Source organism: Nocardia sp. N2S4-5 (genome assembly GCF_044628355.1).
Taxonomy (GTDB): Bacteria; Actinomycetota; Actinomycetes; order Mycobacteriales; family Mycobacteriaceae; genus Nocardia; species Nocardia wallacei_B.
Genome location: NZ_JBIUPM010000001.1, coordinates 3,409,598 through 3,466,335, shown reverse-complemented (window position 1 = coordinate 3,466,335; position 56,738 = coordinate 3,409,598). Strand labels below are relative to the sequence as shown.

At 71.1% G+C, this 56,738-nt stretch carries 49 protein-coding genes (2 of these 49 running past the window's edge); 26 read left to right on the top strand and 23 right to left on the bottom strand.

From position 1 onward, the window contains the following. Nucleotides 1–561, top strand: partial view of an alanine racemase gene (locus ACFMRZ_RS15755; RefSeq protein ID WP_400179749.1) — the final stretch only. 618 nt of this gene lie to the left of the window's left edge; 561 of the gene's 1,179 nt are visible here — the last part of the coding sequence; its start codon lies off the left edge, out of view; its stop codon occupies nt 559–561. Nucleotides 562–588: 27 nt separating this feature from the next. Here ACFMRZ_RS15755 and ACFMRZ_RS15750 read toward each other — a convergent pair whose 3' ends face one another. Then, nucleotides 589–3,945 carry an AAA domain-containing protein gene (locus ACFMRZ_RS15750; protein WP_400179748.1) on the bottom strand — a complete coding sequence of 1,119 codons (3,357 nt, stop codon included), beginning with the start codon at nt 3,943–3,945 and terminating at the stop codon, nt 589–591. Nucleotides 3,946–4,159: 214 nt separating this feature from the next. On the opposite strand from ACFMRZ_RS15750, the gene ACFMRZ_RS15745 reads away from it, so the two are divergent. The 4 genes from ACFMRZ_RS15745 to ACFMRZ_RS15730 are packed head-to-tail and all read left to right on the top strand — an operon-like array spanning nt 4,160 to nt 7,322. Beyond that, the gene (locus ACFMRZ_RS15745; RefSeq protein WP_400179747.1) at nt 4,160–4,783 is read left to right on the top strand and encodes an alpha/beta hydrolase; all 624 of its coding nucleotides are present in this window, start codon (nt 4,160–4,162) and stop codon (nt 4,781–4,783) included. A 24-nt stretch (nt 4,784–4,807) separates the two neighbouring features. After that, nucleotides 4,808–5,218: a hypothetical protein gene (locus ACFMRZ_RS15740; RefSeq protein WP_280276063.1), complete on the top strand. Its 411-nt coding sequence runs from the start codon at nt 4,808–4,810 to the stop codon at nt 5,216–5,218. Further along, nucleotides 5,211–6,518 (top strand): WXG100 family type VII secretion target, encoded by a 1,308-nt coding sequence (locus ACFMRZ_RS15735; RefSeq protein ID WP_400179746.1) that lies wholly within the window; start codon nt 5,211–5,213, stop codon nt 6,516–6,518. Before ACFMRZ_RS15740 ends, ACFMRZ_RS15735 begins: the two co-directional genes overlap by 8 nt. 45 nt (nt 6,519–6,563) lie before the next feature. After that, a complete protein-coding gene (locus ACFMRZ_RS15730; protein WP_400179745.1) occupies nt 6,564–7,322 on the top strand; it encodes an ESX secretion-associated protein EspG in 759 nt (252 codons plus the stop codon). 46 nt (nt 7,323–7,368) lie between these two features. On the opposite strand, the gene ACFMRZ_RS15725 is transcribed toward ACFMRZ_RS15730, so the two are convergent. Continuing rightward, the gene (locus tag ACFMRZ_RS15725; protein ID WP_400179744.1) at nt 7,369–8,037 is read right to left on the bottom strand and encodes a phosphoribosyltransferase; all 669 of its coding nucleotides are present in this window, start codon (nt 8,035–8,037) and stop codon (nt 7,369–7,371) included. A gap of 32 nt (nt 8,038–8,069) precedes the next feature. Further along, the gene (locus ACFMRZ_RS15720) at nt 8,070–8,924 is read right to left on the bottom strand and encodes a carbon-nitrogen hydrolase family protein (protein ID WP_400182875.1); all 855 of its coding nucleotides are present in this window, start codon (nt 8,922–8,924) and stop codon (nt 8,070–8,072) included. Between the two features lie 224 nt (nt 8,925–9,148). On the opposite strand from ACFMRZ_RS15720, the gene ACFMRZ_RS15715 reads away from it, so the two are divergent. Next, complete coding sequence (locus ACFMRZ_RS15715; protein ID WP_280276067.1) at nt 9,149–10,924, top strand: DEAD/DEAH box helicase; 1,776 nt, start codon at nt 9,149–9,151, stop codon at nt 10,922–10,924. Between the two features lie 23 nt (nt 10,925–10,947). On the opposite strand, the gene ACFMRZ_RS15710 is transcribed toward ACFMRZ_RS15715, so the two are convergent. Beyond that, nucleotides 10,948–11,928, bottom strand: coding sequence for a helix-turn-helix transcriptional regulator (locus ACFMRZ_RS15710; RefSeq protein WP_400179743.1), 981 nt, complete (start codon nt 11,926–11,928; stop codon nt 10,948–10,950). 135 nt (nt 11,929–12,063) lie between these two features. Here ACFMRZ_RS15710 and ACFMRZ_RS15705 point away from each other — a divergent pair, with 135 nt between their 5' ends. Next, complete coding sequence (locus ACFMRZ_RS15705; RefSeq protein ID WP_400179742.1) at nt 12,064–12,894, top strand: alpha/beta fold hydrolase; 831 nt, start codon at nt 12,064–12,066, stop codon at nt 12,892–12,894. 29 nt (nt 12,895–12,923) lie between these two features. Here the strand turns inward: ACFMRZ_RS15705 and ACFMRZ_RS15700 are convergent, their stop codons facing one another. Further along, nucleotides 12,924–13,682: a hypothetical protein gene (locus tag ACFMRZ_RS15700; protein ID WP_400179741.1), complete on the bottom strand. Its 759-nt coding sequence runs from the start codon at nt 13,680–13,682 to the stop codon at nt 12,924–12,926. A 183-nt stretch (nt 13,683–13,865) separates the two neighbouring features. Between ACFMRZ_RS15700 and ACFMRZ_RS15695 the strand changes: the two genes are divergently transcribed. Both ACFMRZ_RS15695 and ACFMRZ_RS15690 read left to right on the top strand, forming a co-directional pair. Next, complete coding sequence (locus ACFMRZ_RS15695; protein WP_400179740.1) at nt 13,866–15,038, top strand: acyl-CoA dehydrogenase family protein; 1,173 nt, start codon at nt 13,866–13,868, stop codon at nt 15,036–15,038. A gap of 9 nt (nt 15,039–15,047) precedes the next feature. Next, a complete protein-coding gene (locus ACFMRZ_RS15690; protein ID WP_400179739.1) occupies nt 15,048–16,175 on the top strand; it encodes an acyl-CoA dehydrogenase family protein in 1,128 nt (375 codons plus the stop codon). A 4-nt stretch (nt 16,176–16,179) separates the two neighbouring features. Here the strand turns inward: ACFMRZ_RS15690 and ACFMRZ_RS15685 are convergent, their stop codons facing one another. Then, a complete protein-coding gene (locus tag ACFMRZ_RS15685; protein ID WP_280271407.1) occupies nt 16,180–16,710 on the bottom strand; it encodes a hypothetical protein in 531 nt (176 codons plus the stop codon). A 282-nt stretch (nt 16,711–16,992) separates the two neighbouring features. Between ACFMRZ_RS15685 and ACFMRZ_RS15680 the strand changes: the two genes are divergently transcribed. Next, nucleotides 16,993–17,244: a hypothetical protein gene (locus ACFMRZ_RS15680; RefSeq protein ID WP_280271406.1), complete on the top strand. Its 252-nt coding sequence runs from the start codon at nt 16,993–16,995 to the stop codon at nt 17,242–17,244. Nucleotides 17,245–17,299: 55 nt separating this feature from the next. Beyond that, complete coding sequence (locus tag ACFMRZ_RS15675) at nt 17,300–18,115, top strand: GNAT family N-acetyltransferase (protein WP_400179738.1); 816 nt, start codon at nt 17,300–17,302, stop codon at nt 18,113–18,115. A gap of 13 nt (nt 18,116–18,128) precedes the next feature. Here ACFMRZ_RS15675 and ACFMRZ_RS15670 read toward each other — a convergent pair whose 3' ends face one another. Beyond that, nucleotides 18,129–19,643: an FAD-dependent monooxygenase gene (locus ACFMRZ_RS15670; protein WP_400179737.1), complete on the bottom strand. Its 1,515-nt coding sequence runs from the start codon at nt 19,641–19,643 to the stop codon at nt 18,129–18,131. Between the two features lie 44 nt (nt 19,644–19,687). Between ACFMRZ_RS15670 and ACFMRZ_RS15665 the strand changes: the two genes are divergently transcribed. Next, nucleotides 19,688–20,428 carry a TetR/AcrR family transcriptional regulator gene (locus ACFMRZ_RS15665; RefSeq protein WP_400179736.1) on the top strand — a complete coding sequence of 247 codons (741 nt, stop codon included), beginning with the start codon at nt 19,688–19,690 and terminating at the stop codon, nt 20,426–20,428. Between the two features lie 12 nt (nt 20,429–20,440). Here ACFMRZ_RS15665 and ACFMRZ_RS15660 read toward each other — a convergent pair whose 3' ends face one another. From ACFMRZ_RS15660 to ACFMRZ_RS15640, 5 genes are all read right to left on the bottom strand, one after another. Beyond that, a complete protein-coding gene (locus ACFMRZ_RS15660) occupies nt 20,441–21,115 on the bottom strand; it encodes a phosphoribosyltransferase (protein ID WP_400179735.1) in 675 nt (224 codons plus the stop codon). A gap of 414 nt (nt 21,116–21,529) precedes the next feature. Further along, the gene (locus tag ACFMRZ_RS15655) at nt 21,530–22,441 is read right to left on the bottom strand and encodes a hydroxymethylglutaryl-CoA lyase (RefSeq protein ID WP_400179734.1); all 912 of its coding nucleotides are present in this window, start codon (nt 22,439–22,441) and stop codon (nt 21,530–21,532) included. Further along, nucleotides 22,441–23,652, bottom strand: a complete 1,212-nt coding sequence (locus ACFMRZ_RS15650; RefSeq protein ID WP_400179733.1) for a CaiB/BaiF CoA transferase family protein — start codon at nt 23,650–23,652, stop codon at nt 22,441–22,443. The genes ACFMRZ_RS15655 and ACFMRZ_RS15650 overlap by 1 nt, the downstream gene beginning before the upstream one ends. Before the next feature lie 69 nt (nt 23,653–23,721). Then, nucleotides 23,722–24,654 (bottom strand): TauD/TfdA dioxygenase family protein, encoded by a 933-nt coding sequence (locus tag ACFMRZ_RS15645; protein ID WP_400179732.1) that lies wholly within the window; start codon nt 24,652–24,654, stop codon nt 23,722–23,724. A gap of 132 nt (nt 24,655–24,786) precedes the next feature. Further along, nucleotides 24,787–25,557, bottom strand: a complete 771-nt coding sequence (locus ACFMRZ_RS15640) for a deoxyribonuclease IV (RefSeq protein ID WP_400179731.1) — start codon at nt 25,555–25,557, stop codon at nt 24,787–24,789. Between the two features lie 156 nt (nt 25,558–25,713). Here ACFMRZ_RS15640 and ACFMRZ_RS15635 point away from each other — a divergent pair, with 156 nt between their 5' ends. After that, nucleotides 25,714–26,964, top strand: a complete 1,251-nt coding sequence (locus ACFMRZ_RS15635) for a protein kinase (RefSeq protein WP_400179730.1) — start codon at nt 25,714–25,716, stop codon at nt 26,962–26,964. On the opposite strand, the gene ACFMRZ_RS15630 is transcribed toward ACFMRZ_RS15635, so the two are convergent. Next, on the bottom strand, nt 26,942–27,628 hold the full coding sequence (locus tag ACFMRZ_RS15630; RefSeq protein ID WP_400179729.1) for a phosphatase PAP2 family protein: 687 nt from the start codon (nt 27,626–27,628) through the stop codon (nt 26,942–26,944). The genes ACFMRZ_RS15635 and ACFMRZ_RS15630 overlap by 23 nt on opposite strands. Before the next feature lie 134 nt (nt 27,629–27,762). Between ACFMRZ_RS15630 and ACFMRZ_RS15625 the strand changes: the two genes are divergently transcribed. Next, complete coding sequence (locus tag ACFMRZ_RS15625; protein WP_280271397.1) at nt 27,763–28,533, top strand: ABC transporter ATP-binding protein; 771 nt, start codon at nt 27,763–27,765, stop codon at nt 28,531–28,533. Beyond that, nucleotides 28,533–31,052 (top strand): ABC transporter permease, encoded by a 2,520-nt coding sequence (locus tag ACFMRZ_RS15620; RefSeq protein WP_400179728.1) that lies wholly within the window; start codon nt 28,533–28,535, stop codon nt 31,050–31,052. Before ACFMRZ_RS15625 ends, ACFMRZ_RS15620 begins: the two co-directional genes overlap by 1 nt. Nucleotides 31,053–31,246: 194 nt before the next feature. On the opposite strand, the gene ACFMRZ_RS15615 is transcribed toward ACFMRZ_RS15620, so the two are convergent. From ACFMRZ_RS15615 to ACFMRZ_RS15600, 4 genes are read right to left on the bottom strand one after another with little or no spacing between them, the layout of a single operon-like run. Further along, on the bottom strand, nt 31,247–32,434 hold the full coding sequence (locus tag ACFMRZ_RS15615) for a VWA domain-containing protein (protein ID WP_400179727.1): 1,188 nt from the start codon (nt 32,432–32,434) through the stop codon (nt 31,247–31,249). Continuing rightward, nucleotides 32,431–34,620: a DUF5682 family protein gene (locus ACFMRZ_RS15610; protein ID WP_400179726.1), complete on the bottom strand. Its 2,190-nt coding sequence runs from the start codon at nt 34,618–34,620 to the stop codon at nt 32,431–32,433. Before ACFMRZ_RS15610 ends, ACFMRZ_RS15615 begins: the two co-directional genes overlap by 4 nt. Then, nucleotides 34,617–35,720: an AAA family ATPase gene (locus ACFMRZ_RS15605; protein WP_400179725.1), complete on the bottom strand. Its 1,104-nt coding sequence runs from the start codon at nt 35,718–35,720 to the stop codon at nt 34,617–34,619. Before ACFMRZ_RS15605 ends, ACFMRZ_RS15610 begins: the two co-directional genes overlap by 4 nt. Next, the gene (locus ACFMRZ_RS15600; protein WP_400179724.1) at nt 35,717–38,623 is read right to left on the bottom strand and encodes a DUF5691 domain-containing protein; all 2,907 of its coding nucleotides are present in this window, start codon (nt 38,621–38,623) and stop codon (nt 35,717–35,719) included. Before ACFMRZ_RS15600 ends, ACFMRZ_RS15605 begins: the two co-directional genes overlap by 4 nt. Before the next feature lie 98 nt (nt 38,624–38,721). Here ACFMRZ_RS15600 and ACFMRZ_RS15595 point away from each other — a divergent pair, with 98 nt between their 5' ends. From ACFMRZ_RS15595 to ACFMRZ_RS15570, 6 genes are all read left to right on the top strand, one after another. Further along, a complete protein-coding gene (locus tag ACFMRZ_RS15595; RefSeq protein WP_400179723.1) occupies nt 38,722–39,240 on the top strand; it encodes a DinB family protein in 519 nt (172 codons plus the stop codon). A gap of 333 nt (nt 39,241–39,573) precedes the next feature. Beyond that, on the top strand, nt 39,574–41,994 hold the full coding sequence (locus ACFMRZ_RS15590; RefSeq protein WP_400179722.1) for an AAA family ATPase: 2,421 nt from the start codon (nt 39,574–39,576) through the stop codon (nt 41,992–41,994). Further along, nucleotides 41,979–42,389 (top strand): hypothetical protein, encoded by a 411-nt coding sequence (locus ACFMRZ_RS15585; RefSeq protein ID WP_400179721.1) that lies wholly within the window; start codon nt 41,979–41,981, stop codon nt 42,387–42,389. Before ACFMRZ_RS15590 ends, ACFMRZ_RS15585 begins: the two co-directional genes overlap by 16 nt. 7 nt (nt 42,390–42,396) lie before the next feature. Then, complete coding sequence (locus ACFMRZ_RS15580; RefSeq protein ID WP_400179720.1) at nt 42,397–42,798, top strand: YchJ family protein; 402 nt, start codon at nt 42,397–42,399, stop codon at nt 42,796–42,798. Nucleotides 42,799–42,817: 19 nt separating this feature from the next. Then, the gene (locus ACFMRZ_RS15575; RefSeq protein WP_280277148.1) at nt 42,818–43,090 is read left to right on the top strand and encodes a SelT/SelW/SelH family protein; all 273 of its coding nucleotides are present in this window, start codon (nt 42,818–42,820) and stop codon (nt 43,088–43,090) included. Between the two features lie 80 nt (nt 43,091–43,170). Beyond that, on the top strand, nt 43,171–44,745 hold the full coding sequence (locus ACFMRZ_RS15570) for a carboxylesterase/lipase family protein (protein ID WP_400179719.1): 1,575 nt from the start codon (nt 43,171–43,173) through the stop codon (nt 44,743–44,745). Here the strand turns inward: ACFMRZ_RS15570 and ACFMRZ_RS15565 are convergent. The 3 genes from ACFMRZ_RS15565 to ACFMRZ_RS15555 form a co-directional block, all read right to left on the bottom strand. Continuing rightward, the gene (locus ACFMRZ_RS15565; RefSeq protein ID WP_400179718.1) at nt 44,738–46,039 is read right to left on the bottom strand and encodes a cytochrome P450; all 1,302 of its coding nucleotides are present in this window, start codon (nt 46,037–46,039) and stop codon (nt 44,738–44,740) included. The genes ACFMRZ_RS15570 and ACFMRZ_RS15565 overlap by 8 nt on opposite strands. 108 nt (nt 46,040–46,147) lie before the next feature. Further along, a complete protein-coding gene (locus ACFMRZ_RS15560) occupies nt 46,148–46,864 on the bottom strand; it encodes a TIGR03089 family protein (RefSeq protein WP_400179717.1) in 717 nt (238 codons plus the stop codon). Beyond that, the gene (locus ACFMRZ_RS15555; protein ID WP_400182874.1) at nt 46,852–48,270 is read right to left on the bottom strand and encodes an LCP family protein; all 1,419 of its coding nucleotides are present in this window, start codon (nt 48,268–48,270) and stop codon (nt 46,852–46,854) included. The genes ACFMRZ_RS15560 and ACFMRZ_RS15555 overlap by 13 nt, the downstream gene beginning before the upstream one ends. A 257-nt stretch (nt 48,271–48,527) precedes the next feature. Here ACFMRZ_RS15555 and rfbD point away from each other — a divergent pair, with 257 nt between their 5' ends. Genes rfbD through ACFMRZ_RS15530 form a run of 5 tightly spaced genes read left to right on the top strand, consistent with a single transcriptional unit; the run spans nt 48,528 to nt 53,572 of the window. Continuing rightward, on the top strand, nt 48,528–49,403 hold the full coding sequence (gene rfbD / locus ACFMRZ_RS15550) for a dTDP-4-dehydrorhamnose reductase (protein ID WP_400182873.1): 876 nt from the start codon (nt 48,528–48,530) through the stop codon (nt 49,401–49,403). Between the two features lie 11 nt (nt 49,404–49,414). After that, nucleotides 49,415–50,314 (top strand): glycosyltransferase family 2 protein, encoded by a 900-nt coding sequence (locus ACFMRZ_RS15545; RefSeq protein ID WP_280369643.1) that lies wholly within the window; start codon nt 49,415–49,417, stop codon nt 50,312–50,314. 57 nt (nt 50,315–50,371) lie between these two features. Next, nucleotides 50,372–51,442 carry an NDP-sugar synthase gene (locus ACFMRZ_RS15540; RefSeq protein ID WP_280277143.1) on the top strand — a complete coding sequence of 357 codons (1,071 nt, stop codon included), beginning with the start codon at nt 50,372–50,374 and terminating at the stop codon, nt 51,440–51,442. A 57-nt stretch (nt 51,443–51,499) separates the two neighbouring features. Next, the gene (locus tag ACFMRZ_RS15535) at nt 51,500–52,078 is read left to right on the top strand and encodes a TetR/AcrR family transcriptional regulator (RefSeq protein WP_400179716.1); all 579 of its coding nucleotides are present in this window, start codon (nt 51,500–51,502) and stop codon (nt 52,076–52,078) included. Nucleotides 52,079–52,099: 21 nt separating this feature from the next. After that, nucleotides 52,100–53,572, top strand: coding sequence for a phytoene desaturase family protein (locus ACFMRZ_RS15530; RefSeq protein ID WP_400179715.1), 1,473 nt, complete (start codon nt 52,100–52,102; stop codon nt 53,570–53,572). A gap of 13 nt (nt 53,573–53,585) precedes the next feature. Here ACFMRZ_RS15530 and ACFMRZ_RS15525 read toward each other — a convergent pair whose 3' ends face one another. The 3 genes from ACFMRZ_RS15525 to ACFMRZ_RS15515 form a co-directional block, all read right to left on the bottom strand. Continuing rightward, nucleotides 53,586–54,506 carry a cation diffusion facilitator family transporter gene (locus tag ACFMRZ_RS15525; protein WP_400179714.1) on the bottom strand — a complete coding sequence of 307 codons (921 nt, stop codon included), beginning with the start codon at nt 54,504–54,506 and terminating at the stop codon, nt 53,586–53,588. Nucleotides 54,507–54,638: 132 nt separating this feature from the next. Continuing rightward, nucleotides 54,639–55,898: a mannose-6-phosphate isomerase, class I gene (gene manA / locus ACFMRZ_RS15520; protein ID WP_400179712.1), complete on the bottom strand. Its 1,260-nt coding sequence runs from the start codon at nt 55,896–55,898 to the stop codon at nt 54,639–54,641. Then, on the bottom strand, nt 55,898–56,738 hold the 3' portion of the coding sequence (locus ACFMRZ_RS15515; protein WP_400179711.1) for a tobH protein. The gene runs 356 nt beyond the window's last position; the window shows 841 of its 1,197 coding nt (coding positions 357–1,197); its start codon lies off the right edge, out of view; the stop codon is at nt 55,898–55,900. The genes manA and ACFMRZ_RS15515 overlap by 1 nt, the downstream gene beginning before the upstream one ends.

Genomic DNA, 56,738 nt, shown 5'->3' with positions numbered 1-56,738 from the left:
GTGCGGCTGGTGAAGCGGGCCTCGGCCGCCGAGATCGGCAAGCGCCGCCACCGGGTGCTCGACGCGGTGCGGTCGGTGGTGGGTGAGTTGGAAATCGTCAACAGCGGCGGCAGCGGATCGATCGAGGTGAGCGTGGCCGATGCCGAGATCACCGAGGTGACCGCGGGCTCCGGGCTGTACGTCCCCACGCTGTTCGACGGCTACCGCGCCTTCACGCCGCGCCCGGCGCTGTACTTCGCGCTGCCGGTGCTGCGGCACCCGGCGCCGGGCCTCGCGACCGCCTTCGCCGGTGGGTACATCGCCTCCGGTCCGGCCGGTCCGGCGCGGATGCCGAAGCCGGTGTGGCCCAAGGGCTTGCGACTTATCGGCACCGAAGGCGCGGGCGAGGTCCAGACGCCGCTGACCGGCGCGCGGGGGCTGGCGATCGGGGACCGGGTCTGGTTCCGGCACGCCAAGGCGGGCGAATTGTGCGAGCGTTTCGACAGCATCCAGATCGTCGACACCGACGGCACCCGGACCACCGTCCCGACCTATCGCGGCGAGGGCCGGAACTTCGGATAGCGTTGCGGCACGGGCACTCCGGCCCGGCTACGGCGACACCAGCTCCAGGAAGGTCGCTAGGTCCGCGAGCTGTTCCCGGGTCTCGGGCAGATACTCCGTCAGCAGCGGCGAGTGCACGACCAGCGCGCTCCACAGCGCCCGCGACACGACCGTGGTGAGCCAGTGCCGCGACAGCAGGGTATCGATACCGTGCGGGGCCTCGGCGGGGGAGGAACTGGTCATCGACACCAGCACCACGGCGGCCTCCCGGCCCGCGAACCGTTCGGCGGTGCCGACCAGCACATCCTCGATCCGGGCGCGGGACAGCAGGGTTCGGATGCGCGCGGCCTGCGCGTGGTACGGCGTGACGACCAGGATGTCGTGCGGATGCAGCCGACGGGTCACCGCGCCCTGCCGCCACGGCAGCCCGAGCAGCCCGCGCACCCGGCGCACGATCTCGCGGGCCTCCTCCGCGGATTCGGTGCCGTTGCCGTGATGTTCGACCGGGATCGACCGCACGCCCGGCGGCACGCCCTCCAGATCGCGTGCCAGCGTGACGGTTTCGGTGGACCGCAGGCGGCCGCCGTAGCGCAGCCGGGACACCGGCTCACACAGCCGCGGATGCATTCGCCAGGTGCGGTCCAGGAAGTAGCCGAATTCCGGTGGCAGCGTGGGTCCTTCGCCGACCAACCGGCCCAGCGCCGACTCGTACACCGGTTCCGGGTGGGCGCCGTGCGCGGGCAGCGGCGCGGGATCGCCGAGCAGCAGCAGATTCCGGGCCGACGCGGCCGCGGCGACCGCATCGGCGAGCGGGAAATGGCCCGCGTCGGCCACCATCAGCAGGTCGAGGCAGCCCGGCGCGACGCGTTCGGCATCGGCGAAAGCGCTGGGCAGCCCGCCGATCACGCAGCCGTTGACGGCGTTGTCGAGGAAACGCGGGTAGCGGTCCGGGGCGATGGACAGCCATTCCGGCGCCACCGCGCGGGCGTCGGACTTCGCCACCAATTCGGGGAGCACACCGACCCGCACCAGCCCGTCGAGCACCTCCTCGACCGCCCAGTGTGATTGCGCGACAACGCCGACCCGCCACTTGTAACGGGTGACGAGGCGCTCGATCACCCGGGCCGCGGTATCGGTCTTGCCGGTGCCCGACGGGCCCTGTACCGCCACATAGGAATCGTCGAGGTCGAGCACGGCGGCGGTGACGGCGGCGGCATGGTCGCCGAACACCTCCGGCAGGGCGTGGGCGGTGCGCAGCCGCGGCGGGCGGCGCAGCAGCAGGTCGAAAGCGGCCGTCGCGGGAATCTCCGGGAGCGTCATCAACAGGTGGTGCCCGGCGAATTCCAATGCCGCCTCGATGTTCTCGTCGCGGCCGGGCAGACCGGGCACGATCGCGACCGGCAGATCGTCGTACGGGGCGCAGCCCTCGGGCAACAGTTCCTCGACGCGCACGGTGTCGTCGAAATTGTCGTCCAGCGCGCAGCCGAGCACGGTGGCCGCGGCGGTGGCCCGCCGTCCCGGCACGGCCCGCATACCGGGCACGGGGTGGTCGTAGAGGGTGCGCACGGCGGTCCCGGGCGGCGGTGCGCTGCCGGTGCCCAGGCGTCCGGTGAGCTTCAGGTATCGCCGCATGGGTCCGTGGCCGGTGCTGTGCCACTTGGTGTCGACGGAGCCCCAGTCGGCGACGAGAACGCCCGGGGTGTCGGCCCATTCGGCGATCGGGCGGTGCAGCCGGTCGGCGTGGGCCCAATGCAGCGGCTGGCGTTCGCGGCGGCGGTAGCCCAGTGCGGCGGCCATCAGCCCGGCGGCTTGCTGTGCGGGCGTGCGGCATCCGGCCGGTTCCGGTGTGGCGTCGGCCGTTTCCGCCGGCTCGGCGCGGGTCGCTCCCGTCATGCCCTCGAACGCGAATTCACGCAGCGCCGCTTCCACCGCGGCCGGCGACTCGGCGGGTGTCTCGCGCGGCGCGGGCGCGGCCCGAATGTCGTTCTCGGCGGCCAGTTCCCGCAGCCGGTCGCGCAGGCGGGCGATGCGCGCGCACTCCGATTCCAGGTCGTCGCAGGCGGATTCGCTGCCCAGCAGGCCGCCCAGGTCCGCCAGATCGTAGGACCGCTCGCCGACCACCAGCGCCGACCGCACGATCGGATACAGGTCCACCAGGGCGCCGAGCAGGTCGTCGGAGATCTCCTCATCGGCGCCACAGCCCGCGCACAACTGCGCCAGCAGCGGGCGAGCCGGTGAACGGTAGTGGTAGATGCGCAGTTCGGGATGGCGCTGCTGCCGGTCGGCCAGGAATTCCAGCAGGGCGGCCGGATCGTCGTGCAGGCCGAAGGCGTGGAACAGGATCGCCGCGGCGTCCTCGCCCTCCTCGGTCGGACGCGCCGGCAGCACGCCGACGCCGACGACGGTGGCCGGGGTGCCCGCGAGCGCGAGGAAGACATCGCCCGGCGAGGACACGGGCAGCGCGGCGAGCGCGGCCGCGTTGGTCAGGGCGTACACCGGCTCCCCGGTGCGTTCGCCGCGCAGCTGCATCTCGGCCTGGCGGCGCAGCGCCGCGAACGTCTGGGTGGCGACCCTGGTCACGGCGGCATCGGAATGCACCAGCCGGTCCACCGTGGTGATACCGGCGTCGCGCAGCTGCGCCCGCACCGTCGGCCGCATCCCGGCCACCAGCAGCAGATCGCGTCCGGTCACCAACTCCGTGGTGCACGTCGTGCATTCCCCGCACGCCAGGTACCGGCGGTCGCCCCACTGCACCGGCAGCAGTTCGTTCTGCTTGGCCTCGAGGACGGCCGCCAGGCGCCGCCGCCGCGCGGCGTACACCCGGGCCGCGTCCGCCAGCGGGTACTGCGACACCGAGCCGTCCGGGTGGCGGACACGCAGTGCGGGGTCGACCCGGAAGCCCATGTGCCGCAAGGCTTCCGCGCACGCGGCCAATTCGAGCAGGGTGGCGATCGGCGCGTCGGCCCGCGCGGGACCGTAGAGGGTGTAGCAGGCCGATTCGAGGGGGAGCACGGGAAGTTCCGGTACCACGCTCGCGGAGTGCTCGTCGCCGGAATCGCTGCGCACCAGGGCCGCACAGCGGGCGGCGAACGCGCCGTCGAAGAAGACGCCCCCGGCGATCGCGTCCGCTCCGTCGCGCAGTGCGGCGGCCGTCCGCTCGTGCGCCCGGTACAGCGCCGCGACGGTTTCGGCCGCGGTGCCCGGTTCCGGCGCATCGATTCCGACGACATCGAGTCCGGGCAGGTCGACGGCCTCGTGTTCGGGCAGCAGTACACCGGCGCCGGCCTCGACCCGCGCTACCAGACCCAGTTCGGCATCGAGCGCGCGCAGCAGCGCGAACTCGCAGTGCGCCGCCGCCACCAGGTCACCGGTGCTGCACACGACACGATCACCGACCAGAATCAATCGCGGCCCTCCTGCGCCTCGGACACCCGCACCCGGCCGTCGCGTTCTTGTGTGCCGAGTCGCGACTCAGCGTAATCAGTCGAGGTAGAACGGCGTGGCGTGAGGGGGGCGTGTCGTCGTATGGTCTGGACGGGCGCGTGTGAAAAGACATCGGAGCGCGGACCGGGGCAGAGTCGAAAACCGGTGCGGCGCCGAGCGTGGAAGGGGTTGCCGGATGCCGTTTTTCGACGGGGCTCGGGGGCGCCTGCACTATCGGCAGTGGCTGGTGGAGCGGCCGCGGGCGGTGCTCGCGCTGCTACCGGGCACCGGTCAGCACAGCGGGCACTACCACCGCTTCGCCCGCGGCCTCGCCGCCGCATCGATCGAGGCGTGGGCGCTCGACGTGCCGGGTCAGGGCCTGAGCGAGGGCGATCCGCGGGCGCCCGGCACGCCCGCCGAACTGGCCGCCGACGCGCACGCGTTCGTCACGCTGGTACGCACCCGGCGTCCCGGGACGCCGCTGATCGTGGCCGGTCATTCGCTCGGCGCGGCCACCGCGCTGACCGCGCCGCCGGAGTGCGCGGGCCTCGTCCTCACCGGAACCCCGCGCCGGGCGATCGAATCCGGACCGGTGTTGCCGCCGAGTTTGCCGGTCCTGCTGCTGCACGGCGTCGACGACCGCCGCGCCCCTATCGATCCGATTCGGGACTGGACGACGCGGGCGCAATCGGTAGGGTTGCGGTTGCGCGAGTATGCCGATGCCGGGCACGATCTGCTGCACGAACCGGTGCAGGCACAAGTCACCGCCGACATCGTGGAGTGGATCCAGGGCGTCGTCGCGGAACCGGTGCGCCCGTGATGTGAGCACGAGAAAGGGGGACCGGTGCGATCGCAAGAACCGGGGGACCTGCGTAGTGATGTCGCGGCCCTGACCCAGGCGGTCGACGACGGTCGGCTGTGGATCGACGGCGTGCTCGTCGCCGAGGGCGTGCACGAGCGCTGTGCCCGGCGCTACGAACAGCTCGCCGATCAAGTGGAGCAACAGATCCGGACGCTGCGCGCGGCCGCGTCGCTGCCCGGATTCGGCGGCTTCGAATCGGGCAACGCGCTGCGCCGCGGCTTCGAGGACAAGGCGGCGCAAGGCGCGGAGCGGCTGCAGGAGTACGCCGATGCCGCCCGGCAGCTGGCGCAGGCGCTGCGCGCGGCGGCCGCCGCCTACACCGAGGGCGACGCGGAGATGTCCGCGGTGATCGGGCGCGTCGGCGCCGATACGGTGGGGGTGGGCCATGCGTAGGATCAGCGGAAATCAGGCCGCCGAGCCCGATCCCGACTACTCGCCGACGGTCGAGGTCTTCGATCGGATGCGCTACGACGAGATCTATCGCGGTGTGCTGCAAATGAATCCCGAGGTGCTGACGGCCGGTCGGCAGACCTGGCAGAACGCGGCCGCCGGGGTCGGCGACGCGGTTCAGCAGGCGCACGCGGAGATTCGCGGCGCCATCGCGGACGGCTGGCGCGGCAGCGCCGCCGAGCAGGCCGTCGTCGCGATGCAGGCCTTCGAGGAACTGGGACAGCATGTGGCCGACGTGATGTCGGCGGTCGCGCAGCGGCTCGGGCAGGCCAACGACGCCGCCGAGACATTGCGCGGTGCGGTGTCGAGGCCGGTGGACGTGGGCGCGGATCTGGAAGCGGCGCTGCTGGATCCGAAGCGCGCCACGCTCAATGTCGCCGCGCAGAAGCAGGCCGAGGGCCTGCGCCAGGACGTGGTCCGAGTGATGGACACGGTGTACGCGGGCGCGTTCGTGCCGACCGGCAACGGTGTGCCGGGATTCCCGCAGGGCGGAATGTACCCGGCGCCCGAGGAACCGGGCCCCGGGCCCGGTGTCGACAGCGGGCCGGACGCGACCGATTCGCTGGCGGGGCCGGATGCCGTCATCGCCGGTGTCCCGAATGTGACTGTGCCGCAAGTTGTCAACGGCGAGCAGATAGCCGAATCCGAAGACAATTCCGGCGATCCGGCCGAGCCGGGTGACGACACCGTGGCTCCGGCCGCGGTCGCGCCCGCCGCGGCGACTACCCCCGCCGCCGTGGCCGCCGCGGAGCCCGTGGCGGCCACGGCGTCCGACCGTCCGGCGGCGGTGGCTCCGGCAAGCGTGGCGAATACAGTTGCGCCGCAAGGCATACCGGCTTCGGGCCGGGCCGCCGCGGCGGCGCCCGCGCCGGGCGCGGTGGCGGTGGTGGCTCCGCGCCGGCCCGCCGGGGCGGCCACCACGGCGCAGAGTTCCGAGGATCAGCGCAAGCGCGAGGATCAGGAGCAGCGCCACGAACCGACCTCCGACGCCGTGGGCGGGATGGGCGCCGGCGTGGTCGGCGGTCTGGCGGGCAGTGCGCTGGCCGCCGGTGACGCCGTCCGCTCCGGCCCGGGTATTCCGGTGCCGCCCAAGCGTTCCCAGTACGACGAGGACGACGACGAGGAGTACTACGATTTCGACGAGCCGACCTACCTGGAGCCGGCCGAGCCCGGCACCGAGCTGGTCGGTCAGCTCGATCCGACCACGCCGCCGGTGGTCGGCGAATGGGCCGAGGACTACTGACGGCCGGATGAGCGAGATCCCTTCGACCGAGGCGGGCCGCCGCCGGTGAGATGGACCCTCACCCCGGACCAGTTCGCGCTGGCCTGGGAGCGGACCGACGGCGACCGGATCCCGTATCCGCTGGCGGTGCGCCTGTCCGCCCGGGACAGCGCCGAACGCGCCGCCCAGCTGCCCGCCCTGCGCGAGTGGTGCGACAACACGCTGGACCCGGATCTGGAGGCGGCCCTGCGGGTCCTGTCGCGCCCGGCGATCCAGGTGGAGGTGGTCGGCGAGCACGGTCCGGCCGGACAGGTGCAGCCGGTGCGGGTGCTCGGTGCGACCGCGGGGCAGGTCACGGTGGTCGCGGCGCAGCGCGCGGGGGACAGCCCCGACCGCGGTTCCGACGTCCGGCTGTTCGTCGGAGCCCCGAAAGTTCTTGCGGCGCGCGTGGTTTCGGTGCTGCCGGAGAATTCTCCGGGCGCCGGTCCGCGGCACACCGCGCCGCTGGACCGCGTGCGGGAGGACAGCCGGGATCTGGTGACGGTGCCGGTCGCGGGTCCGACGATCTCGGCGCGGATGCGACGGCTGCTCCGGCAACCCCGTGACGGTATCGGCCAGATCGTCGTCTCGGCTCGCCGCGCCGACGGGTCCATGCGCCCCCTGGGCGTGCTCTGCTGGATCAATGTCGCGGGCGACGGCCGCTACACGGTGCGCACCCGCGCCGAGGTCGACATCGTCCCCGTGAACGCCGAAGCCTTTGCCGCCCAACTCCGCCCGCTGGTCGCCGCCGCCGAACGTCTGGTCGCCGAGCCCGCCGATTGGTGAGTGCGCGTCGGCGTCGGCCCGGCCGAAGCGTGCCGGACAGGAGGCGCTATTCCCGGCCCTCTCTCGGACCGGGATTGTGTTCGGGAACCCCCGATCGGATGATGTCGATCACTTCGTCGTCGCTCAGTTGGTGGAAGTCCTCGTAGGCGCCGCCGACGCCGCCGAGCACGCGGGGCACCAGGGGACAGACCGTCTCGTCGGCGAGCTTGCCGACTCGGTGCAGGGCCTCGGGGGAGGAGACGGGCACCGCCACAATGATCCGGCGGGGTTCGAGCAGTCGGACGATGCGGCACGCCACCGCGGCGGTCGCGCCGGTGGCCATGCCGTCGTCGACGATCACCACCGTGCGGTCCCGCGGCGTGACGGGTGGTGCGTGCGCGCGCAGAATCCGTTGGCGGCGTTGCAGTTCCGCGTGTTCCAGTTCCTCGGTCTCGGCCAGCTGGGCCGGTGTCACGTCGGTGTGATCGACCACGTCCTGGTTCAGGACCCGCAGGCCGCCTTCGCCGATCGCGCCCATGGCCAGTTCGGGCTGCCAGGGCACGCCGAGTTTGCGTACCAGCAGAATGTCGAGGTCGCCGCCGATCACCGCGCGGACCGCGACCGCCACCGGCACCCCGCCGCGCGGCAGTCCGAGCACCAGCGGGTCCGACGCCCGCAGGTGCAGTAGCGACTCACCCAGCGCGCGACCGGCGGCGGCGCGATCCGGATAGATCATGGTCTGTCCAGTCTAGCCGTGTGCGCTGGTCACTACCCGGGCTCGACGGTGAACCGGCGCAGCGACAGGCTCGGATTGGTGGCGCGCACCTGCTCGAGATACGCGAGATCGACTCGGGCCGTGGCGATTCCGGCCGTCTCGCCGAGTTCGGCCAGCAGCGTGCCGGCCGGGTCCACGATCATCGAGGCGCCCGCGCCGCGCGGCCCGGCCTGATCGGCGGCGGCGACGTAGACGGTGTTCTCGATCGCGCGGGCGCGCAGCAGCGTCGTCCACTGGTCGACCTTCGCCGGGCCCGGAATCCATTGCGCCGGAAGCAGCAGCACGTGCGCACCGGCCGCGGCGACGCGCCGGCAGCCCTCGGGGAAGCGCAGATCGAAACAGGTCTGCAGGCCGAACACCACGCCGTCGACGGTGAAGACGGCCGGGTCGGTGATCTCGCCCGGCAGCACCACGTCCGACTCCCGGAATCCGAAGGCGTCGTACAGATGTACCTTGCGGTACACCGCCGCGAACTCGGCGTCCGGCCCCGCCGCGACGAGCGTGTTGTAGATGCGGTCGGACTCCCCGCCGCCGGGCGCCTCCACCACGCCCGCCACCAGGTGCACCCCGAATTCGGCTGCCAGGCCGCGCAAGCCGTCGACCCACGGCCCGGTGATCGGTTCTGCCGCCTCGACCACCCGCCGATCCAGCCGGGTCACCGCGAACATCGAATACTCCGGCGCGACCACCACCCGCGCGCCGTGCTCGGCCGCCGCGCGCACCTGTTCGCGCAGCGTCGCCAGGTTGGCGTCCTTGTCGGTGTAGGGGCCGAACTGCACCACCGCGACATTGATGGACGGGGCCGGTTCCGGAGTCTCCGCGGGCGCGGCGGCCCCGCCGGGTTCCAGTCCGGCGGCCGGCGGCCGGGGTGCGCCCGCGGCCGTCGCCCCCGAGTAGCTGACGACCACCGACGTCGCTTCGCCCCGTGCGCCGGGCTCGGATCCGGTGGTGGTGGCGGAGTTCGCGGGTGCGCCGGTGACGCCGGGCACGGTCGGCTCGTGCGGTTGCATAGGTCTCACCGTATTGGCCCGAGGGTCGGGGCGGCCACCGCCACGAAGTAAAGTACTGGTCAATGAGCACCTCACCGGTCGACAGTGGTTCCTTCGCCGACGACGAGAGGGACGTAACCGACCCGTCCTTCGCCGATCTCGGTATCGACGATCGCATTCTGACAGCGATCGCCGATGTCGGCTACGAGTCACCGTCGCCGATCCAGGCGGCGACGATTCCGCCGCTGCTCACCGGGGCCGACGTGGTCGGTCTGGCGCAGACCGGAACGGGCAAGACGGCCGCGTTCGCCATTCCGATCCTGATGGGTCTGGAGAACCGCGGCAAGGCCCCGCAGGCGCTGGTGCTGGCGCCCACCCGCGAGCTGGCGATCCAGGTGGCGGAGGCCTTCGGCCGCTACTCCGCGCATCTGCCCGGCGTGCACGTGTTGCCGATCTACGGCGGCCAGAACTACGCCGTGCAGCTGTCCGGACTGCGCCGCGGCGCCCAGGTGGTGGTCGGCACCCCCGGGCGCGTCATCGACCATCTCGAGCGCGGCACGCTGGACCTGTCCCAGCTGCGGTACCTGGTGCTGGACGAGGCCGACGAGATGCTCAAGATGGGTTTCCAGGAGGACGTCGAGCGGATCCTCGCCGACACCCCGGCCGAGAAGCAGGTGGCGCTGTTCTCCGCGACCATGCCGGGGGCGATCCGCAAGATCTCCAAGCAGTACCTGAAGGAGCCGGTCGAGATCACGGTCAAGGCCAAGACCGCGACCGCGACCAATATCGGCCAGCGCTGGGTGCATGTATCGCACCATCGCAAGTTGGACGCCCTGACGCGCATCCTCGAGGTCGAGCCGTTCGAGGCGATGATCATCTTCGTGCGCACCAAGCAGGCGACCGAAGAACTGGCCGAGAAGCTGCGTTCGCGCGGCTATTCGGCGGCCGCCATCAACGGCGACATCGCGCAGAACCAGCGCGAGCGCACCATCGGCCAGCTCAAGTCGGGTGCGCTCGACATCCTGGTCGCCACCGACGTGGCCGCGCGCGGGCTGGACGTCGACCGCATCTCGCACGTGGTCAACTACGACATCCCGCACGACACCGAGTCCTACGTGCACCGCATCGGCCGGACCGGTCGGGCCGGGCGCAGTGGTGAGGCGCTGCTGTTCGTCGCGCCGCGCGAACGCCGCCTGCTGGACGCGATCGAGCGCGCCACCCGCCAGCCGCTGACCGAGATGCGGCTGCCGAGCGTGGAGGACGTCAACGCGCAGCGGGTGGTGAAGTTCCACGACGCCATCACCGAGAATCTCGCCTCGCCGAATCTGGCGCTGTTCCGCAAGCTGATCGAGGACTACGAGGCCGAGCACAACATCCCGCTGGCCGACATCGCCGCGGCGCTCGCGGTCGGCGGCCACGACGGCGACAACTTCTTCATGGAGCCCGAGCCGGAGCCGGAGCGGCGCGAGCGGGGACCGCGCAAGTTCGACGACCGGGAACGTCGCCCGGAGCCGAGCGGGACCGGCCACCACCGTGCCACCGGTGCGGAGATGGCGACCTACCGGATCGCCGTCGGCAAGCGTCACCGCGTGGTGCCGGGCGCCATCGTCGGAGCGATCGCCAACGAGGGCGGTCTGCGGCGCAGCGACTTCGGCCACATCAGCATCCGGCCCGACCACAGCCTGGTGGAACTGCCGGCGGACCTGCCGCCCGAAACCCTGGACGCGTTGCGCCGCACCAGGATCAGCGGCGTCCTGATCCAGCTGCAACCCGACCAGGGCCCGCCCGGCCAGCGCCCTCTCGGCCGCGCCCCGCGCCGCCCCGAACGCCGCCCGGATCGCCGCAAGCCCCGCTCCTGACCCGCGCTCCGCGTACCGGCCTGTTATTCGAAACCGTGACGCGGAGATGCCGATGCGGGTGACGCGCGGAAGAAACTGTCCCGCATTTCCGCGGGGCTCATCGCATAGCGCTGTTGGAATGCCGCTCGGAAACCGCTGAGGGATCCGAATCCGGATGCGAACGCGATGTCGCCGATGGGGCGGTGTGGATCGCGCAGGCGCAAGAGAGCCTGATCGAGACGGCGGAGACGCAGCAATTTCCCGGGTGTCGTCCGGCCGGTCTCTTTCAACGCCGAGGTGAGGGTGGTGAGCGAGCAGCCCAGGTGCTCGGCGATCGCCGCCGGGGTGAGGTTCGGGTCGTCCGAATGTGTGTGGATATGGATGCGGGCACGCTCGGCGAGGGCGGCGCGGCCGTGCAGTTGGTGCGCACGGTCCTGATCCAGTGCGGATTCGAGCAGGTTCAGCAAATGGCGGCTGCCTTGGATGAATTCGCTCGCGGTCATCCTGCCGGCGAATCGGGCGAGGATGCGGAGCTGGGTGGCCAGCATGGCGATCAGGGGCCGATCCGGTGTCAGGGTCAGGGGTGCGCGGCCGCTGAGCTGCCCGATGACCGGGCCGTCGGGGATGGTGAGAATGAGCGCGCGGGCGTGCGCCGCGTGGGCCAGTGCCATGGGCGCGTCCATGCGGATCAGTCCGAGTTCTCCGGTGCCGATCTCGGCGATCTCATCGGCCTGCGACAGGCTGATCCGGCCATGTGTCGGAAGGACGAGCCTGCCGCTGTGGTCGTCGTCGCCGCGGGCATGCCGGGCGGTGCGGCGGTACCGGATCGTGTCCGAGGCGAAGGTGACGAGCTGCTGGTCGGCGCAGCGCTGCACCGTGGTCGAGCCGGAAAAGTCCTGCACGGACACGAAATCGAATGCCATGCGACCGTGGTTGTGCTGCACGTGAGCTTCCCAGCACGCCGTGCGTTCGGCCGGCGGGACTGCGCGCGTGTCCAGCCCGGTCGCCAGGTATTCCGTCTCCACCTCGAGCCCCTGCGAAAATCTGTCGCCATACCCGTCGAAATCTGTTCGTACCACGGGTTATTCGCGTCCTAATCTCTGTCATTGTGCACTGATTCGACATCCAGCGCACCACTCGACGAGGAGGCGTGAGCGATCGTGAAAATAGCCGATATCGGTGGTATCGACGTGGCTTACCAAGACGAGGGACCGCAGGACGGCATCCCGATCGTTTTGTCGCACAGCCTGTTCTTCGACTCGTCCATGTTCGAAGAACTCTCCGCCCGCTATGTGGCGCAGGGCTTCCGGGTGATCTCCTACGACCACCCGGGACAGGGGCGCAGCGGAGATACGACGACCGACCGTTTGACGGTCGATGCGCTCGCCACGACTGCCGCCGGCCTGATCGCCCGCCTCGATCTCGGACCCGTCCATTTCGTCGGTAACAGCCTCGGCGGAATGGTGGCCGTGCGTCTGGTGGCGCGCCGGCCGGAATTGTTGCGGAGCGCCGTGGCGTTGGGATCGTCGGCGCGATCGGAACTCAAAGTTGTCGAATACGCTCCGCTCGCTACGCATTTGACCGCGCATGGTGCGCGCGAACGCGCCGACATCATCCTGCACATCATGTTCGGAGACGACACGCTCGCCGAGGGCGGCGCTATGGTTCGGCGATGGCGTGACCATATCGCCGCGCTGCCGCCGCGGATCGGGCCTGCCGTGAAGGGCGTGATCTACCGCGGCGACACGGAAAACGAACTGCGCCTCGAACGTGCGGCCGGTGATCGCGTCGTTCCGGTGCTGGCCGTCGCGGGCGAGCAAGACCACGCATATGAACCGGCCATCGCCGCGGAGCACCTGGCCGCCGCCACCGCCGGACGTTCGGTCGTCCTCCCCGGCTGCGGCCACTCGGTGGGCCTCGAGAAGCCGCGCGAGGTATTCGAGGAAACCACCGCGTTCTTCGCGGAGACCGCCGCCTTGGGCACCGGATAGCGATCCGATCACCGGCCGAGTGGTAGGCGTCAGTTGTCGCCGGTGGGGGCCGCGTTGGTATCGGGGGCGGTCAGCTGGGCCTCGGTCGACGCGGGGCCGGGGGCGGACGGGGTGGACTGGCCCGGGCGGGTGGGTTCCGGCCTGGGGGCGTACGGATCGGTCAGGGGGTTGGGGTAGACCGTGACGACACCGATGGTGGGGGCCATGACGCAGGTGGCGCCGGGGTAGCCGATCGTGCCCCACATGCCGGCGACGATGGTCCCGGGTCCGCTGTCGACGGTCTTGGTCAGGCTGGGTGTCCCCGTGTCGGTGCGCTCGTCCAGCGTCGCGACTCCACTGCGCCCGTTGCCGGTGTTCAGCCAGGCCACGGTCAGGCCGGAGGCGGTGGGATAGCCCCACATGTTCGGGGTGGCCTGGAAGCGCACGGTGGCGTACTCACCGGCGATGCCGCGGTCGGGTCCGGGCACACCCGCGGCGCCGGCGACCGCGGTCAGCGAGATCGGGAAGTTGGTACCGCAGCCGAACGTGGGCGCCTGGTACCAGAACGGCGTGAAACCGCCCGCGATGTGGTCAAGCTTGGCGGCGGCGATCAGCTGTGCCGAATTCGCCAGCGCGCCGACACCTGCCTGCGCGGCGGGATCCGGGCCGACGACCGCGCCGAGCTGCTCGACGGCAGCATCGATCGGCGACGCGGCGGGTTCGGCGGCGACGCTGCCCAGCCCGGTCGCCACACTCATGCCGCAGGCGGCCGCGACGGCGGCCAGGCGTGCGAAGGTCTTGCCGTTCACTGGTCGTGCTCCCTCATCGTGAACTCCCACTCGCAGCAACGTACCAGCTCGGGGGTGGTGAGGTGGGCGCACCTGCCGGTCGCGGGCGGATTCGGCGGGAATCGCGGTGTGATCCAGGCGACAGGCTTAGATTACCGAAGGGTAGGTTTGATGCCGGACATTCGAACACGGTGGGAGACGCCCATGAAACTTGCCCTGTCACCCGACGAGGTGGCCTTCCGGGACGACCTGCGCCGGCTCTATCGCAGTGCGATTCCGGCCCAGATCCGCGAGAAGGTGGAGTTCGGGCGCGAGCTGTCCCGCGAGGACATCGTCACCTCGCACAAGACCCTGCACGAGCACGGCCTGGCCGTGCCGAACTGGCCGGTCGAGTGGGGCGGCAAGGACTGGACCCCGATCCAGCGCCACATCTGGGAAGACGAAATGCAGCTCGCGTGCGTACCCGAGCCATTGACGTTCAACGCCAACATGATCGGCCCCGTGATCGCCCAATTCGGTTCGCAGGAACTGAAACAGCGATTCCTGCCGCCCACCGCGGCCCTCGACATCTGGTGGTGCCAGGGCTTCTCCGAGCCCGACGCCGGTTCCGATCTGGCGGCGCTGCGCACCACCGCGGTGCGCGACGGCGATTCCTACATCGTCAACGGCCAGAAGATCTGGACCACGCTGGCGCAGTACGCGGACTGGATCTTCTGCCTGGTGCGCACCGACCCGAACGCGCCGAAGAAGCAGGCCGGCATCTCGCTGCTGCTGTTCGACGTCAAGACGCCCGGCGTCACGATCCGGCCGATCAAGCTGATCGACGGCCACCACGAGGTCAACGAGGTCTTCTTCGAGAATGTCCGGGTCCCCGCCGACCAGCTCGTCGGTGAGGAGAACATGGGCTGGACGTACGCGAAGTTCCTGCTCGGCAACGAGCGCACCGGCATCACCGGCGTCGGCCGCACCAAGGTCCGGCTCGCGGTGGCGAAGAAGTACGCGGCGCAGACGAAGGTGGCGGGCGGCACCCTGCTGGCCGACCCGGTGTTCGCCGCGCGGGTGGCGGAGCTGGAGAACGAACTCCTGGCGCTCGAGTTGACGCTGCTGCGGGTGGTGGCCAATTCCAGTGAGGGCAAGCCGAATCCGGCCTCGTCGGTGCTGAAACTGCGGGGCACCGAACTCCAGCAGGCCGCGACCGAACTGCTGCTGGACGTCGCGGGTCCGGACGCCCTGCCGGTCGGCGCCGCGGACATCGGCTCCCCGGACTGGGCGCAGCGCACCGGTCCCAGCTATCTGAACTACCGCAAGACCACCATCTACGGAGGTTCGAGCGAGGTGCAGCGCACCATCATCGCCTCCACCATCCTCGGATTGTGAGGCGCCGCCATGGATTTCGAACTCACCGATGAACAGGTGCTGCTCCGCGACACCGTGCGCGACCTGCTGGCGCGGGCCTACGACCCGGAAACGCGATTGAAGGTGCTCGAGACCGATCTCGGCTGGAGCCGCGAGGTGTGGTCGCAGCTGGCCGAATTGGGCGTGCTCGGGCTGAGTTTCGCCGAGGAGGACGGCGGCATGGGCGCCGGGCCGGTGGAGACCATGGTCGCCATGGAGGAGATCGGCCGGCGGCTCGCGCCGGAGCCGCTGCTGGACGCGGTGCTGCTGCCGGGCGGGCTGATCGCCCGCGCGGGCAGCGCCGAGCAGCGGCAGCGCGTATTGCCGGAAGTGGCGGCGGGCAATGTCCTGCTGGCCTTCGCGCACGAGGAGCCGGGATCTCGGTGGCCGGCCACCGAGGTGGCGACGCGGGCCGCGGCCGACGGCGACGGCTACTGCCTGACAGGCGTGAAAAACCCGGTGCCGCACGGTGATTGCGCCGACCGCCTGGTGGTCAGCGCGACCCTGCCGGACGGTGCGCTGGCGCTGTTCCTGGTCGCCGCGGACGACGCGGGCGTGGTGCGCAAGCCCTACCGGACCTTCGACGAACGCCGCGGCGCCCAAGTGGAATTCGCGTCGGCCGCGGCCGAACTGCTCGGCGACGCGACGGACAGCACCGGCACCATCGCGGCGGCGATCGGCACGGCGCAGGCCGGCCTGTGCGCGGAGGCCGTCGGCGCGATGTCCGAGGCGCTGCGGTTGACCACCGAATATCTGAAGACCCGCAAGCAGTTCGGCGTCCCGCTGGCCAAGTTCCAGACCCTGACCCAACGCGCGGCGAACATGTACGTGTCGCTGGAACTGGCCCGGAGCATGAGCCTGTACCTCACCGCGGCCCTGGCCGACGGCGATGTCGACGCGGCGGTGGCCTCCCGGGCCCGGTTGCAGGTCGGCGGCGCGGCCCGGCACATCGGGCAGGAGGCCGTGCAGATGCACGGCGGTATCGGCATCACCACCGAGTATCCGGTCAGTCACTACACGGCACGGCTCACGGCCGTGGAGCGGACCTTCGGCGGCGGGCTGGAACATCTGCGCGTGCTCGCCGACCGGATCGGGGACTACGGGCTCGTCGAACTCTGACCGGTCAGTTGCCCGATTCGTCCGACGACGGCTCCTGCTCCGCCGACGACTCGTGCCGGGTCGTGGGTGCGGGGCGGGTCGTCGTCGGACGGGTGGTGGTCGACCGTGTGGTCGTGGTGGTCGTAGGGACGGGTGCGGTGTCGTCGATCGCCTCGGTGCCACGGGCGGGTTCGCCCGCGGCGGGCGGAACGGGTTCCGCGCCGGGCGAAGTGGTCGGCACACCGGACAGCGTGCGGCGCGGCGCCGGGGGATTGACGGCGACCCGCCAGCTGGGCGAGGGCGGGATGAGCACCGCCTGCGCCGTCGTGCCAGGGGCCTTGGTGGTGACACCGCCGGGCGGCGCCGACTGGAGCCCGGCGTTCAGCGGGGGCGGCGTGACGTAGACGTCGCGCTGTCCGAGCCCGCACGATCCGACGAGTACCAGCCCGAGCGACACCGCGCCCGCGGCGAGCGCCGGGCCGGCGATCTTGGCATTCAGGCGGGGTGGCGACTCGTCGTCCACCCCGCGTCCCCCCGAACCCGCCCTGTTCTCCATGGGTGCGCCGCTCCTCGTACGTTTCCGGGTGGCCTCACCTTAAACGAAGGCGGGGCGGTCGGGCCAGACGAGTCCGGTTGCTCGGCAAGATACCCGAAAGTCATCTCAAACCACGGCGATTCACATATCGAATCGGTTACATACCCGCGTTTTGCGGCCGTGTCGTGTGACGTTTCGGCAACGGGCAACTAGCGTGTGAGCAAAGTTACACGTGAGACGCCTGAAGTTTGCTGATGACACTTGCTGAATCCGCAGATCGGCGGGCGTCATCGAGGAGTGGTGATGGGAGCGTACTCGACATCCCCGCTGCGCGCGGTAGGGCAGAACGATTCGGACACATCCGAATCCGGCCGCGCCGTCGGAGCGGTCGTCGCCCGGGTGGTGGCCTGGCTGATCTTCATCGGTGGGCTCACCGGCACGGTGCTGGGCATTGCCGGGCTGCGCGTGGAGGTCGCCGTCGCGGGCCTGATCCTGGCCTGCACCGCCGGGCTGGTCTTGCTCAAGCTGCGCGCGGACGGTGCCGAATCTGTGTGATCACACAGCGAAACTCGGTGGGCGACAGCGGATGCGGCGCTTACCGTAGGTAGGTATGAGGATCGAGCTGACCGACGACGCGGTGGCCTTCCAGCGTCGTGCGGCGGAGTTCCTGGGGCGGGATCCACTGCGCAATACGGTCGTCGCGACCGTCGTGGACAGTTTCGTCACCGGATTGTCCGCCGGCCCGGCCGTTTTCGCGGCGGTGCACGCCGACGGTGCGGTGATCGGCACCGGCATGTGTACCTCCGGGCACGCCGTCTATCTCGGTGACGTTCCCGACCCGGCGGTGCCGGAACTGGTGCGCGCCTTCGCGGAACGGGTTCCCGACGCGCCCGGTGTGGAGGGGCCGCCCGGGATCGCCCTGGTGTTCGCCGAGCAGTGGACGGCGCTGTGCGGCAGTAAATTTCGCCTCGATGTCGCCAGTCGGCTGTATCGGCTGGGTGCGCTCTCGATGCCGTCGGTACCCGGAAGTGCGCGGCGTGCGGGGGAATCCGATATCGGATTGTGCGCGCGCTGGTCGGAACAGATGCGCCGCGAGGAGGGTATCGGCATGAGCGCCGAAGCCATTCGCGCGCGCATCGCCCTGGGGCGATGGTGGCTGTGGGAGAACGGCGGCGCGACGGTCGCGATGGCCGCCTATCAGAGCCGGGCCTACGGCTGGACCCGCATCGGGCCGGTCTACACCCCGCCCGAGCGACGTGGGCGCGGCTATGCCAGTGCGCTCACCGCGCACGTGTCGAAACTATTGCGTGACAACGGCTCCGAGGTCTGCCTGTTCACCGATATCGCCAATCCGACCTCGAACAAGATCTACCGGGCGATCGGTTTCGAGCCGGTGCGCAACTTCGTGCACTACGAGTTCGTTTAGCGCACAACGTCCGTCAAGCGCACAGGATGCGGTCGAGGGCCGTTCGCAGGGCCGCGGCCGGATCCGGCGGCAGGGTGGGCGAGCGCCACGCGACGATCTGGTCGGGCCGCACCAGTAGCGCGCCCGAGTCGGTGAGTCCGGCTGCGGCGCACCAGCTCCGGTCCAGGTCGTGCACCTCGACCGGTGTGTCCCGCGCTCGCCACGGCTGCCCCGCGGGGCCCGTCAGCAGGGCGAAACCGGTGCCCATCAGATCGAGGGTGGAGCGCCCGTCGGGCAGGAATCGGTGGGGCACACGGGTTCCGGGCTGGCCGCCGACGTCGAGGTGGTCCATCGTGTGCGCGCTCGCGTCGCCGATCAGCGCGCCCGCCGGGTAGCGGGTGCCGAGGATGAGGGCGATCGGGTCGGCGAGCGGTGTTCCGTCGGTGGAGGTGGTGTTCATCGCGCGCAGGTCGGCGGTCCGCACGCTGGATTGGTCGGCGACGTACCACCCGATCGGATGCCGTTCGGCGTGGTAGCTGTCCAGCAGGGCGGGTCCGGCGGCGCCGCGGAGCACGTGAGCGAGTTTCCAGGCGAGGTTGTGTGCGTCCTGGATGCCGGTATTCGCGCCCGCCGCCGCGTACGGCGGCATGACATGCGCGGCGTCCCCGGCCAGGAACACCCGGCCCGAGCGGTAGTGGTCGGCGACGAACATGCCGGGCTCCCAAGGCAGTACGCTCAGCACCTTCAGCGGCAGATCGGGGAGGCCGATCGCGGTGCGCAGCGCCCGCGGCCACCGGTCAAGCGGCCGGTCCACCCCGTCGGCCGTGCTGAAGATCCACCGGAAGGCCCCGTCGACGGATACGAAAGCGCCGGGGACGGCGTCGTTGTCGATCTGGCAGAGGTTGAATTCCCGGCCGCGCACCAGGTTCCGGAGATCGGCGCGGAAATAGACGTTGACCGCGCGGCCCAGGCTGCCGCGACCGGAGCGCGGAATGCCGAGCCGCTGCCGGATCGGGCTCGCCGCACCGTCCGCGGCGATCAGGTAGTCCACCCGGATCCGCTCCACGGTGCCGTCGGCGGCCCGCAGCGTCGCCTCGATTCCCGTTGCGTCCTCGGCGAATTCGGTGCATTCGACGGCGAAACGCACGTCGCAGCCGCGCTCGCGGGCCACCCGCCGCAAGGTCGGCTCCAGCTCGTCCTGCGCGCACAGGCAGGACGTGGCCGGAGTGATGGTGTCCCACTGCGGCACCCCGCCGGGCAGCGTGAAGGGCAGCTGCTGGGCCTGCGCCAGCGTCGGCCCCGCCGCCATCGCCTGGTAGCCGGCCAGGTCCGCGGCGGCGGCCAGCACCGTGTCGGTGATTCCCAACTGCCGGAACAGCTCCATGGTGCGGAGGTTGATGCGCCGCGCCTTCGGCTGCGGCGAGGTGGTCCGGCGTCGCTCGACCAGCACCGCGTCGACGCCCTGGTGTTGCAGGAACAGTGCCGCCGACAGCCCGACCAGGCCGCCGCCGACGATCAGAACACGAGGTTCGTGTACGTTGTACATCATGTGTACGTTGTACACGAGTGATTGAATGCGGGCAAGGAGGTGTGATGACCGAGGACGCTCCCGGCCCGCTGATCTGGTCGTTGCCGGAACCGCCGGGCCGGCCCACGACCAGCCTGAGCCGGGCCGACATCCTGCGCGCCGGACTGGCCATCGCCGACGCGGACGGCGCGCGAGCGCTCACCATGCGGCGGGTGGCGACGGCGGTCGGCGCGTCCACGCCGATGTCGCTGTACCGCTACATCGGCAGCAAGGACGGTCTGGTCGACCTGATGATCGACGCCGTGTACGGCGAAATCCCGCTGCCCGCAACGCTTTCGGCGGACACGGCGCACTGGCGGACCGGGCTCGAGCAACTCGCCCTGCGGACCTGGGACGTGATCCGCCGGCACCTGTGGTTCGGCGAACTGTGGCACACCCGACCGCCGCTGGGTCCGAACGCCTTGCGCTACTTCGACTATCGGTTCGCGCTGCTGGAGCCGCTGGGCCGCGGCGCCGACGATCTGACGCTGCTCACCGGCGCCGTCGACGGCCACCTGATAGGCGCCGCGCTGCAAGCGGCGGAGGAGCGGCGCATGCGCGCCCGCAGCGGTCTGCGGACCGAGGAGCAGCTGGCCGCGGCCGCGCGGCCGTTCGTCGAACCGCTGCTCGCCGACGACCGCTATCCGGCGTTCGCGCGCTGGTTCCACGGCCGCACCGGCGCCGGACCCGACGATCCGGTCGCGTGGACGCTCGGCTGCCTGCTCGACGGCCTGACCGAGCGGTTGGGGCTGCCCCGCCCGGACTAGGGCAGACGCGGGTCAGCCGGTGCGCTCGAGGCGGCGGGCGGTGGTCGCGGCGGGACCGGACTCCTGGCGCAGCAACTCGCGGACATCGTCGTCGTCGAGGGGCGCGTAGTCCTCGTAGTACTCGCTCGCGTCGGTGATCCGATCGTGGGTGTGCGGGCAGACGACCTTGTCGGCATCACCGCCCAGGCCGGTGATGGCCGTCTCCGCGCCCACCGGCGCTGCCACCACGACTCTGATCGCGCCGAGCGCGTAGGCCGCTCGGCAGGCCGCGCGGGCGGGCGCGGCCACCGTCAGCGCCTCGTCGACGATCACGATGGTCCGCCCGGCCAACTCGGGTCGCTGGCCCGCGGCGCGCAGATGTTCGACCCGGCGCCGCAACGCATCTCGTTCCAGCCGCTCGATCCGGGTGAGTTCGGCCGCGCCGGTGCGCAGCGCGCGGGCCCGGTCCCCGTCCACCACCCGCACGCCCCGCTCGGCGATCGCACCGAACGCCGGCTCCGGTTGCTCCGGGGTGCGCAGTTGATGGACCACCATCACATCGAGCGCCACGCGCAACTCGGCGGCGGCCGCGCACGCCACCGCGGCGCCCCCACCGGCAAGGCCGACCACCACGATGTCGGGGCCGCGGAATGCCATCAGATGACCGGCCAGTCGGCGGCCGGCGTCGCGACGATCGAGGAACAGCATGAAGCCTCCTGAAGGATCGTGGAAACGAAATCACCTGCGCCTGGTGTGTTGCGTCTCGAGGGGGATTTTCGGTGCGGGAGGCGGCTCTGAGAATGCACGCTGCATTTGCGATTGCAATCCGGTTCGGAGTGGCAGCGGTTCTGGCACGCGACAGGGCAGTCCAGGATCCATATCTCCTCCAGAGTCGCCTACCGCCGGGGCGCGAGCCACGTTTCTGGACTCGGGAAGACAACGCCGCAATTCTACGTCGCCGCCGGTGCCGCCGGGTGTGAAACACACATGAACGACAATGCGGGAGTTTACGTCGCGGATTTGAAATATGTTGTGCTGGGGGAACTTACGATATAGATGATTCGTAAGACGAACATTGCCCGGGGCGCCGGTCGGTAACTGTGGGGCGAAACCTGTTGCGCGTCAACCGGAGGCGCGCGCAACCCACTCGAATGCGGTGGCCTTCGACCGGGCGCCCTCGGCGGCGCGGGACCGGTTCGGCTCGCCGAGTTCGGCCAGCAGCCGCTCGGTCGTCTCGACCAGTGCGGCCAGCGTCGCCGGGGCGAACCAGTCCGGCCGGGTGGCGAACAGCAGATCCTCGCTCGAGGTATTGCCACTGGCGCCGGGAGCGAAGGGACAGCCACCGAGCCCGCCCAGCGAGCCGTCCACCACCGCGGCGCCGGCGGCCAGCGCGGCCAGCGAATTCGCCACGCCCATGCCCCAGGTGTCGTGGCCGTGGAAGACGATGCGCCGCTGCGGAGTCCGGGTGCGCACGGCCTCGACGAGCGCGGCCACCTGAGCGGGATGGGCCTGCCCCAGGGTGTCGGCGAGCACGATATCGGCCGCGCCGTCGGTGCGCGGATCCGAGGCGATGGCCAGCACCCGGTCCGGGTCGACCGGCCCGTCGAACGGGCAGGTGAACGCCGTCGCCAGGCAGAGCTGGATGGACCCGCCGGCCTGCCGCGCCAGCCGGATCGCGTCCGGCATGGCGGCCACGCTGTCCTCGGCGGTGCGGCCGATGTTCGCCTTGTTGTGCGCGTCGGAGACCGACAGGCAGTATTGGAAATTGCGGACCCCCGCCTCGGCCGCCCGGGCGACCTGCCGCGGCGTCGCCACCCATACCCAGCAGCGTTGCAGCTCTTCGGGTTCCAGCGCGGCCACCAATGCCAAGGTGTTGGCCATCGGCGGCACCAGGTCCGGTCGCGCCATCGACCCGATCTCCAGTTCGGGCACGCCGAGCCGGAGCAGCGTGCGGGTGATCCCGATCTTGCGTTCGGTCGGCAGCACCTTGCCGGTCAGCTGCAGGCCGTCGCGCAGCGTCACATCGCGCAGCATCAGTTGACCTCCAGCGCGTCGATCTCCGCGTCCGACATCCGCAGCAGACCGGACAGCACCTCGTGGGTGTGCTCGCCCAGGTCCGGGCCCACTGTGCGGATGGGCAGCGACTGCCCGCCGATCACCGGCACGATACCCGGGAAGCCGACCTCCTTCGGCTCGGATTCGCCGACGTCCACCCGGAATCGCTGAATCATGTTGCGGGCCCGGTACTGCGGGTCCGCGGCGATATCGGCGGCCGTGTAGATCGGCCCGCTCGGAATGGCCGCGGCCTCCAGCAGCGCCAGCGCCTCGTCGCGGGTGTGCCGCCGAGTCCACTCGGCGATGGCGGCGTCGAGGCGGTCGCGGTGGCGCCAGCGGCCGGCGTTGTCGGCCAGTTCCGGATCGTCGGCCAGGTCGGCCCGGCCGATCACCCGCATGTAGCGCTGGAAGATGGCGTCGCCGTTGCCGCCGATGATGATGCTGGCGCCGTCGGCGCAGGGGTAGGCGTTGCTGGGAGCGATGCCCTCCATACGGCCGCCCACGCGTTCGCGGGTGATGCCGTAGGCGAAATAGTCGGGCACCAGCGATTCCATCACCGACAGGATCGATTCGTTGAGGGCCACATTGATGACGCGCTGCGGCAGCGGCAGCGGTGTGCCGGTGCGGTCCCGCTGGAACAGCGCCATCACCGTGCCGAACGCGGCGTAGATGCCCGCGATCGAATCGCCGATCGAGACGCCGACCCGCACCGGCGGCCGATCCGGATCGCCCACCAACTCGCGCAGGCCGCCGACCGCCTCGGCGACCGCGGCGAAGCCGGGCCGGTCGGCCAGCGGGCCCGTCTGACCGTAGGCGGAGATGCGGGTGATGACGAGGTCCGGCTTGGCGGCGCTCAGTACCTCCGGGCCCAGTCCCCACTTCTCCAGCATCCCGGGCCGGAAGTTCTCCAGCAGCACATCGCACCGCCGGATCAGATCCAGCACGACCGCGCGCCCGGCCGCGGTGCGCAAATCGAGCGTGATCGACTTCTTGTTGCGGTTCACGGTGCGGTACAGCATCGATGTGTCGCCGCCGTAGAGACGCCAATTGCGCAGTTCGTCACCGGTTTTCGGGCGTTCGACCTTGATCACCTCGGCGCCGAAGTCGCCGAGGATGCGGCCGGCGGTGGGCGCCGCGATGTAGTTGCCGAGCTCCAGTACCCGCACCCCGTCCAGCGGCCGAATCTCCATGGGGACAGTATCCACGGTCGGATCGGCGGGCGGCCGGGGTGCGGGCGGACCGGATCGGGACGCGCTCGACTACGCCGCCGTCGGCCGGACCTCATCGATGACCGAGTAGTGATCGGCGTTGCCCGAGATCACCTCGCTGGCGCGGCCGTCGACGCCGACCGGGATGTCACCGGCGAGGGTGATGCGGGTCAGCTTGCGGTGTTCGGCGCCGTCGTAGTCGTCGATGGCGTAGTGCTGGGTGGCGCGGTTGTCCCAGATGGCGACGTCGCCGAGCGACCAGTTCCAGCGGGTGGTGTGCTCGAGCCGGGTCACCCGGTCCTGGAACAGCCGGAACAGCGCGTGCGATTCGTTGCTCGGGAGGCCGACGATCTGCTTCACGAAATGGCCGAGCAGCAGCGCGCGTTCACCGGTCTCCGGGTGGACGCGCACCACCGGGTGCTCGGTCTCGTAGAAGGTGGACTGGAACTCGGCGCGGTAGGCCCTGGCCTTCTCGTTCGGCGAATCCTCTTGTGCGGCGGCGTAATCGTACTGGTTGGTGTGGCGGGCGCGCAGGCTCTCCGCCAGCCGCTTGAGCGGTTCCGGCAGCGAGTCGTACGCCGCGACGGTGGAGGCCCAGGTGGTGGAGCCGCCGTAGCTCGGCAGCGTGACCGCGCGCAGGATCGAGGCCTTCGGCACCCGGTCGACGAAGGTGACATCGGTGTGCCAGCTGTTGGCGCGGCCGCGGTGCGAGTCGATGGCCAGACTCTTCACTCCCGCCGACGTGACCGTCGGATGCGGGGTGGTGGGGCTGCCGAGCAGTTGCGCGAACTCGTACTGGCCGTCCTCGGTCAGGTGGTGCTGGTCGCGGAAGAAGATCACCTTGTGCTCGTTGAGCGCCGCGCGGAGGGCGGCGACGGTGTCCGCGTCCAGGTCACCGCCGAGCCGGACCCCCTCGATCCGCGCGCCGATGTGGGTGCCGAGCTTGACGGCGGTCACGGTGCCTGCTGCCTGAGCGACTGACATACCAAGGGCCTTTCTCGAAAACGAACAACGCTCCGAGGACACCACCGCGGCCCGGCGCGGAACAGGGTTGCGGTCAGCCGGATCGAAACCCCGGGCGGGCGCGGGGAATTCACCGCGCGGCCCGCAACCGCGTCAGCTCACGTGTTCGCGCAGGTAGGCAAGGTCTTCCGCGATGCCCTCGGCCGGGGTCTCCAGTACGACCGGCGCGTCGGCGGTGCGGCACACCTCGGCCAGCAGTTGCGGGTCGATGGTGCCGTCGGCGAAATTGGCGTGCCGGTCGGCGCCGGAGTTGAAGTCGTCGCGCGAGGAGTTCAGGTGCACCAGGTCGATGCGGCCGGTGATGGCCCGGATCCGGTCCACCACGCCGATCAGCTCCTCGCCGCCGGCCCATGCGTGGCAGGTGTCGAGGCAGAATCCCGCGCCGAACTCGCCGACCTGGTCCCACAGCCGGGCGATGGAGTCGAAATGCCGTGCCATGGCGTGGTTTCCGCCGGCGGTGTTCTCGATCAGGATCGGGACGGCGAACCCGCCCTTGTCCTGCTGGCGTTCGAACAGCTTGCGCCAGTTGACGATTCCCGCCTCGATCTCGGCGTCGGAACGGACGTGACCGCCGTGCACGACGAGGCCGAACGCGCCCAGGTCGGCGGCGGCCTGCGCCTGCTGCGCCACCGCGTTGCGTGAGGGCATGCGCAGCCGGTTGTTCGTGCTGGCCACGTTGATCTGATAGGTGGAGTGCACCACCACGTCGATCGGGCTGGCCTTGATCTGCTCCGCCTGCGGGTGCGGTTGTGGTTTGTCCCAGCTCTGCGGGTCCACCACGAACATCTGGATGACCTCGGCGCCCAACCGCTCACCGAAGCCGATCGGATCACTGTCTTGGCGGACGTGTGCTCCAATGCGCATGGGTGGAGCGTATCGGTAGGCACCGACACCGCGGTGGTCCGGACTGCTATGGTTTCGGTGTTTTCCGTGGTCGGCCGAGGGCGGCGACGGGGGTTCATCTGCGGTACGGCCGTGCGCCGGCGGACCCGGTGCGCGACACGGGAAGTGGGAGCGGACATGCTGGGCAACGGTGACGTCTTCGCCGGGTATGTCATCGAGCGGCAACTGGGCCGCGGTGGCATGGGATCGGTGTACCTCGCCAAACATCCTCGACTGCCGCGCATGACGGCGTTGAAGCTGCTCAACCGGGAGATGGTGGCAGACGCCGAGATCCGGGCCCGCTTCGAGCGCGAGGCCGACCTGGTCGCTCAGCTCGACCATCCGAAGATCGTCACCGTCTACGACCGCGGCCTCGAGGACGGCCAGCTTTGGATCTCCATGCAGTTCGTCGACGGCATCGACGCCGGCGGCGTGGACCCGAGCCGGCTGCCGCCGGAGCGGGCGGTGCAGGTCGTGCAGGAGGTCGCCGAGGCGCTGGACTACGCGCACGACAACGGCGTGCTGCACCGCGACGTGAAGCCTGGCAACATGCTGCTGGCCCGCGCGACCGGCGGCAAGGGCGAGCGGGTCTACCTCACCGACTTCGGCATCGCGCGGCTGCGTGACGACGGCGGTCATCTGACCCAGACCGGGACGTTCACCGCGACACTGGCCTACGCCTCGCCGGAACAGCTCACCGGTGCGTCGCTGGACGGGCGCTCGGACCAGTACTCGCTGGCGTGCAGCCTGTTCTGGCTGCTCACCGGCCGCGGCCCGTTCACCGCGCCCAACCCGGCAGCCGTCATCCGCGGCCACCTGCAGGGTCCGCCACCGGCATTGAGCAGCGTGCGGCAGGGGCTGCCCGGTGCGCTGGACGGCGTACTGCTGAAGGCGATGGCCAAGCGCCCCGAGGACAGGTTCCCGACTTGCGCCGACTTCGCGGCCGCCGCCCGGCGCACGTTCGCCGCGCCCAGCGCACCGGCGATGCCCGTCTCGGGACGGCCGTACACCGGCCCCGCGATGCCGACTGCGGGACGGCCGGGCACGGGCCCGAGCAATCCCGTCGCGCATCCGCCGACCGGCCACGGGACGCCGATGGCGCAGCGGCCGCCGAGCGGTCCGGGTATGCCGCTCTCGCCGCGCCCGCCGACGGGTCCGGGGATGCCGACCGCGGGTCCGGCCCCGCAGCCGACGGCGGCCTCCCTCCGCGCGGCGACGCCACCGCCGCAGCCGGTGTATCGGCCCGCTCCGCAGTACCCGCAGCAGGGCGGATACGGCTATCCGCCGCAGCCGCCCAAGTCGAACAACGGGGTGGTCATCGGCATCATCATCGGCGTGGTGGTGCTGTTGCTGGTGTTACTGGTGCTCATCGCCGCGTTGTCGGGCTGAGGCCGGTCGCGGATTCGGCCTCTGTCGCTTCGGTTTTCGTGCGGTGCGCGGTCCCGGCGCGGGCGGTGTAGCGCCGTAGCGACGCCACGCCCGCGATCGTCCACAGGGCTCCGAGCGCCCAGCCCGCGAGCACGTCGGTGGGCCAGTGCACGCCGAGGTACACCCGCGACATCCCCACCGCGAGCACGAACAGCACGGCGACCGCGGCCACGGCGGCGCGCAATATCCGCTGCCGCAGCGACAGCACCGTGACGGCGGTGACCACGCCCACCACCGCGGTGGAACCGAGGGTGTGGCCGGACGGAAACGAGTGGGTCGTCTCGGTGACGAGGTGTTCCACCCCCGGGCGACGGCGGCCGACGAGGGCCTTCATCACCAGCACCGTCAGTCCGGCGCCCGCACCCACCACCGCGGTCAGCGCCAATTCCGGCCACCGCTGCCGCCACGCCAGCCAGGCGCCCATCAGCACCGCCAGGATCGTCATCGAGAGGGTGTCGCCGAAATCGGTGATCATCCGCGCGACGGGGGTGAGGCCGTCCGCGCGTTGTGCCACAGCCCAATCCAGCACCGGGCCGTCGATCCGAACCGTGCCGTCTCCCGTGACGACGCCCGTGGTCAGCGCGGCGACCACGGCGACCAGTGCAACCAGCGCGACCCAGACCATGGTCACGAGGATATGCGCGCGCGATCGGACCCGGGCGGGAGCGGCGTACGGCCGGGACGGCGGAAACATTGCCCCGAGGTATTGGGGGTATCCCCCGATGGCGCGCGCGTTCCCGTCCCGGAACACTGGGAGGCATGACTGCCGATGCCCTGAGCACCGAATCGGACGCCGAACCCACGGCATCCGCGGCCCGCGCGACCGACCTGGTGAAGCTGTACGGATCGGGGGACACGCAGGTGCGGGCCCTCGACGGGGTGTCCGCCACGTTCGCGCCGCGTGAGTTCACCGCCATCATGGGCCCTTCCGGATCCGGGAAGTCGACGCTCATGCACTGCCTGGCCGGGCTCGACAGCGCCACTACCGGCACGGTGCACATCGGCGACACCGACCTGACCGAGCTGTCGGACAAGCAGATGACCCAGCTGCGGCGCGACCGCATCGGCTTCGTCTTCCAGGCGTTCAATCTGGTTCCCACCCTCACGGCGCTCGAGAACATCACGCTGCCGCTGGACATCGCGGGCCGCCGCCCCGACGACGAATGGCTGCAGACGGTGATCAAACGCCTCGGCCTGGGCGACCGGCTCGACCACCGGCCGAGCGAGCTGTCCGGCGGTCAGCAGCAGCGGGTCGCGTGCGCGCGGGCGCTCGCGGGCAAGCCCGACATCATCTTCGGCGACGAGCCGACCGGCAATCTGGATTCGCGTTCGTCCGGCGAGGTGCTGTCGATCCTGCGGGCCTCGGTCGACGAATTCGGCCAGACCGTGGTGATCGTGACCCACGAGCCGCACGCCGCCGCCTACGCCGACCGCGTGATCTTCCTCGCCGACGGACGCATCGTCGACGAATTGCGCGGGCCCACCGCGGAATCGGTGCTGGACAGGATGAAGTCGCTGGAGAACGTCTGATGGCCGCGAATCCGATGCGCAAGGTGGCCTTGCGCAATCTGGCCGCGCACAAGGTGCGGCTGGCGTTGACGGTGCTCTCGGTGATCCTCGGGACCGCGTTCATCGCGGGGTCCTTCGTGTTCACCGATACCTTGCAGAGCACCTTCGACGGCATCTTCGCCGGGCAGGCCAAGGGCGTCGATGTGCGGGTGGAGCCGAAGGATCGGCAGTCCCTCGGGCTGCCGAACGACGTCGTGGACAAGATCGCCACGACCGACGGTGTCCGCGCGATCGCCCCCGCCGTGCAGGGCCCGGTGGTGCTGTTGAAGGACGGGCACGCCGTGCAGACCGGCGGCGCGCCCAGCTGGGGCAAGTCCTACCTGCCGCCGGATCGGGCGATCGCGGAACCGGAGAAGTTCGTCGAGGGCGTCGCGCCGAGCCGCGCGGACGAGATCGCTCTCAACGCCGGTGGCGCCGAGCGTGCGGGCCTGGGCGTCGGCGACCGCGCCAAGATCCTGATCCCCTCGCACGGCAACCTCGATGTCACCATCACCGGCGTCTACGACGTGCCCTCCGACACCGGCGGTTTTATCGGCGTGCTGTTCGAGGACGCGCAGGCCCGGCAGCTGTTCACCGACGGACAGCACGTGGCGTATCTGGATGTCGCCGCGGTATCCGGCGTCTCGGATCAGACGCTGCGGGACCGCATCGCCCAGGCGCTGCCGCAGTACAAGGTGATGGACGGCGACCAGGTGCGCGAGGATCTGAAGGCGCAGGTCGGCAATGCTCTGAAATTCGTGAACTACTTCCTGCTGGCGTTCGGCGCGATCGCGCTGCTGGTGGGCACGTTCATCATCTACAACACCTTCTCGATGATCGTGGCGCAGCGGCTGCGCGAACTGGCGCTGCTGCGCGCGGTGGGCGCGAGCCGGCGCCAGGTCGGCTGGTCGGTGGTGTCGGAGGCGGCCGTCATCGGATTGGTCGGCAGCGCCATCGGTCTGGCCGGAGGCGTGGGGCTGGCGTTCGGATTGTCGGCGCTGCTGAACGCCTTCGATCTCGGGCTGCCCACCGGCACCATGCAGGTGCTGCCCCGCACGGTGCTCGCGGCGCTCGGCGTCGGGCTGGTGGTCACCGTGGCGTCGGCCTACGCACCGGCCCGGCGGGCCGCGAAGATCCCGCCGGTGGAGGCCATGCGCGAGGAGTTCGCGCCGGTCGGGGAGTCGCTGCGGGCGCGCACGCTCGCCGGCGCGGTGCTGGCCGTGGCCGGTGTCGTGCTGGTGGTGCTGGGCTCGCGCAACACCGGCGGCAATGCCGCGCTGACCGTCGGAATCGGCGCCGCCGCATTGATTTTCGCGGTGCTGTTCGCCTCGCCCGCGCTGTCGCGGCCGGTGTTGAACGGTCTCGCGGTGCTGATCCGGCCGTTCGGGCCGATCGGGCGGATGGCCCGCAACAACGCCATCCGCAATCCGCGCCGCACCGCCGCCACCGCGTTCGCGCTCACGCTGGGGCTGATGCTGGTGTCGCTGATCGGCATGCTGGGTACCTCGGCCAAGGCCAGTGTCGGGGAACTCGTGGACAAGGGCGTGAAGGCCGATTACGTGCTGGCCGGTCCGCAGATGATCGGTGTCCCGCTCGGCGCCGGGCAGGCGACGAAAGACGTTGCGGGAGTGGGGAATGTGGTCGCGGTGCGTGGCGTCGTGATGAAGATCGGCGACGATCAGTTGTTCGGCACCTCGCCCAGCGGTCCGCTGGACCACGTACTGAACTACGAAGTGCGTTCCGGCCCTGGCGCACTCGGCGACGACGACATTCTGGTATCGGAAACCGAAGCGGGCGAACGGAATTGGCACGCCGGCCAGCGGGTCGAGCTGACCAGCGTGGACAACAAGAAGTTCACCGTCACCGTGTCCGGCATCTACAAGGACACCCAGTTGCTCGGCCCGCTGGTGGTGTCGCCGGCGTTGTACAACCAGGTGATGCCGGTGGCGCTGCGCACCGATGTGCTGGTGCTGATCCAGGCCGTGCCCGGCGCGGACCTGTCCGCGATGCGCGACGATCTGGAGAAGGCCACCGCTCCCTATGTGGTGGTGCAGGTGCAGGACCGAGAGGAATTCAAGGGGGCGCAGGGCCAGCAGATCAACACCATGCTGGCGATCCTCTACGGGCTGCTGGCGCTGGCGGTGGTGATCGCCGTGCTCGGCATCGTCAATACGCTGGCGCTGTCGGTGGTCGAGCGGCGTCGCGAGATCGGCATGCTCCGCGCGGTCGGCATGCAGCGGCGGCAGGTGCGGCGGACGATCTATCTGGAGTCGATGCTGATCGCCGTGTTCGGGGCGGTCGTCGGGGTGGTGCTGGGGCTCGGGCTCGGGGTCGGATTCCTGCGTACCCTGCGCGATCTGGGCCTGAGCACCATCGCCGTGCCCTGGGATCAGATCGTGCTGATGCTCGTCGGGTCGGCGATCGTCGGTGTGCTCGCCGCGCTCTGGCCGGGCGTGCGGGCCGCGCGCACACCGCCGCTGGCGGCCATCGCCGATCTCTGAGCGCCCCCGACCGCGCGAGATTTCCGCGGGGACACGGCCGCGTGCTGAGCGGGCGGCCGGGTCCCCGCGGCTACGCTGGACCGGCTCGTTGTCCCAGCTCGCTCGGTTCGGACGAAGGGGTGCCAGATGGAATTTCTGTCGGTGATCGGTCTGACGCTGGCCGTGATCATGATGGGTCTCAAGCTGTTCGGCAGTTAACTCTTTCCGGCGTGGGCGTGCGCCCAGGCCGTGACGTCGCCGCGGTCGAGGGTCACGGCCAGCAGGTCCGGAAAACTGTCGGGGGTGCAGGCGAAGGCGGGGACGCCGAGTCCCGCGAGCGCGGCCGCGTTGTCGTGGTCATAGGCCGGCGCCCCGTCGTCGGACAGGGCCAGTAGCACCAGCACCTGCACGCCCGCCTCCTTCATGGTGGCGATGCGGCGCAGCATCTCGTCGCGGATGCCGCCCTCGTACAGATCGGAGATCAGTACGAACAGGGTGTCCGCCGGCCGCGTGATCAGTTGGCCGCAGTAGGCGAGGGCGCGATTGATGTCGGTGCCGCCGCCGAGCTGGGTGCCGAACAGCACGTCGACCGGGTCGGTGAGTTGTTCGGTGAGGTCGACGACGGCGGTGTCGAAGACCACCAGCGAGGTTTTCAGTGACCGCATCGAGGCGAGCACCGCCGCGAACACGGAGGCGTACACCACGCTCGAGGCCATCGAGCCGGACTGGTCGACGGCCAGCACCACGTCGCGGCGCACCGCCTGCGCCCTGCGCCCGTAGCCCACGAGCCGCTGCGGGACCACGGTGCGGTGTTCGGGCAGGTAGTGCGCGAGGTTGCGGCGGATGGTGCGGTCCCAGTCGATGTCGCGCAGCCGCGGGCGCGACACGCGCGCGGCCCGGTTCAGCGCCCCCGATACGGCGGCCACGGTGCGGTCGGCGATGCGGCGCTCGATCTCACGGACCACCTTCTCCACCACCATGCGGGCGGTCGACCTGGTCGATTCCGGCATCACCCGGTTCAGGCTCAGCAGCGTGCCCACCAGGTGCACGTCCGGCTCGACCGCCTCCAGCAGCTCCGGTTCGAGCAGCAGCCGGGTGAGGTTCAGGCGCTGCACGGCGTCGCGCTGCATCACCTCCACCACGGTCGACGGGAAGTAGGTGCGGATGTCGCCGAGCCATCTGGCGACCTTCGGCGCCGAGTCGCCGAGTCCGGCCGACCGCTTGTCGGCCGTCGACTGCTCGTCGGCGTTGTACAGCGCCGACAGCGCACGATCCATCGCCGCGTCGGTCGCCGATGCCAGCCCGCCCAGGCCCTCCTCGGCCGGTGCGCCGAGCACCAAACGCCAACGGCGGGCCTGTGTTTCGTCCGGAAGCGGCAGGTCCGGCGCGGGGTCCGCGGTCATACGGCTACCTCCAGGATCTCGGTGATCGCCGACAGGGCGAGCGTGCCCCGGTACGGGTCCGTGGCCGCGACGCCGGGACCGGTGGCGGCCTGTGCGCCGTCCCGGACGGCGTGTGCGATCGCTTGCCGCTCACCGGTTTCGAAGGCGCCGAAGGTGCGGCGGAGCAGCGGCAGGGTGGTGACGAACTGCTCCTCGCCGAGCCCGCGCAGCCAGGTGTCGACCAGGCGCAGCAGCTCGCGGTCGTGCACCAGCAGCAGACCGCGGCCGCCGAGGAAGCCGTCGATCCAGGCCACCTTCTCGGCCGGGGTGTGCCCGACCGAGAGCGCGGCGGACAACCGGTCGGAGGCGACGGAATCGTCGAAAACGCCTGCGTCGCAGAGTAGTCGGACGACGCGGCCGATCAGTGTGCCGTGCACGTCGTCCCGGTCGGCCAGGGTGCGCAGGGCGGCGAGCCACGCGGCGGTCGTCCGGGAATCATCTCGGGTGGCGATCGCCAGATGGGCGGCCTCGAGCAGCGCCCGCATCCGGTCGGCCGCATCGGTATCGAGCCCGGTGACCGCGCTCGGCAGCCCGGCACAGATGCGCACGAGCAGGCCGTCGGCGACGCGGGTGAGTGCCGCGGTGTCCGTGCCTCGCACATTGCCGTAGCGCAGCGTGCGGATCAGACCGGGGAGGGCGTCGAGCAGATGGGTGACGTCGTGATCCAGTGCCGCCACCGACTCCAGCCGCGACACCAGGCCGTCGATGGCGCCGCCGAGATCCGCCAGTAGCGCCCGTTCCAGCGCCGTGCTCAGATCGGCGACGGTGACCTCCGCGGCGGAGGCGGTGTCGAGCAACCGCGCCTGCGCGGCCGTGCGGATGGTGGTGCCCCAGCGGGAGGCCTCGATGACGGCGACGGACAGTTCCGGCTCCCATCGCAGCGTCCAGCTCTCCCGGAAGGTGCCGGTGTTGCGCACCTCGCCGGTGATCGGTGTGCCCCAATCGATTCCGAGCAGCCGCAGCCGGTGCAGCAGATGGGAGCGTTCGACGTCGAGGTCGCGGCGCAGGTCGAGATCGAGTTGCCGGTCACCGGCCTCCGGTTTCAGCCGCAGCGACCGGGACCGGGCGCGCAGGTCGGCGTCGAGCGGCACCGCGGGCGTGCTGTCGGGCACCGAGCCCAGCGCCTCGCCCACCACCAGTTCCGCGACGACCAGCCGGAGCATGGTCTCGTCGCCCTCGCACAGCACGGCGCGGGTGGCGTCGGTGACCTCCGACAATCCCGGCAGCGGTCGCCCGCGCAGCGCGGCCAGCGTGTCGGCCAGCCGGACGGCTTCGATGATGTGCGCGCTCGACACCGGCAGATCGTGGGCGCGCAGCGTCGCGGCCACCTTGGTCAGCCAGCGCGCGATCGGCTGCTCGGTTTCGGTGAACAGGTGGTGGTACCAGCCCGGCGAGGTGATGCCCGCGCCGTACCCGGACGGCCCCGCCAGGCGCGAGTGCGTCCACGGCACCCAGGTGAGCGTGGCCTTGGCCTTCGGCATGCCCTTGAGCAGCCGGGCATCCGGGGCCGCCGGGCCCAGCCTGCCCGTCAGGGCGGGCGCGTGCCACGCGCCGCACACCACCGCGAGCCGTTTCGCCCCGTCCTTCAACGTTTTTCGCATCACTTGGCGCATATACGCCTCGCGACGGAGGGTGTGCGGGTCGACGGGAGCGATCTCCGCGGACTCACGCAGGGCGGCCATAGCCTCGGTTACAGCCTCGAAAGTGTCGGCGTCGGCGCCGGATTCGATGACCGCGTCCCACCAGCGTTCCGGATCGTCGTAACCGGCCGCGGCGGCCAGCTCGGCGAGCGGGTCGGACCGATCGCCCGGTTCGGTGTCGTGGGCCAGCACATGGGTGGCGGGGAGGTCGCAAAACCCCACGGCCACATCGTGTTCCACGGCGTAACGCAATGCCTGCCATTCGGGTGAGAACCTGGCGAACGGCCAGAACGCCGCGCGGGACGGAGCATCCGGCACATAGGCCAGCAGCGCGATCGGCGGCCGCATCTCCGCACACGAGACATAGGCGACCAACGGGTCGGCGTCGGCAGGGCCCTCGATCAGGATCGCGTCCGGCTCGAATCGTGCCAACGCCAACCGCAACGACCGAGCCGAACCCGGCCCATGATGCCGAATCCCGAAGACGCGGGTCTCGGGGACGGTCATCCGTGGACCTCGCGGCAGGCTCGGTAGAAGTCGGCCCAGTCCGGGCGTTCGCGTACCACGGCTTCCAGGTATTCCGTCCAGACCACCGTGTCGGCGACCGGGTCCTTGACGACCGCGCCCAGTACCGCGCCCGCCACATCGGCCGCGCGCAGTACGCCGTCGCCGAAGTGGGCCGACAGGGCGAGGCCGTTGGTGATGACCGAGATGGCTTCCGCGGTGGACAGGGTGGCGGAGGGGGATTTCAGTTTGGTCCGGCCGTCGGCGGTGAGGCCCGAGCGCAGTTCGCGGAACACTCGCACCACCCGGCGCACCTCCTCGGCCGCGGCGGGCACGGCGGGCAATTCCAGTGCGGCGCCGAGCTGTTCGACGCGCCGGACGACGATGGCGACCTCTTCGTCCTCGTCCGACGGCAGCGGCAGCACGACCGTGTTGAAGCGGCGGCGCAGCGCGGAGGACAACTCGTTGACGCCGCGGTCGCGGTCGTTGGCGGTCGCGATGACATTGAAGCCCTTGGCCGCCTGCACCTCGGTGCCCAGTTCCGGGACCGGCAGCGTCTTCTCCGACAGCACCGTGATCAGCGCGTCCTGCACGTCGGAGGGGATGCGGGTGAGTTCCTCGACGCGGGCGATCGCCCCGGCCCGCATGGCGGTCATGACCGGGGAGGACACCAGTGCGCCGGTGCTCGGCCCCTCGGCCAGCAGCCGCGCGTAGTTCCAGCCGTAGCGGATGGCCTCCTCCGCGGTGCCGGAGGTGCCCTGCACCAGCAGCGTGGACGTACCGCAGATCGCCGCCGAAAGATGTTCCGACACCCAGGTTTTCGCGGTGCCCGGCACGCCGAGCAGCAACAGCGCGCGGTCGGTGGCGAGGGTCGCCACCGCCACCTCCATCAGCCGGCGCGGTCCGACGTACTTCGGGCTGATCACGGTGCCGTCGGACAGGGTGCCGCCGAGCAGATACGTCACGACCGCCCAGGGCGACATCCGCCACGACGGTGGGCGGGGCCGGTCGTCGGCCGCGGCGAGGAGGCGCAGTTCCTCGGCGAAGGCCTGTTCGGCGTGCGGGCGCAGCAGGTCGTCGCGGGGGGATTCGGTCGTGGTCACTGCAGCTCCTCGAGCATCGTCGTGCGTTCGGTCAGGTCGTGAGCGAGTTGTTCGAAGGTGCGCTGCCAGTGCGCATCACCGCAGCGGCGCGCGGCGACGGTGACGACCGCGCCGGCCTCGACGGGGAAGTGCGCGGCCGCGGTCCGGAACAGGGTGCGGTACGAGGCGGGCGACAGGCCGGGCGCGCCCGGCCGTGCCGCCGCCAGCTGCGCACGATCGAGCAACAGCCGGACCAGATGTTCGGCCAGCGGCATCGGCCACGGCCGCGGCACCGCCCGCACCAGCAACTCCACCTCCGCCAGCCAACTGCTGTCCAGCCGCCGCAGATACCGGACCCGCTCGGGCAGCGGCAGCAGCGCGAACAGATCGCGGCGCAGGTCGAGGTCGGCGCCCAGGGTCGGGGTCGCGGTCAGGATCTCGAACAACGTTGCGGCCCAGGCGCTGTCGCGTTGTGCCAGGGCCGCCTCGGCCCAGCCGGTGAACATGGGGCCGAGTAGTTCCTCGGCCATGCGCGTCCGGACGGCCCGGTCGGGCGCGGCGAACAGCGCCTCCCAATGCCGCAGCGGGGTGGCGGCCACGGTGCGGCGCAGCCATTCGGCGGCCACGTCGGGCGCGCCGTCCACTCGGTACGCCGTGGTGCCGGGCCGGTCGGCGATGCCGTCGCGGCGGTCGGCGTCGCCGAGCGCGCGGGGGAGACGAGCGACGAGGCGGTTCTGTTCCAGCGTGAGCCAGCTCGCCGCCCGCCGCTCCATGCGCCGGGCGAATGCCGAATCGGGAAGGCGGGCAAGGAGATCCGCGGCGAGGCGGCGCACCTCGGCCCGCGAGTCGTCGAGCGCCGACTCCAGCAGCGGCTCGTCGGCGAGGGCCAGCCCGTCGGCCAGGACGGTGAGCAATTCGGCTCGCGCGGCGGCGGGCTCGGTGCGCCATCCGTCGGCCAGTGTCTCCCGCGCGGCCTGAGGATCGTGCGCGCGCAATGCGGCCAGCCAGGCCCGGCGTTCCGCGGGGCGGCCGTGCGTCCACACGTCGGCGGATTCCAGCCCGGGACTCGCCAGCTTCCGCCATTGCGGATTGTGCCGCGCGAGCCAGCTGCCGCGCACCCCGGCCAGGCGCAGCAGCGGTTCCCGCAGTGCGGCTTGGGTTCTGGCCTGTTCGAGCAGCAGCGCGCAGAGTGCGTCGGGCGCGCGATAGTCGCGCGGCGCGACGGCCTCGAACCATTCGTCGAGAAACGGCGAGCGCTCGGTCACCATCCGCGCGAGGCGCGTCGCGGCGAGTGGCGGCAGCGTCGGCCGGTCGTCCTCGGCGGCGGGAGCGGGCAACTCCGCGGTGCCCGGAACCACCCCACCCCGCTCGAAAAGATCCTGTAGACAGGCGGTTTCGAGCAGCACGGCGGCCGGATCGCCACGCAATCGCGCGGCCGTGTCGGCAATGGCGGCGGGCAGCCGGGCCGGATCCAGCGCGCGCCGCGCGGTGCCCAGCAGCGCCGCCGACGTCAGCTCACCGGTCGGCGCGTTGACGGCCCTGCCCACGGGCTCCCCGCTGACGTCGGTGATATCGCCCGCGGTGAACGCCGACAGCGGCACCAGCCCATCGGCGGTCCACTCACCGATCACCGTCACCGGATGCCCGCCGGACAACCCCAGCAACCGCCACGGCGGCTCCGCGAGCAACGCCATCGGCACCGCGCCCCCATCGACTTCCGCCACCCACCACCCATCCTCCCCAGCCACCGGCACCACCTCCGCCAACACCACCGGCCACGCCCGCAACCACGGATCCGCCCCCAGCGCCCGAGCGTGCCCCTCCAATGCCCCCGCAATACTCCCGGGCCGGATCTCATCGTCTCCGCCTGCGGTGCTGGGGGTTTCGGGGGGCGGGGGTGGGGTTGAGGGGATGGTGGTGAACGGTGTGGGGGTGCCGTGTCGGGTGCCCCAGAGGGCGCGTAGGGGGGCGGCGGCGGGGTAGAAGTGCAGGTCCGCGTCTATGAGGGTGCCGGGGGTGGGCATGTCGGCGGGGAAGGTGGGGGTGCCGTAGTTGTGGTCGATGATCTTGGCCCAGCGGGCGGTGTGGCGGCCGCGCAGCCATACTCGGCGGGTGTACAGGCGCTCCTCCTCGGTGATGCGGCGGGCCAGCACCATCCAGTGGTCGCGGATCGGGGGCTCGCCGCGCACTGTCTCCGCGGGCATGGGGTATCCGAGGTGGGCGCGGGTGGCGGCGGCCAAGGCGGGTGGCAGTTCGTCCAAGCGTCGGTGTGCCGAGGCCAGGAGATGCAGTCGGCCGTATTCGCGTAGCAGCAGGGTCGGCCAATCCTCGCGCAGCACGACATTGCGAGGAAGTTGCCGTAGAGCCGATGCCGCTCCGGGCGCCTGGGCGTCCACCATGCGCGCGGCGACCGACTCGAAGGTTTCGAACGAGCGCTCCGCTTGCGCCAGCCCCGTTCGCACCTGATCGCACAGCCAGATATCCAGCTCCTCGAGCCCCGCTGTCACGCGGGTTCGGCGCTGCTGCGTCGTCGCGGCGCGGGCGGTCTTCTTCGCCGCGGCGGCGGGGGCGGCGGCCGCGCGGGCCCCGATCCACTCGGACGCGAAATCGGCCGGTTCGCCGACCTCGCGGACTTCCCCCTCGGACCAGGTCAGCAGCAGTGACAGCGCGTGCTTGCACGGGAACTTCCGGCTCGGGCACGAACACTTGTAGGCCGGGCCGGACAGGTCCACGATCGTCCGGTACGGCGTGGCCCCGCTGCCCTGGCACCGGCCCCACAACGCCGCCCCGTGCCACCCTGTGTCCTGCCACCGATGCCGCAGCTTGCGGGCGGCGGTGAGCGCGGCGGCATCGGGCGCCAGCGCGGCCACCTGCTCCGCCGTCCAGCGCACGGGCTGCGCCCCCACCTGCGTCGTCGTCCTCATCGGCCATCCCCCGTTCGCTCGCCTGCCCGGATTTGTACTCCATCCCACCGACAAGAAATTCCCGATCGCCGCGGGCCGAGTTGTGCGATCATCGCCCGATGTCCGTCTCCCGCTGTGACCTGCTGCGCTGGCAATTCGATATGACCTGGGCGCTGCTCGACCTGCACCTGCAAGCACTCGTCGCCGAGGACTACCTCTGGGAGCCGGCACCGCTGGTCTGGACGGTACGCCCCGGCCCGGACGGGTCGTGGATGCCGGACTGGTCCGATATCGAACCGGACCCCATCCCGGTGCCCACGATCGCATGGCTCACCTGGCATATCGGCTGGTGGTGGTCGGTCACGCTGGACCACGCCGAGGGCCGCCCGGCCCGCGATCGCGTCGACATCCACTGGCCCGGCGCGGATCAGGTCGTCGAGTGGCTGTCCGGCCTGCGCGACCGCTGGCGGCGGGTGCTGGATGCCTACACCGACGTCGACCTCGACCGGCCCGCCGCCTTCCCCTGGGGCGACACGCCCGAACGGACCGTCGCGCACACCGCCGGTTGGGTGAACGCCGAGCTGATGAAGAACGCCGCCGAAATCGGCCAGCTGCGGCTCGTCCGCGCCGCCCGGTAGGTTCGCTGACCGGTAGCGAACTCAATTACGGTGCCGCAGAGGACGATTCCGGCGTCAAGAGCGCTTGCGCGGCCCGCACAATTCTGGCATTCTGGCCTGTTCGGTTGATCCGAGCCACCCGAGATTCGGGTGAAACCCGTGGAACTGCCCGGCCGGGACGGCCGAGGGGTGGACATCGGCCGGATCGAACCGTATCGATGACCATTGCGTCCCGCCGGGACGGTTCGCCCGGATGTACTGTCGCGGGGGCGGATTCGTCGGCTGTCCGGTAGCGTTCGACACGGCTGTGGGTTCTCGCCGGGCCCGCGGAGCAGGTGGCCGAACGTCGAGGGAGTGGCTTTGGGGGAAGGACCGCAGGATGTCGCGCCGCGCCTGATCGAGCTTGTGTCGCGCCGTCTGGATTCCGACCCGGCCATCACACCCGAAGTCGCTCGCGCAGTGCTGGACGCACTCGGCGCCGAGCCGGACCGCTCCCGATCCGAACCCGGCCCCAGCGGAATCTTCTTACGCGCCATCCGAGTTCGCGGCTTCCGCGGCATCGGGCCGGTGGCCGCGCTGGAACTGCGGCCCGGCCCCGGCCTCACCCTGGTGGTGGGCCGCAACGGATCCGGCAAATCGAGCTTCGCCGAGGCCGCCGAACTGGCGCTCACCGGGGTCAACCGCCGCTGGGAGGGCCGCTCCGCGGTCTGGCGCGAGGGCTGGCGCAACCTGCACGAGGGCGCCGTCTGCCGCGTCGACCTGGAACTGACCACGGCGGGGTCCGACGGCGAACTCACCATCACCCGGGAGTGGCCGGAGGGCGCCGACCTCGCCGGCGGCACCTGGACTCAGCAGCGAAAAGAGCAGCCCCCCACCGAGTTTCACGCCGAGGACTGGGCCCGCGCGCTGGAACTGTATCGGCCGTTCCTGTCCTACAGCGAACTCGGCGCCCTGGTCGACGGCCGCCCCAGCGACCTGTTCGACGCCCTGCATCAACTCCTCGGCCTGGACGATCTCACCGCGGCGCAGGAACGCACCCGCGTCCGCAGGCTCGAACTGGAACGGGCCGCGCGGCAATCCCGCGACGAACGCAACGCACTGCTGGTGGCGTTGTCCACCGTGGCCGACGAGCGCGCGGGTCGCGTGGCCGAGCTACTGCGCAGCACGCCACCGGATCTGGTGGGCATCGGCCGCGAGCTGGCGGGCGCGCGGCACGATCCGACCGGCGCGGCGGCCCTGCAGTCCATCCTGCGCCTACGACTGCCGGAGTCGGCCGAGGTCGACGCCGCCGCCATCGAGGTGGACAGGTGCGCCGCCGAACTCGCCGCCCGCTCCACCGGCGACACGGAATCGGAACTGCGCGTGCTGGATCTGCTGCGCCGCGCCCGCACCCACAGCGACGCGGCCGGGGACTGCGCGTGCCCGGTCTGCGGCCGCGGCACGCTGGACCAGGCCTGGCAGCGCGAGACCGATGCGCAGATCGCCCGCCTGACCGATCGCGCCGCCGCGCTCACCGCCGCCCGCGTCGCCCTGGACCAAGCCGTGCGGCAGGCCAGGCAGTTGGTGAAACCCGTTCCGGCGGAGCTGGATCCGCCGCCGCCGGAGGCGCCGAACGTCGACACCGGCCCGGCCCGCCGCACCTGGACGGCGTGGGCCGCACTCGCCGATGCGGACGAGGGGGAGCTGGCCGATCGGCTGCGCGTCGCGCACACCGACGCGATTCGCGGCCTGGAGACCCTGCGCCGCTCGGCCCGCAAGGAACTGGACCGGCTCGACGCGGTCTGGACCCCGCTGGTGCCCCGCATCGCCGCCTGGCTGCAGGAGGCGAAACTGGTCGCCGCCGCCGATCCCGAACTGCGCACCGTGCGCCGGGCCGAGGACTGGCTGAAATCGGCCGCCGCGGGGCTGCGCGACGAGCGGATGGGGCCGCTGGCCGACCACGCTCGCCAGATCTGGCGCGGCCTGCGCCAGCAGAGCAATGTGGATCTCGGCGCGATTCGCCTGCAGGGCAACGCGGGAGCCACCCGCAAGGTCCTGCTGGACGTCACGGTCGACGACACCGGCGGCACCGCGCTCGGCGTGATGAGCCAGGGCGAACTGCACGCGCTGGGGCTGGCGCTGTTCCTGCCGCGCGCGACCGTGCCGGAGAGCCCGTTCGGTTTCGTCGTGATCGACGATCCGGTGCAGGCGATGGATCCGGCCAAGGTGGACGGTCTGGCGCGGGTGCTGTCGGCCGCGGCCCGCAGCGGGCGGCAGGTCGTGGTGTTCACCCACGACGAGCGCCTGGCCGAGGCGGTGCGCCGGCTGCGCTTGGACGCCACCGTGCTGGACGTGCAGCGCCGGGAGCGTTCGACGGTCGAACTGCGGGTCGCCGAGGATCCGGTGCGCCGCTATCTCAGCGACGCCAACGCCCTGCTGCGCACCAGACAGCTGCCCCGCGCCATCGCCGCCGAACTGGTCATCACGTGCTGTCGCTCGGCGATCGAGGCGGCGGCCCTGGCCCGCGCGCGCCGCACGCTGCTCGGCGCGGGCGTCGATCATCGCGAGGTGCAGCGGCGCGTGGACGCCGCCCGGACCACGTGGGAAAAGGTGTCGCTGGCGGTGTTCGGCGACCCGGACCGCGTGGACGACCTGAACGCCCAGCTGGATCGCGAGGCGCCTTGGGCGCGATCGGTATTGCGCGATGCGGCCGCGGGCGCCCACATCCGCATCGGACGCAACGGCGGCGAATTGATCTCCGGCACCAGGAAAGTCGTCAAGTGGCTGAATCCGTGACGCCGACCGTGGCGCAGCGGCTGGCCGCGGCCGACGAACTGCTGCGCGGCTCGGTGACCGATGCCGGCGGGCTCTGGTCGCGCGCCACGGTGTGGATTCTGCGGATCGTGCTCGAGCAGTCCATGGATCAGCTGTGGTCGCGAGTCGCCCCGCCGGTGGCGCGGTGCAGCATGCGAGCCCAGCTGCTGGCGCTCGCGCCATACGCCGGTGAAGACACGGCCGCCCGGGTCGCCACGCTGTGGGCGGCGTTGTCGCGGGCGGGCCACCACCAGGATTACGAACTGGCGCCGACGGTGGACGAGTTGCGCGGCTGGTACGACGAAACCACCCGTCTCGCAGACGAATTGGCGGTGCTCGGCGAGGGGGAGGAGACGCCGGTCGCCCGCCACGGATAATCGTCGAATGCCCGACGACCCGACCGGTTCCGCGCCGTGCCCCTGCCGCAGCGGCGAGACGTTCGCCGACTGCTGCGGCCCGCGGCTGGACGGAGCCCGCCCGGCGCCTACGGCGGAGGCGCTGATGCGGTCGCGCTACACGGCATTCGCCGTCGGCGATGTGGACTACCTACTGCGGTCCTGGCATCCGCGGACCCGGCCGCGACGGCTGACGCTGGATCCGGAACAGCGCTGGCTGTATCTGGAGATCGAACGGACCGAGCACGGCGGTCCCTTCGACGACAGCGGTGTGGTCGAGTTCCGCGCTCACTACCGATCGGACGGGAAACGCGCGGCACTGCACGAGTGCAGCCGATTCACGCGCGTCGCGGGCGCGTGGGTCTACGTGGACGGTGACATCGCGCCCTGATGTCTTACTGTGTCCGGGTATGCCACATATCGCGATCGAGTACTGCACCCAGTGTCGCTGGCTGCTGCGGGCGGGCTGGATGGCCCAGGAGCTACTGAGTACCTTCGGCACCGAATTGACACAGGTCGCGCTGGTTCCCGGGGAGGGCGGCGTCTTCCGGATCACCCTCGACGGCGAGCAGATCTGGGAACGAAAGGCCGACGGCGGCTTTCCCGAGATCGCGGTACTCAAGCAGCGGGTGCGCGACCGCATCGATCCCGATCGCGATCTGGGCCACATCGATCGGGCCTGACGGCGTCGCCGGGTCGATTACGCGGGAAGAAATGATCTCCGACGTACTCTCGATATCAGGGAAGTACGAGGAGGTGCGAGATGAGCACGCAATTCTTCGAGCCGGCCCCGAGTGTGGCCGAGCCGGGCCCCGCCCCTGTCGCCCGGACGACCGCGGGCGATGTGCGGGGTGTGCGGGAGGGCCCGGTCCACGTGTGGCGCAGCATTCCGTATGCTGCCGCGCCCGCGGGCCCGAAGCGTTTCCGCCGGCCCGAGCCGCCGCGGCCGTGGGAGGGCGTGCGCGACTGCACCGCCTTCGGGGAGATCGCCCCGCAGTCCATGGGCGCCATGGTGCCGGTGGATTCCGGGTTGCGTATGGGCGAGGACTGCCTGTGGGTGAACATCTGGGCGCCTGCCGCGACCTCCGACGAACCCCGCCCGGTGCTGGTCTGGCTGCACGGCGGCGCCTACTGCCTGGGAACCGCGGCGCAGGGCATCTACGACGGCCGCAAGCTCGCGGAGACCGGTGGCGTCGTGGTGGTCGGGGTGAACTACCGGCTCGGTGCGCTCGGCTTCCTGGACCTGTCCTCGCTCGGTGACGACTTCGTGCCCAACCTCGGCCTGCACGACCAGATCGCCGCCCTGCAATGGGTGCGCGACAACATCGCCGCCTTCGGGGGCGATCCCGGCAAGGTCACCGTGTTCGGGGAGTCCTCGGGCGCGGGCTGCGTGACCGCGCTGCTCACCTCGCCGTCGGCGGCCGGACTGTTTCATCGCGCGATCGCGCAGAGCCCGCCCGCGACGACGGTCTTCGGGCTGGAGCGGGCCGCGGGCGTGGCACGGCGGTTCCTGGAACTGCTGGAGTTGCCGCCCGAGCGGGCGCGCGAATTGCTGGAATGCCCGATCGAGCGGATCACCGACGCCGCCGGCATCCTGCTCGACGAGGTGCCGCTGCAATCGCCGGGCCGGCTCGCCGCGGCGCCGGTGGTCGACGGCGACCTGCTACCGGGGTACCCGACCGATCGCTTCCAGGAGGGCCGCTCGCACCGGGTGCCGTTGATCATCGGCACCAACAAGGAGGAGTCCTCGCTGTTCCGGTTGTTCCGCTCGCCGATCATGCCGGTCACGCCGGACGCGGTGAACGCCATGCTCAACGCCGTCGCCGCCGACCACCCGGAGCTACCGGCCGAGCGGATCGCCGAGATCACCTCCGCCTACCCGGACCTCGCCAAGACCCGCGGCGCCCTGGCGATGTCCACCGACGCCGCCTTCCGGATGCCGGCGCACTGGGTCGCCGACGCGCATTCCCGGCATACCCGCACCTGGATGTACCGCTTCGACCACGCCACACCGATGCTCAAGGCCGCCCGGGTCGGAGCGGGCCACGCCACCGAATTGCCTTATGTCTTCGGCAATTTCGGCACCCTGAACCACGATCCGACCTTCTGGCTGGGCGGTCGCAAGATCGCGACGGAGGTGTCGGGGCGGATGATGCGCCGCTGGCTGGCGTTCGCCGAGCACGGCGTGCCCGCGGCGCTCGACGGGTCCAAGCACTGGCCGCCCTACCACGAGTCCACCCGCACCACCCTCGTCATCGATGCCGTCGACCGCGTTCTCGACGACCCCGATCACGACCTGCACACCGCCTGGGGCGATCGGGTGGTCGGATTCAGCTGACGGCCGCAGGATGCCCGGCGCGATCGCCGAGCAATACCGGCAGATGGGCGTAGCCGTGCAGGGTGAACAGCGGCCGGTGCTGTGGTTCGCCCGCCAGCTGTAGATCCGGGAAGCTCTCGAACAGCGACCGTAGCGCGTAGGCGCCCTCCATCCGGGCCAGGCTGGCGCCGAGACAGACATGGATGCCCGACGAGAACGTCAGGTGGTCTTTGGCATTGGGCCGGGTGATGTCGAAGCTGTCCGGATTCTCGAAGACCGCCGGGTCTCGGTTGGCGCCCGCGAGCAGCAGGACGACGGTGTTACCCGCGCGCACCGGCGCGCCACCGAATTCGGCGTCACGACCGGCGATGCGGGCGGTGCTCTGGACCGGTGCGTCGAAGCGGAGGACCTCCTCGACGGCGTTCGGCCACAGCTCCGGCTCCGCCCGCAGCCGGGCCAGCTGCTCGGGATGGCGCAGCAACTGGACGACGCCGTTGCCGATCAGGTTCACCGTGGTCTCGAAACCGGCGCCCATCAGCAGCGTGGCCGACGCCTTCAGCTCCCGGTCGTCCAGATCGCCCGCGCTCACCAGGCCGGAGAGGATGTCCTCGCCCGGCTCGCGGCGTAACCGGGCGATGTGCTCGTCGAGGTAGCCGTCCATCTCCAGCAGGGCGGCCGAGGCGGCCCGCGTGGTGCGCCAGCTGGTACCCACGTCGAGCAGCGGTGAGGCGGCATCGCCCCAGGCGAGGAACCGCTCGCGCTCGGAATCGGGGAAGCCGAGCATCTCGGAGATGATCGCGATCGGCACCTGGGAGGCGTAGGCGGCGATCAGGTCCGCCGAGCCGCCGGCGGGCAGCGCGTCCAGCAGCTCCGCGGTCACCGATTCGACGCGGTCGCGCAGCCGGGCGATCGCGCGCGGGGTGAACGCCGACGCCACCGGCTTGCGCATCCGGGTGTGCTCCGGCGGGTCGATCACCAGCATGGACGGCGGGCTGACCGGGTTCGGCGGCAGTTCGGCGAACTCCATCAGCCGCCGCAGCGGCCGTGGCACGAAGCCCTCGGCGGCCGCGACGCCGAAGGTGTTGTCGCGCAGGATGGTCCGGCACAGCTCGTGGTCGGTGGTCGCCCAGCCCAGCGGAGTGCGCACCATTCGGCCCTGGGCGCGCAGTGAGGCCAGTAGCGGTATCGGATCGTCGGCCGCGTCGGGCGCGGACATCAGTCGGGAGAGCGTGTCGCCGCGGCGCGAGTAGGTCTGCAAGACCAGGCGCGGTGCGCCCTGCACCACCAGCCAGCGGAACCAGTACCTAGGCTTCATCGCCATCCCCGTTCGTCGTCAGATCCTGCTCCAACCGTACGGAAAGACGCCTCGCCGTGAAACGTGCCGCGGGCGGACCGCCATGACCTACCGCGGTAGGACCGCGCCTCAGGCGCGGGTGGTCGTGACCCGTTCGGACCGGACGCGGTCGGCGCGCTTGGCCGGGTCGGGATTGACGACCTGGACCAGCGACGCGCCCGCGGCGTAGACGGCGAGCAGGCCGTCGACGAGTTCGGCCGGAGTGTCCCAGGTGGACTCCGACAGCACCCGGTCCTCGGCCGAAAAACCCTGTCCCGCAGCGGATTTCCGGGCGTCGGCGAGAACCTCGGCGACCGGCATGCCGGCCAGCGCGACGCCCACGCCGCCGGGCAGGAACTGGTCGCCGTGGACGCGCACCGAGGTCGCGAAGTCGGTGACGCCGACCGGCAGCTCGCGCACCGGGGCGCCCAGCGCGTCGAGCGACAGCGCCGCCACCTCCGGCACGTTCTCGACCTCGGCCAGGCGACCGGCCGTCACCAGCGCCAGTTCCGCGTCGTCGTCCGGCCGCAGCACCACCTCGGCGCCGGCCCACCAGCAGCCCAGCAGCACCGCGGCGGTCTGCCAGTGCGCGGGCAGCAGCACCGCCACCCGGCCGCCGGGCGTGATGCCGAACTCGTCGCGAATCAGGTTGGCGGTCTTGGCCGCCCAGTTCGCCAGCGTCAGCGCGGACAGCTCGATGCGGGCGCCGGTGGCATCGTCGTAATAGGTGATCCGGGGACCGGCGGGGTCGCGGGCGAGGATGGGGTCGAGCAGCGCCTCGGTGACGGTCTGGTTCAGTTCACGCATTTCGGTCCGTTCTGGCCTGCGGTGATGGGTGGCGCGGGCGGCACCGGGGTCGCCGTCTCCGAGGAGGACCCGGACAGGTCGAACAGGCTGCCCGCCGCCGAACCCGGACCAGAGTAGTCACCGGCGAGCACCACGCGCACCGCCCCCTCGGGCAGTCCCGGTTCGGCCACCACCGGCAGCCCGCCCAGTGCCTGGGCGACCGCCTTCGCCTTCGCGTCGGAGGTGTCGGCGGCCAGCACGCGGCTGGCCGGTACGCGCCCGCCGATCCAGTTGTCGACCGTGCCGGTGCGGAAACCCTTGCCCACCAACACCTGCGCCACCTGGCCCGCCAGTCCGGGAGTGCCGCTGGCGTTGTACACGTCCGCGGTGACCGTCGCCGGTGCGGCCGCGCCGGACTCCTTGTCCTGCGGCTTGTCGCCGACCATCCCGGCGACGTACGACTTCACCGCCGAGGTGTCCACCTTCACCACCGATTCGCCGTCGGCCGTGCTGCCGTTGAGATCCTTGACCGGAATCGTCTCGAACCGCACCTGCCCGCCGGACAGATCCTTCAGCTGTTGCAGGAACTGCACCACGTTCCAGTCCTCGTCGAGCACGATGGTCCGTCCGACCGCATCGGTGAGCTGTTGCAACTTGCCGGGATTGGCGAGCATTTTCGCGCTCAGCGTCTGCTGTACCAGCCCGGCCATGAACACCTGCTGACGCACGATCCGGTCCAGATCCCCGCGCGGCAGATCGTGCCGCTGACGCACGAAACTCAGCGCCTGCGGTCCCCGGAGGCGCTGCTCGCCGGCGGGGAACTCGGCCCCGGACAGCGGCTCGTCGACCGCGTTGTTCAGGCAGACGTCCACGCCGCCGACCGCGTCGGTGAGCAGCACGAACCCGAGCAGGCTGACCTCGGCGTAGTGGTCGACGGAGATGCCGGTGAGGTTGGCGACCGACTTGATCAGCGTCTGCCGCCCGGCCTGGGTGGACTGCTTCTCGGCCTCGGCGTCGGATTTGCCCTGGGCGAGCAGTTTTTCGCGCGCCGCCTCCTTGCTGGTGCCGTACGCCGAATTGATCTTGCCCATGCCGATGCCTGGGATGTCGACATAGGAGTCGCGGGGGATGGACACCGCGGTGGTGGAGCGGCCGTCATTGGGCACCCGGACCAGCACGATGGTGTCGGTGTTGGTGCCGACCTCGTCCCCGGCGTGCAGCATGGCCCGTTCGTCGGCGGACAGCGGGTTGCCGCGGGCGTCGGTGCGACTGTCGATGCCGACCATCAGGATGTCGGTGGCACCGTCGCGAGCGCCGCCCAGACCGAGATTGCCGATTCGCTGGATTCCAGAGATCAGGCTGTCGACGCTGTGCCAGCCGAAGGCGGTGACGACGAACACGAGCACGGCGGCCGCCGCGGCCAGCATCCGCCCGGAGCGATTCGGGGGTGGCCCGGCCGGCCGCCGGGTGCCGCGGAGCGGTGGCAAACCGGCGCTGCGCGGCCGCGACAGCTCCGATTCACTTCTGCTTCGCGACACCTGTATTCCTTTCGACGATTCCCCCAAACCCCCGGCCCGACGGCCTCGTCCCGCACGTCCGCCCTGGGATGAGGCTAACCAACGGTTCGGCGTCGAGGGGGCAACCGCTGATAGCGCGGCGTGCCAGACTGGCCCGCGTGACCGATGTGCCCCCCTCTGATCCCGACGGCGACCGCCCGCGACTGGTCGTCACCGGTGCGCACGGCCAGTTGGGCCGTGCCGTGCTCGCCCGGGAACCCGCTGCTCTGGCGCTTGGCCGCCACGATCTGGACATCACCGACGCCGCCGCGGTGCGCGCGGTGCTGCGGCCGGGCGACGTGCTGCTCAACTGCGCCGCGTATACCGCCGTGGACGCCGCCGAGTCCGAACCCGAGGCCGCGTTCGCGGGCAACGCCACCGGACCGGCCGTGCTGGCGGCGGCGTGCCGGTCGGCCGGGGCCGACCTGGTGCACGTCTCGACCGACTACGTCTTCGACGGCACGGCGGACCGGCCCTACGAGCCCGCCGACCCGACCGGACCGACCAGCGCGTACGGGCGTTCCAAGCTGGCCGGAGAACACGAGGTGCTGCGGCTGGCGCCGGCGGCGCACATCGTGCGCACCGCCTGGGTGTACACCGGTGACCAGGGTGATTTCGTGGCCACCATGCGCCGGTTGGAACGCGAGCGGGACACCGTCTCGGTCGTCGACGACCAGGTCGGTTCGCCGACCTTCGCGCCGGATCTGGCCGCCGCCCTACTGGAACTGATCGGTCGGCTGTCTTCGGGGGCCGCGCTGCCGCCGATCCTGCACGCCACCAACGCGGGCCGCGCGACCTGGTATGAGGTCGCCCGCGCGGTTTTCGCGGGTGTCGGCGCCGATCCGGACCGTGTGCGGCCGTGCACCAGCGCCGAATTCCCCAGTCCCGTACGGCGCCCGGCATATTCGGTGCTGTCGGATCGAGCGTGGCGCGAAGCGGGCCTCACACCACTGCGGAACTGGCGAGACGCACTGGGGGACGCGCTGGATCGCGTCGGCGACTAGGCTGCATCGTCGTGAACGCCTCGGATTCAGTCGTACGGCCGGACGTGGCCGTTGTCACGGTGACCTACTCGCCCGGTGAGCACCTCGAGCACTTCATCAGCACGCTCGCCACCGCCACCAGCGAGAAACCGCAGGTCGTCCTCGCCGACAACGGCTCGACCGACGGCACCCCGGAATTGGCGGCCGAGGCGAACGAGCACGTTCGCCTGCTGCGCACCGGGGGCAACATCGGCTACGGCGGCGCCATCAATCGTGCTGTCGCCGAACTCGATCCGGCGATCGAGTTCATCGTCATCGCCAACCCGGACATCCGCTGGAGCACCGACTCCATCGACAAGCTGCTCGCCGCCGCCGAGCGCTGGCCGCGCGCCGGGGCGCTGGGCCCGCTGGTGCGCGAGCCCGACGGCAGCCTCTACCCGTCGGCGCGCTCGGTGCCGACCCTGCTGGACGGCGCCGGGCACGCGGTGCTCGGCACGATCTGGCCCGGCAACCCCTGGACCCGCCGCTACCGCCAGGAGAACGAGGAGATCTCCGAGCGCACCGTCGGCTGGCTGTCGGGTTCGTGCCTGCTGGTGCGCCGCGCCGCTTTCGACGCCATCGACGGCTTCGACTCCCGCTACTTCATGTACATGGAGGACGTGGACTTCGGCGACCGCATGGGACGGGCCGGCTGGCACAATGTGTATGTGCCGTCGGCGGAGGTCACGCACGCCAAGGGGCATGCGGCCGGGCGCAATCCGGAGGCCATGCTGCCCGCCCATCACGCCTCCGCGTACCGCTTCCAGGCCGACCGGCATCCGCACTGGTGGCAGGCGCCGCTGCGGCTGGCGCTGCGCGCCGGACTTGCGATCCGCTGCAAGCTTGCGGTTCGATCTGCGCTGCGCGAGCGCGATCGCGCGGCGCAGCAGTAGAGCGCGACGATCGTCGAACCACGTCTCGCGTGGACCGAACCTGAACAGGGGAAACATATGCCGGACACCGATGCCGTGATCCTGGTCGGCGGCCAGGGGACGCGGCTGCGCCCGTTGACGCTGTCGGCGCCCAAGCCGATGCTGCCGGTGGCCGGCCTGCCGTTCCTGCACCACCTGCTCGCCCGCATCGCCGACGCGGGGATCACCCACGTCGTGCTGGGCACCTCGTTCCAGGCCGAGGTGTTCGAGGAGCACTTCGGTGACGGGGCGGAGCTGGGCCTGGACCTCGAATACGTCACCGAGACCGAGCCGCTGGGCACCGGCGGCGGCATCCGCAACGTGCTGCCCAAGCTGCGCGCCGACAACGTGCTGGTCTTCAACGGCGACGTGCTCGGCGGCGCGGATCTCGGCGCGGTGCTCGATACGCACGTCTCCACCGGCGCCGATGTGACGCTGCATCTGGTGCGGGTCAGCGATCCCCGCGCGTTCGGCTGCGTGCCCACCGACGAGAACGGCCGCGTGACGGCCTTCCTGGAGAAGACCCAGGATCCGCCGACCGACCAGATCAATGCCGGTTGCTACGTGTTCCGGCGCGAGTACATCGAGAAGATCCCGTCCGGGCGCCCGGTGTCGGTGGAGCGCGAGGTGTTCCCGTCGCTGCTGGCCGAGGGCGCGCACGTCCAGGGGCACGTGGACGTCTCGTACTGGCGCGACATGGGCACCCCGGAGGACTTCGTGCGCGGCTCGGCGGATCTGGTGCGGGGCATCGCGCCCTCGCCCGCGCTGCCGGGCCAGCGCGGAGAGTCGCTGGTGCACAGCGGCGCCGGAGTCGCGCCGGGCGCGTTGCTGATCGGCGGCACGGTGGTCGGCCGGGGCGCCGAGGTCGGCGCGGGCGCCCGGCTGGACGGTGCGGTGCTGTTCGACGGCGCCCGCGTGGAAGCCGGTGCCACCGTGGAACGCTCGATCATCGGGTTCGGCGCCCGGATCGGTCCGCGGGCGCTGGTCCGCGACGCGGTGATCGGTGACGGCGCCAGCGTCGGCGCCCGCTGCGAGCTGCTGCGCGGCGCCCGCATCTGGCCGGGCGTGGAGCTTCCCGACGGCGGTATCCGGTTCTCCACCGACGTCTGAGGACTCGAGCCGGATCCATGCGTGGCTATCTTGTCTAGCGGTGCTAGAATTTTGTCGATGGGCACGCAGACACGAAAAGAGCGCCAACGCGCCGAGCGGCACCGCCTGATCATCGACACCGCCCGCGAGATAGCCGAGACGCAGGGCTGGGAAGCGGTGACCGTGCGGCGGCTGGCCGATGCGATCGAATACAGCCAGCCGGTGCTCTACAGCCATTTCGCGGGCAAGGACGCGATCGTGGCCGCGGTCGCCGAACAGGGCATCGCGGAACTGGCGATCGAGTTCGCTCGATGGCGCGAGGCCGCCGAGTCGCCGGAGCAGGCGCTCACCGCGCTGGCCCGGGGCTACCTGGACTTCGCGCGGCAACGGCCCGCGCTGTACCTCGCGATGTTCGGGCTCGACGTGGACCTGAAGTTCGGCGCGGACGCGCCGCAGGCGCTGCGCGACGCCTTCGGCGAACTCGCCGCAGTCTTCGGCCCCTTCGCCGGCGACGACGACGTGGAGACCTTCACCGAGGTGGCCTGGAGCGCCCTGCACGGCCTGGCGACCCTGGAACGGGACGGCCGGCTGCGGCCCGGCTTTCGTGATCAGCGCCTGGCCATTCTCGTGCGGCACTGGACCCGGGGCGCGTCGTAGCCTCCGCCTACAGTGGTGATCATGGCGGATGCGGTCGTGGTCGGATCGGGGCCCAACGGGCTTGCTGCTGCGGTGATTCTGGCTCGGGCCGGGCTCGAGGTGGAGGTCCACGAGGCCGCCGATACGGTCGGCGGCGGCTCCCGGACGGCCGAACTCACCCTGCCCGGGTACCGGCACGACGTCTGCGCGGGCGCGCATCCCCTCGCCTGGGCCTCGCCGTTCCTGCGCGCCTTCGACCTCGCCGCGCACGGGGTGGAACTGCTGACTCCCGAGGCGTCCTTCGCGCACCCGCTGGACGGCGGCGTCGCGGGCGTGGCGTGGCGCGATCTGGACCGCACGGTCGCCGGCCTGGGCCGCGACGGCGCGGCGTGGCGGCGGCTGTTCGGCCCGCTGGTGCGGCACTGGGACAGCCTCGTCGAGCTGGCCATGTCCGACCTGCGGCACCCGCCGCTGGAGGTGGTCACCGGCGTCCGGTTCGCGCGGCGACTGCTGGAACAGGCGACGCCGCTGTGGAATCTGCGTTTCCACGAGGACGCCGCCCCGGCCATGTTCACCGGCGTGAGCGCGCACGCCATCATCCCGCCGCGGGCGTTCTCGGCCACGGGTGTGGCCTTGCTGCTCGCGAGCCTGGCGCACGCCGGAAGCGGCTGGCCGGTCCCGCGCGGCGGCAGCCAGGCCATCGTCGACGCGCTGGCGGCGGATGTCGAGCGGCACGGCGGGCGCATCGTCACCGGGCATAAGGTCGACTCGCTCGCCGAATTCGACGGTGCGCGAGCGGTTCTGCTCGACACCGCCCCCACCGAACTCCTGCGCCTGGCCGCCGACCGGCTGCCGCCCCGATACGCGCGGCGGCTGCGGAAATTCCGCTACGGCGGCGCCGCCTGCAAGGTCGACTTCGCGCTGTCGGGCCCGGTGCCGTGGCAGGCCGAGGGCTGCGACCGGGCGGGCACCCTGCACCTGGTCGGCACCCGCGCGGAATCGGTCGCGGTCGAAAAGGCCGTCGCCGCGGGCGAATACGCCGAGCGCCCGTTCGTGCTGGCGATCCAGCCCGGCGTGGTGGACGACTCGCGCGCCCCGGCGGGCGGCCACACGCTCTACGCGTACGCGCATGTCCCCAACGGCTCCACGCGCGACGTGAGCGCCGAGATCATCGCCCAGATCGAGCGCTTCGCACCGGGTTTCCGCGACCTGATCCTGGACCGGCACGTGCGCACCGCCGCGGCCATGCCCGCCTACAACGCCAACTACGTCGGCGGGGACATCGCCGCGGGCGCGATGGATCTGCGCCAGACCGTGCTGCGTCCCACGCCGCGCTGGAATCCGTACGGCACCCCGCTGCCGGGCGTCTACTTCTGTTCCTCCGCGACTCCGCCCGGCCCCGGCGTGCACGGCATGTGCGGCCTGCACGCCGTCGGCCACGCCCTGCGTGACCGGTTCGGCATCACCACCGACCCGCTCGCGCTACTGCGCGACGAATCGCCGCGCGCCCACTGAGCCCTCGAACCGCTCAGACGGGCTGGGTGCGGTACAGGTCCGGTTCGATGTACATGACCCGGGCAAGGGGTACGGCCGCGCGCACCCGGGCCTCCGCGTCATCGATCGCCTGGGCGATATCGGTGATCTCGAGACCCGGCACGATGGAAACCTTTGCGGCCACCAGCATCTCGTCGGGACCCAGGTATTCGGTGCGCAGGTGGATGACGCGGTCGATGCGGGCGCCGTCGACCAGGTTCTCGCGAATCTTGCGGTCCTGGTCCGGGGTCGCGCCCTCACCGATCAGTAGACTCTTCATCTCCACGATCAGCACGATCGCGATGACACCGAGCAGCACGCCGATCCCCAGGGTGCCGATGCCGTCCCAGATCGGTTCGCCGGTGACCATCGTCAGCAGCACCGCCACCAGGGCGAAGGCCAGGCCGACCAGCGCGCCGGTGTCCTCGAGCAGCACCACCGGCAGCTCCGGGTTGCGCGAATTGCGGATGAACCGCCACCAGCTCGCCCCGGCGCGCAGCGGCGCCGATTCGCGCATGGCGGTGACGAAGCTGTAGGTCTCGAGTCCGATCGCGATGACCAGGATGGTGACCGCGACGAGCGGCGACGTCAGCTCCTCCGGATGCTGCACCTTGTGGATGCCCTCGTAGATCGAGAACATCGACCCGAGCGAGAACAGCACCAGCGCCACGACGAACGAGTAGAAGTAGCGGTTGCGCCCGTATCCGAACGGGTGCAGCGCGTCCGCCTGCTGCTCGGCGCGCTTCTGCCCGAGCAGCAGCAGTCCCTGGTTGCCGGTGTCGGCCACCGAGTGCACGCCCTCGGCCAGCATCGAGCCCGATCCGGTGATCGCCGCACCGATGAATTTCGCGATCGCGATCCCGAGGTTCGCGGTGAGCGCCGCGAGGATCGCCTTTTTACCACCACCGGCAGACATGGTGCAGCTCGGTCCTTTCGTCGTTGCGTCACGCCCGCGCCGGGCGGTTCTCGGCCGGACACCTGCGTGTCCGATTCGTCGGAATAACTTACCCGCCCGGTCCCGGCGTGCCGACCCTGCGGACAGGGACGTTCACTCGCCGCCGACACAGGCGCAGAACAGCTGTGCCGCACCGTCGATCGCCTGCGCACGGATATCCGTGTCGGCCGCCGAGATCCACGCGGCGCCGCCGGGCGTGATCCGCAGCTCGTCCGTGCCCTGCAGCAACCGCACCGTCCCGGCCGTGCACAACATGATGCCGGGTCCGGTGCGCGGCACCGGCGCCGGCTCGGCGTCGGCCGCCAATTCGAAGCGGCGCAGCGCGAATTCGGGTGCGGGCGTGCGATACCGGAACGAGGCGGACTCGCCGAGCGGATCGCCGGTGGGCTCGGGTTCCACGATCGGCAGTTCCAGCGGCTCGAAGTCGAGCACCCGCAGCAGTTCCGGGACGTCGACGTGTTTGGGCGTGAGCCCGCCGCGCAGCACGTTGTCGGAGCTGGCCATGATCTCGACCCCGACCCCGCGCAGGTACGCGTGCAGGTTCCCGGCCGCCATGAACAATCCCTGGCCGGGTTCCAGCGTGATGCGGTTCAGCAGCAGCGCCGCCAGCACCCCGGCATCGCCGGGATAGGCCTCCGCCAGCTCGAGCGTGGTGCGGGCCTCGGCCACGAACTCCTTGCCCGGGCTCGTCTCGCCGTTGTCGGTGGAGTTCTTGTCCGACAGATAGCGCACGCAGCCGTCGAGAACCTGCGGCAGCAGGCGCTCGAGCAACGCCTGCGGCAGCGTGATCCAGGTGGTGAACAGCGTCCGCAGTCCGGCCGAATCCGGTTGCGCGGCCAGCAGTTCGGCGTAGTTGACAAGCTCCGGGACCGCCAGCGCGCGCAACAGCGCGACGGTGCGGCGCGGATCGCGGAAACCGGCCAGCGCCTCGAATCGTTCCAGCGCCACCACCAGCTCGGGCTTGTGGCTGTCATCGCGGTAGTTGCGCATCGGCGAATCCAGCGGCACCCGGGTCCGGTTCTCTCGCTCGAAACCGACGCGGGCCTGATCGGCGCTGGGGTGGGCCTGCAGCGACAGCGGTTCCTCGGCGGCGAGGATCTTCAGCAGGAAGGGCAGCCGTCCGTCGAATGCCGGTGCCACCGCGCCCAATTCGTGGCGCGGGTCGGCGCTCACGACCTCCAGCAGCGATCTGCTGCGGCCGTCGACCGACAGCTGGGCGGGATCGGCGGGGTGGGCGCCGAACCAGAGTTCGGCCTCGGGATGGGCGGAGGGGACCGGTCGGCCGCACAGCTGAGCGAGTGCGGTGCGAGAACCCCAGGCGTAGGAACGCAACGCACCGACGAGTTCGTGCACTAGTAGTGTCCCCCGTCGTACCGCGTGGGACGGTCGTCGGCGGGCGGGGAACCGAGCAGGCGCAGATACGCGGCCGCCATCTCCAGCCGAAGTACCAGCACCGCAAGCCTTTCCAATTGGCTGCCGCCGCCGACGCCGGGCGGACGCTCCGCCGGGTCGGCCTCGCGCCGCGCGCCCGCCTCGGTGCTCGGCGGCTCCGAATCGGCGTTCACGAGATCGGCGTCGACGAGCCCGGAACTCGCGCCGAACACCGCCAGCCGCCGTCGCGCCGCCACCTGATCGACCTCGGAACTCACCACGAACACGCGCACCCGCTCCACCGGCGCGGGGCCGTCGAGTTGCTCGTCGTGGAACAGCGGATCGAAGCCAGGCGCCGCCGTACCGGCGGATTCGACCATGCGGGCGTTGGCGGCCACGGCGTCGGCCAGGTCGGTGGCGGCGGCGATCCGGCCCGTCGCCGGCAGCAGCACCTCGGCGGCGTGCGCGGCCACCTGGGTCGCGGCGGGGGAGTCACCGGCGAGCACGATGCGGCGCTCGACCATGCGGGCGGCGAGAGCCTTGGCGGGATTGTGGAAGACCTCGTTCTGGGGGCCGTCGCGCAGCGCCTCGGCGTCGAGCGCGTCGGCGAGCTGGTTCAGGTCCGGCGTCAACGGCCCGATCCGCAGGGGGTCGACCGCCCGCAGCACCGCCGCGCCGACGGCCAGGTAGCGCAGCAGCCGGTTGTGGTCGAGCACGCGCACCCGGGGCGGCAGCAGCGCGGCCCGACCGGCGGCCGCGGCGCGCATCGGGCCCTCGTCGGGCGCGGCCACGATCACTTCGGCGCCGCGGCGCAGCGCGCGG

Excerpts from the sequence above, each read along its gene's own strand:
- ACFMRZ_RS15530 (WP_400179715.1), top strand. The coding sequence starts at position 52,100 with ATGGCGGATGCGGTCGTGGTCGGATCGGGGCCCAACGGGCTTGCTGCT.
- ACFMRZ_RS15625 (WP_280271397.1), top strand. The coding sequence starts at position 27,763 with ATGACTGCCGATGCCCTGAGCACCGAATCGGACGCCGAACCCACGGCA.
- ACFMRZ_RS15735 (WP_400179746.1), top strand. The coding sequence starts at position 5,211 with ATGCGTAGGATCAGCGGAAATCAGGCCGCCGAGCCCGATCCCGACTAC.
- ACFMRZ_RS15565 (WP_400179718.1), bottom strand. The coding sequence starts at position 46,039 with ATGAAGCCTAGGTACTGGTTCCGCTGGCTGGTGGTGCAGGGCGCACCG.
- ACFMRZ_RS15660 (WP_400179735.1), bottom strand. The coding sequence starts at position 21,115 with ATGCTGTTCCTCGATCGTCGCGACGCCGGCCGCCGACTGGCCGGTCAT.
- ACFMRZ_RS15635 (WP_400179730.1), top strand. The coding sequence starts at position 25,714 with ATGCTGGGCAACGGTGACGTCTTCGCCGGGTATGTCATCGAGCGGCAA.
- ACFMRZ_RS15610 (WP_400179726.1), bottom strand. The coding sequence starts at position 34,620 with ATGACCGTCCCCGAGACCCGCGTCTTCGGGATTCGGCATCATGGGCCG.
- ACFMRZ_RS15640 (WP_400179731.1), bottom strand. The coding sequence starts at position 25,557 with ATGCGCATTGGAGCACACGTCCGCCAAGACAGTGATCCGATCGGCTTC.
- ACFMRZ_RS15645 (WP_400179732.1), bottom strand. The coding sequence starts at position 24,654 with ATGTCAGTCGCTCAGGCAGCAGGCACCGTGACCGCCGTCAAGCTCGGC.
- ACFMRZ_RS15525 (WP_400179714.1), bottom strand. The coding sequence starts at position 54,506 with ATGTCTGCCGGTGGTGGTAAAAAGGCGATCCTCGCGGCGCTCACCGCG.
- ACFMRZ_RS15650 (WP_400179733.1), bottom strand. The coding sequence starts at position 23,652 with ATGGAGATTCGGCCGCTGGACGGGGTGCGGGTACTGGAGCTCGGCAAC.
- ACFMRZ_RS15570 (WP_400179719.1), top strand. The coding sequence starts at position 43,171 with ATGAGCACGCAATTCTTCGAGCCGGCCCCGAGTGTGGCCGAGCCGGGC.
- ACFMRZ_RS15685 (WP_280271407.1), bottom strand. The coding sequence starts at position 16,710 with ATGGAGAACAGGGCGGGTTCGGGGGGACGCGGGGTGGACGACGAGTCG.
- ACFMRZ_RS15600 (WP_400179724.1), bottom strand. The coding sequence starts at position 38,623 with ATGAGGACGACGACGCAGGTGGGGGCGCAGCCCGTGCGCTGGACGGCG.
- ACFMRZ_RS15715 (WP_280276067.1), top strand. The coding sequence starts at position 9,149 with ATGAGCACCTCACCGGTCGACAGTGGTTCCTTCGCCGACGACGAGAGG.
- ACFMRZ_RS15670 (WP_400179737.1), bottom strand. The coding sequence starts at position 19,643 with ATGATGTACAACGTACACGAACCTCGTGTTCTGATCGTCGGCGGCGGC.
- ACFMRZ_RS15620 (WP_400179728.1), top strand. The coding sequence starts at position 28,533 with ATGGCCGCGAATCCGATGCGCAAGGTGGCCTTGCGCAATCTGGCCGCG.
- ACFMRZ_RS15680 (WP_280271406.1), top strand. The coding sequence starts at position 16,993 with ATGGGAGCGTACTCGACATCCCCGCTGCGCGCGGTAGGGCAGAACGAT.
- ACFMRZ_RS15695 (WP_400179740.1), top strand. The coding sequence starts at position 13,866 with ATGAAACTTGCCCTGTCACCCGACGAGGTGGCCTTCCGGGACGACCTG.
- ACFMRZ_RS15725 (WP_400179744.1), bottom strand. The coding sequence starts at position 8,037 with ATGATCTATCCGGATCGCGCCGCCGCCGGTCGCGCGCTGGGTGAGTCG.
- ACFMRZ_RS15595 (WP_400179723.1), top strand. The coding sequence starts at position 38,722 with ATGTCCGTCTCCCGCTGTGACCTGCTGCGCTGGCAATTCGATATGACC.
- ACFMRZ_RS15580 (WP_400179720.1), top strand. The coding sequence starts at position 42,397 with ATGCCCGACGACCCGACCGGTTCCGCGCCGTGCCCCTGCCGCAGCGGC.
- ACFMRZ_RS15655 (WP_400179734.1), bottom strand. The coding sequence starts at position 22,441 with ATGCTGCGCGATGTGACGCTGCGCGACGGCCTGCAGCTGACCGGCAAG.
- ACFMRZ_RS15675 (WP_400179738.1), top strand. The coding sequence starts at position 17,300 with ATGAGGATCGAGCTGACCGACGACGCGGTGGCCTTCCAGCGTCGTGCG.
- ACFMRZ_RS15540 (WP_280277143.1), top strand. The coding sequence starts at position 50,372 with ATGCCGGACACCGATGCCGTGATCCTGGTCGGCGGCCAGGGGACGCGG.
- ACFMRZ_RS15555 (WP_400182874.1), bottom strand. The coding sequence starts at position 48,270 with ATGCTGGCCGCGGCGGCCGCCGTGCTCGTGTTCGTCGTCACCGCCTTC.
- ACFMRZ_RS15560 (WP_400179717.1), bottom strand. The coding sequence starts at position 46,864 with ATGCGTGAACTGAACCAGACCGTCACCGAGGCGCTGCTCGACCCCATC.
- ACFMRZ_RS15745 (WP_400179747.1), top strand. The coding sequence starts at position 4,160 with ATGCCGTTTTTCGACGGGGCTCGGGGGCGCCTGCACTATCGGCAGTGG.
- ACFMRZ_RS15665 (WP_400179736.1), top strand. The coding sequence starts at position 19,688 with ATGACCGAGGACGCTCCCGGCCCGCTGATCTGGTCGTTGCCGGAACCG.
- ACFMRZ_RS15630 (WP_400179729.1), bottom strand. The coding sequence starts at position 27,628 with ATGGTCTGGGTCGCGCTGGTTGCACTGGTCGCCGTGGTCGCCGCGCTG.
- ACFMRZ_RS15575 (WP_280277148.1), top strand. The coding sequence starts at position 42,818 with ATGCCACATATCGCGATCGAGTACTGCACCCAGTGTCGCTGGCTGCTG.
- ACFMRZ_RS15535 (WP_400179716.1), top strand. The coding sequence starts at position 51,500 with ATGGGCACGCAGACACGAAAAGAGCGCCAACGCGCCGAGCGGCACCGC.
- ACFMRZ_RS15615 (WP_400179727.1), bottom strand. The coding sequence starts at position 32,434 with ATGACCGCGGACCCCGCGCCGGACCTGCCGCTTCCGGACGAAACACAG.
- ACFMRZ_RS15690 (WP_400179739.1), top strand. The coding sequence starts at position 15,048 with ATGGATTTCGAACTCACCGATGAACAGGTGCTGCTCCGCGACACCGTG.